General features: G+C 46.5%; 56 protein-coding genes (2 of these 56 cut by a window edge). 31 read left to right on the top strand and 25 right to left on the bottom strand.

Annotated elements, in window-relative coordinates; translation table 11 throughout:
* From AC58U0_RS01240 to AC58U0_RS01200, 9 genes are all read left to right on the top strand, one after another.
* Window positions 1–262: the 3' end of an extracellular solute-binding protein gene (locus AC58U0_RS01240; RefSeq protein ID WP_497377187.1), read on the top strand. The gene continues 1,469 nt to the left of window position 1, outside the view; 262 of the gene's 1,731 nt are visible here — the last part of the coding sequence; its start codon lies beyond the left edge, outside the window; its stop codon occupies window positions 260–262.
* A 77-nt stretch (window positions 263–339) separates the two neighbouring features.
* Entirely contained in the window at window positions 340–1,251 is a 912-nt protein-coding gene (locus AC58U0_RS01235) for a carbohydrate ABC transporter permease (protein ID WP_497377185.1), read from the top strand.
* A 23-nt stretch (window positions 1,252–1,274) separates the two neighbouring features.
* Entirely contained in the window at window positions 1,275–2,162 is an 888-nt protein-coding gene (locus tag AC58U0_RS01230) for a CehA/McbA family metallohydrolase domain-containing protein (RefSeq protein ID WP_497377183.1), read from the top strand.
* A 43-nt stretch (window positions 2,163–2,205) separates the two neighbouring features.
* Window positions 2,206–3,225 carry a LacI family DNA-binding transcriptional regulator gene (locus tag AC58U0_RS01225; RefSeq protein ID WP_497377182.1) on the top strand — a complete coding sequence of 340 codons (1,020 nt, stop codon included), beginning with the start codon at window positions 2,206–2,208 and terminating at the stop codon, window positions 3,223–3,225.
* 32 nt (window positions 3,226–3,257) lie between these two features.
* Window positions 3,258–4,214 carry a carbohydrate kinase family protein gene (locus tag AC58U0_RS01220; RefSeq protein ID WP_497377181.1) on the top strand — a complete coding sequence of 319 codons (957 nt, stop codon included), beginning with the start codon at window positions 3,258–3,260 and terminating at the stop codon, window positions 4,212–4,214.
* A gap of 50 nt (window positions 4,215–4,264) precedes the next feature.
* Entirely contained in the window at window positions 4,265–5,164 is a 900-nt protein-coding gene (locus tag AC58U0_RS01215) for a metallophosphoesterase family protein (RefSeq protein ID WP_497377180.1), read from the top strand.
* A complete protein-coding gene (locus tag AC58U0_RS01210) occupies window positions 5,161–6,678 on the top strand; it encodes a leucyl aminopeptidase family protein (protein ID WP_497377179.1) in 1,518 nt (505 codons plus the stop codon). The genes AC58U0_RS01215 and AC58U0_RS01210 overlap by 4 nt, the downstream gene beginning before the upstream one ends.
* A 271-nt stretch (window positions 6,679–6,949) precedes the next feature.
* Window positions 6,950–7,618 (top strand): DUF559 domain-containing protein, encoded by a 669-nt coding sequence (locus tag AC58U0_RS01205; protein ID WP_497377178.1) that lies wholly within the window; start codon window positions 6,950–6,952, stop codon window positions 7,616–7,618.
* 253 nt (window positions 7,619–7,871) lie between these two features.
* Complete coding sequence (locus AC58U0_RS01200) at window positions 7,872–8,084, top strand: hypothetical protein (protein WP_497377176.1); 213 nt, start codon at window positions 7,872–7,874, stop codon at window positions 8,082–8,084.
* A gap of 399 nt (window positions 8,085–8,483) precedes the next feature.
* Here AC58U0_RS01200 and AC58U0_RS01195 read toward each other — a convergent pair whose 3' ends face one another.
* Together AC58U0_RS01195 and AC58U0_RS01190 are read right to left on the bottom strand one after the other, a co-directional pair.
* Window positions 8,484–8,936, bottom strand: a complete 453-nt coding sequence (locus tag AC58U0_RS01195) for a bactofilin family protein (protein ID WP_497377175.1) — start codon at window positions 8,934–8,936, stop codon at window positions 8,484–8,486.
* Window positions 8,936–9,946: a M23 family metallopeptidase gene (locus AC58U0_RS01190; protein WP_497377174.1), complete on the bottom strand. Its 1,011-nt coding sequence runs from the start codon at window positions 9,944–9,946 to the stop codon at window positions 8,936–8,938. Before AC58U0_RS01190 ends, AC58U0_RS01195 begins: the two co-directional genes overlap by 1 nt.
* A 254-nt stretch (window positions 9,947–10,200) precedes the next feature.
* Here AC58U0_RS01190 and AC58U0_RS01185 point away from each other — a divergent pair, with 254 nt between their 5' ends.
* Together AC58U0_RS01185 and AC58U0_RS01180 are read left to right on the top strand one after the other, a co-directional pair.
* The gene (locus AC58U0_RS01185) at window positions 10,201–11,397 is read left to right on the top strand and encodes a WD40/YVTN/BNR-like repeat-containing protein (protein ID WP_497377173.1); all 1,197 of its coding nucleotides are present in this window, start codon (window positions 10,201–10,203) and stop codon (window positions 11,395–11,397) included.
* A gap of 148 nt (window positions 11,398–11,545) precedes the next feature.
* Entirely contained in the window at window positions 11,546–12,313 is a 768-nt protein-coding gene (locus AC58U0_RS01180) for a C40 family peptidase (protein ID WP_497377171.1), read from the top strand.
* A gap of 18 nt (window positions 12,314–12,331) precedes the next feature.
* Here AC58U0_RS01180 and AC58U0_RS01175 read toward each other — a convergent pair whose 3' ends face one another.
* The 6 genes from AC58U0_RS01175 to AC58U0_RS01150 all read right to left on the bottom strand — a co-directional run bounded on the left by AC58U0_RS01175 (window position 12,332) and on the right by AC58U0_RS01150 (window position 17,529).
* Window positions 12,332–13,258 carry a polysaccharide deacetylase family protein gene (locus tag AC58U0_RS01175; protein ID WP_497377169.1) on the bottom strand — a complete coding sequence of 309 codons (927 nt, stop codon included), beginning with the start codon at window positions 13,256–13,258 and terminating at the stop codon, window positions 12,332–12,334.
* A gap of 50 nt (window positions 13,259–13,308) precedes the next feature.
* Window positions 13,309–14,034, bottom strand: coding sequence for a polysaccharide deacetylase family protein (locus tag AC58U0_RS01170; RefSeq protein WP_497377168.1), 726 nt, complete (start codon window positions 14,032–14,034; stop codon window positions 13,309–13,311).
* A 151-nt stretch (window positions 14,035–14,185) separates the two neighbouring features.
* Window positions 14,186–14,677, bottom strand: a complete 492-nt coding sequence (locus AC58U0_RS01165; RefSeq protein WP_497377167.1) for a hypothetical protein — start codon at window positions 14,675–14,677, stop codon at window positions 14,186–14,188.
* Between the two features lie 25 nt (window positions 14,678–14,702).
* Entirely contained in the window at window positions 14,703–15,884 is a 1,182-nt protein-coding gene (locus AC58U0_RS01160; protein ID WP_497377166.1) for an MGDG synthase family glycosyltransferase, read from the bottom strand.
* 57 nt (window positions 15,885–15,941) lie between these two features.
* Entirely contained in the window at window positions 15,942–16,517 is a 576-nt protein-coding gene (locus tag AC58U0_RS01155) for a thymidine kinase (RefSeq protein ID WP_497377164.1), read from the bottom strand.
* Between the two features lie 34 nt (window positions 16,518–16,551).
* Window positions 16,552–17,529 (bottom strand): HD domain-containing protein, encoded by a 978-nt coding sequence (locus AC58U0_RS01150; protein ID WP_497377162.1) that lies wholly within the window; start codon window positions 17,527–17,529, stop codon window positions 16,552–16,554.
* 231 nt (window positions 17,530–17,760) lie between these two features.
* On the opposite strand from AC58U0_RS01150, the gene AC58U0_RS01145 reads away from it, so the two are divergent.
* From AC58U0_RS01145 to AC58U0_RS01130, 4 genes are all read left to right on the top strand, one after another.
* Window positions 17,761–18,246, top strand: coding sequence for a YdcF family protein (locus AC58U0_RS01145; protein WP_497377672.1), 486 nt, complete (start codon window positions 17,761–17,763; stop codon window positions 18,244–18,246).
* Window positions 18,247–18,448: 202 nt separating this feature from the next.
* A complete protein-coding gene (gene gltB, locus AC58U0_RS01140) occupies window positions 18,449–23,041 on the top strand; it encodes a glutamate synthase large subunit (protein WP_497377161.1) in 4,593 nt (1,530 codons plus the stop codon).
* A 110-nt stretch (window positions 23,042–23,151) separates the two neighbouring features.
* Complete coding sequence (locus AC58U0_RS01135) at window positions 23,152–24,636, top strand: glutamate synthase subunit beta (RefSeq protein WP_497377160.1); 1,485 nt, start codon at window positions 23,152–23,154, stop codon at window positions 24,634–24,636.
* A gap of 402 nt (window positions 24,637–25,038) precedes the next feature.
* The gene (locus AC58U0_RS01130) at window positions 25,039–25,497 is read left to right on the top strand and encodes a hypothetical protein (protein ID WP_497377159.1); all 459 of its coding nucleotides are present in this window, start codon (window positions 25,039–25,041) and stop codon (window positions 25,495–25,497) included.
* Between the two features lie 71 nt (window positions 25,498–25,568).
* Here the strand turns inward: AC58U0_RS01130 and AC58U0_RS01125 are convergent, their stop codons facing one another.
* Together AC58U0_RS01125 and AC58U0_RS01120 are read right to left on the bottom strand one after the other, a co-directional pair.
* A complete protein-coding gene (locus tag AC58U0_RS01125; protein ID WP_497377158.1) occupies window positions 25,569–26,255 on the bottom strand; it encodes a response regulator transcription factor in 687 nt (228 codons plus the stop codon).
* Between the two features lie 143 nt (window positions 26,256–26,398).
* Window positions 26,399–27,598: a sensor histidine kinase gene (locus AC58U0_RS01120; protein ID WP_497377157.1), complete on the bottom strand. Its 1,200-nt coding sequence runs from the start codon at window positions 27,596–27,598 to the stop codon at window positions 26,399–26,401.
* Between the two features lie 196 nt (window positions 27,599–27,794).
* Between AC58U0_RS01120 and AC58U0_RS01115 the strand changes: the two genes are divergently transcribed.
* Both AC58U0_RS01115 and AC58U0_RS01110 read left to right on the top strand, forming a co-directional pair.
* A complete protein-coding gene (locus AC58U0_RS01115) occupies window positions 27,795–28,730 on the top strand; it encodes an ABC transporter ATP-binding protein (RefSeq protein ID WP_497377156.1) in 936 nt (311 codons plus the stop codon).
* Window positions 28,714–29,658, top strand: coding sequence for an ABC transporter permease (locus AC58U0_RS01110; RefSeq protein WP_497377155.1), 945 nt, complete (start codon window positions 28,714–28,716; stop codon window positions 29,656–29,658). Before AC58U0_RS01115 ends, AC58U0_RS01110 begins: the two co-directional genes overlap by 17 nt.
* Window positions 29,659–29,850: 192 nt before the next feature.
* Here AC58U0_RS01110 and AC58U0_RS01105 read toward each other — a convergent pair whose 3' ends face one another.
* The 3 genes from AC58U0_RS01105 to AC58U0_RS01095 all read right to left on the bottom strand — a co-directional run bounded on the left by AC58U0_RS01105 (window position 29,851) and on the right by AC58U0_RS01095 (window position 32,155).
* Entirely contained in the window at window positions 29,851–30,585 is a 735-nt protein-coding gene (locus AC58U0_RS01105; protein ID WP_497377154.1) for an HAD family hydrolase, read from the bottom strand.
* Window positions 30,586–30,665: 80 nt separating this feature from the next.
* Window positions 30,666–31,118 carry a bactofilin family protein gene (locus AC58U0_RS01100; RefSeq protein ID WP_052229292.1) on the bottom strand — a complete coding sequence of 151 codons (453 nt, stop codon included), beginning with the start codon at window positions 31,116–31,118 and terminating at the stop codon, window positions 30,666–30,668.
* Between the two features lie 5 nt (window positions 31,119–31,123).
* Entirely contained in the window at window positions 31,124–32,155 is a 1,032-nt protein-coding gene (locus tag AC58U0_RS01095) for a M23 family metallopeptidase (RefSeq protein WP_497377153.1), read from the bottom strand.
* Between the two features lie 200 nt (window positions 32,156–32,355).
* On the opposite strand from AC58U0_RS01095, the gene AC58U0_RS01090 reads away from it, so the two are divergent.
* Window positions 32,356–33,447, top strand: a complete 1,092-nt coding sequence (locus tag AC58U0_RS01090) for a ParM/StbA family protein (protein WP_497377152.1) — start codon at window positions 32,356–32,358, stop codon at window positions 33,445–33,447.
* 59 nt (window positions 33,448–33,506) lie between these two features.
* On the opposite strand, the gene AC58U0_RS01085 is transcribed toward AC58U0_RS01090, so the two are convergent.
* The 4 genes from AC58U0_RS01085 to AC58U0_RS01070 form a co-directional block, all read right to left on the bottom strand.
* A complete protein-coding gene (locus AC58U0_RS01085) occupies window positions 33,507–34,877 on the bottom strand; it encodes a GerAB/ArcD/ProY family transporter (RefSeq protein ID WP_497377151.1) in 1,371 nt (456 codons plus the stop codon).
* A 72-nt stretch (window positions 34,878–34,949) separates the two neighbouring features.
* Window positions 34,950–35,180 carry a hypothetical protein gene (locus AC58U0_RS01080; RefSeq protein WP_497315815.1) on the bottom strand — a complete coding sequence of 77 codons (231 nt, stop codon included), beginning with the start codon at window positions 35,178–35,180 and terminating at the stop codon, window positions 34,950–34,952.
* A 2-nt stretch (window positions 35,181–35,182) separates the two neighbouring features.
* Window positions 35,183–36,355, bottom strand: a complete 1,173-nt coding sequence (locus tag AC58U0_RS01075; protein WP_497377150.1) for a Ger(x)C family spore germination protein — start codon at window positions 36,353–36,355, stop codon at window positions 35,183–35,185.
* Window positions 36,342–38,018, bottom strand: coding sequence for a spore germination protein (locus AC58U0_RS01070; RefSeq protein WP_497377149.1), 1,677 nt, complete (start codon window positions 38,016–38,018; stop codon window positions 36,342–36,344). The genes AC58U0_RS01075 and AC58U0_RS01070 overlap by 14 nt, the downstream gene beginning before the upstream one ends.
* Before the next feature lie 202 nt (window positions 38,019–38,220).
* Here AC58U0_RS01070 and cls point away from each other — a divergent pair, with 202 nt between their 5' ends.
* Complete coding sequence (gene cls / locus AC58U0_RS01065; protein WP_497377671.1) at window positions 38,221–39,648, top strand: cardiolipin synthase; 1,428 nt, start codon at window positions 38,221–38,223, stop codon at window positions 39,646–39,648.
* 28 nt (window positions 39,649–39,676) lie between these two features.
* Here the strand turns inward: cls and ligD are convergent, their stop codons facing one another.
* A complete protein-coding gene (gene ligD, locus AC58U0_RS01060) occupies window positions 39,677–40,561 on the bottom strand; it encodes a non-homologous end-joining DNA ligase (RefSeq protein WP_497377148.1) in 885 nt (294 codons plus the stop codon).
* 414 nt (window positions 40,562–40,975) lie between these two features.
* On the opposite strand from ligD, the gene AC58U0_RS01055 reads away from it, so the two are divergent.
* From AC58U0_RS01055 to mnmH, 6 genes are all read left to right on the top strand, one after another.
* On the top strand, window positions 40,976–42,658 hold the full coding sequence (locus tag AC58U0_RS01055; protein ID WP_497377147.1) for a hypothetical protein: 1,683 nt from the start codon (window positions 40,976–40,978) through the stop codon (window positions 42,656–42,658).
* Window positions 42,659–42,814: 156 nt separating this feature from the next.
* Entirely contained in the window at window positions 42,815–43,381 is a 567-nt protein-coding gene (locus AC58U0_RS01050; RefSeq protein ID WP_057304934.1) for a sigma-70 family RNA polymerase sigma factor, read from the top strand.
* Between the two features lie 4 nt (window positions 43,382–43,385).
* Window positions 43,386–44,105, top strand: coding sequence for an anti-sigma factor domain-containing protein (locus AC58U0_RS01045; RefSeq protein WP_497377146.1), 720 nt, complete (start codon window positions 43,386–43,388; stop codon window positions 44,103–44,105).
* 82 nt (window positions 44,106–44,187) lie between these two features.
* Window positions 44,188–45,156 carry a ring-cleaving dioxygenase gene (locus AC58U0_RS01040; RefSeq protein ID WP_497377145.1) on the top strand — a complete coding sequence of 323 codons (969 nt, stop codon included), beginning with the start codon at window positions 44,188–44,190 and terminating at the stop codon, window positions 45,154–45,156.
* Window positions 45,157–45,281: 125 nt separating this feature from the next.
* Window positions 45,282–46,331, top strand: a complete 1,050-nt coding sequence (gene selD / locus AC58U0_RS01035; protein ID WP_497377144.1) for a selenide, water dikinase SelD — start codon at window positions 45,282–45,284, stop codon at window positions 46,329–46,331.
* A gap of 15 nt (window positions 46,332–46,346) precedes the next feature.
* Window positions 46,347–47,378: a tRNA 2-selenouridine(34) synthase MnmH gene (gene mnmH / locus AC58U0_RS01030; RefSeq protein ID WP_497377143.1), complete on the top strand. Its 1,032-nt coding sequence runs from the start codon at window positions 46,347–46,349 to the stop codon at window positions 47,376–47,378.
* Window positions 47,379–48,030: 652 nt separating this feature from the next.
* Here the strand turns inward: mnmH and AC58U0_RS01025 are convergent.
* Entirely contained in the window at window positions 48,031–48,915 is an 885-nt protein-coding gene (locus AC58U0_RS01025) for a LysR family transcriptional regulator (protein WP_497377142.1), read from the bottom strand.
* Window positions 48,916–49,041: 126 nt separating this feature from the next.
* Between AC58U0_RS01025 and AC58U0_RS01020 the strand changes: the two genes are divergently transcribed.
* Window positions 49,042–50,319, top strand: a complete 1,278-nt coding sequence (locus AC58U0_RS01020; protein WP_497377141.1) for an adenylosuccinate synthase — start codon at window positions 49,042–49,044, stop codon at window positions 50,317–50,319.
* A 253-nt stretch (window positions 50,320–50,572) separates the two neighbouring features.
* Here the strand turns inward: AC58U0_RS01020 and AC58U0_RS01015 are convergent, their stop codons facing one another.
* The 5 genes from AC58U0_RS01015 to AC58U0_RS00995 are packed head-to-tail and all read right to left on the bottom strand — an operon-like array spanning window position 50,573 to window position 53,545.
* On the bottom strand, window positions 50,573–51,007 hold the full coding sequence (locus AC58U0_RS01015) for a protein-tyrosine phosphatase family protein (RefSeq protein WP_497377140.1): 435 nt from the start codon (window positions 51,005–51,007) through the stop codon (window positions 50,573–50,575).
* Between the two features lie 12 nt (window positions 51,008–51,019).
* Window positions 51,020–51,493 carry an ArsI/CadI family heavy metal resistance metalloenzyme gene (locus AC58U0_RS01010; RefSeq protein ID WP_497377139.1) on the bottom strand — a complete coding sequence of 158 codons (474 nt, stop codon included), beginning with the start codon at window positions 51,491–51,493 and terminating at the stop codon, window positions 51,020–51,022.
* 1 nt (window position 51,494) lies between these two features.
* Window positions 51,495–51,917 (bottom strand): arsenate reductase (thioredoxin), encoded by a 423-nt coding sequence (gene arsC / locus AC58U0_RS01005; RefSeq protein ID WP_497377138.1) that lies wholly within the window; start codon window positions 51,915–51,917, stop codon window positions 51,495–51,497.
* 24 nt (window positions 51,918–51,941) lie between these two features.
* Window positions 51,942–53,234, bottom strand: coding sequence for an arsenic transporter (locus tag AC58U0_RS01000; protein ID WP_497377137.1), 1,293 nt, complete (start codon window positions 53,232–53,234; stop codon window positions 51,942–51,944).
* A 38-nt stretch (window positions 53,235–53,272) separates the two neighbouring features.
* Complete coding sequence (locus tag AC58U0_RS00995) at window positions 53,273–53,545, bottom strand: ArsR/SmtB family transcription factor (RefSeq protein ID WP_497377670.1); 273 nt, start codon at window positions 53,543–53,545, stop codon at window positions 53,273–53,275.
* A gap of 543 nt (window positions 53,546–54,088) precedes the next feature.
* On the opposite strand from AC58U0_RS00995, the gene AC58U0_RS00990 reads away from it, so the two are divergent.
* Window positions 54,089–55,036 carry an ATP-dependent DNA ligase gene (locus AC58U0_RS00990; RefSeq protein ID WP_497377136.1) on the top strand — a complete coding sequence of 316 codons (948 nt, stop codon included), beginning with the start codon at window positions 54,089–54,091 and terminating at the stop codon, window positions 55,034–55,036.
* 77 nt (window positions 55,037–55,113) lie between these two features.
* On the opposite strand, the gene ku is transcribed toward AC58U0_RS00990, so the two are convergent.
* The gene (gene ku, locus AC58U0_RS00985) at window positions 55,114–55,983 is read right to left on the bottom strand and encodes a non-homologous end joining protein Ku (RefSeq protein ID WP_497377135.1); all 870 of its coding nucleotides are present in this window, start codon (window positions 55,981–55,983) and stop codon (window positions 55,114–55,116) included.
* 160 nt (window positions 55,984–56,143) lie between these two features.
* Between ku and AC58U0_RS00980 the strand changes: the two genes are divergently transcribed.
* From AC58U0_RS00980 to tsaB, 4 genes are all read left to right on the top strand, one after another.
* Window positions 56,144–56,329: a hypothetical protein gene (locus AC58U0_RS00980; RefSeq protein ID WP_497377134.1), complete on the top strand. Its 186-nt coding sequence runs from the start codon at window positions 56,144–56,146 to the stop codon at window positions 56,327–56,329.
* On the top strand, window positions 56,326–56,508 hold the full coding sequence (locus AC58U0_RS00975; protein WP_497377133.1) for an H-type small acid-soluble spore protein: 183 nt from the start codon (window positions 56,326–56,328) through the stop codon (window positions 56,506–56,508). The genes AC58U0_RS00980 and AC58U0_RS00975 overlap by 4 nt, the downstream gene beginning before the upstream one ends.
* A 137-nt stretch (window positions 56,509–56,645) precedes the next feature.
* On the top strand, window positions 56,646–57,128 hold the full coding sequence (tsaE, locus tag AC58U0_RS00970) for a tRNA (adenosine(37)-N6)-threonylcarbamoyltransferase complex ATPase subunit type 1 TsaE (protein ID WP_497377669.1): 483 nt from the start codon (window positions 56,646–56,648) through the stop codon (window positions 57,126–57,128).
* Window positions 57,125–57,671 carry the 5' portion of a tRNA (adenosine(37)-N6)-threonylcarbamoyltransferase complex dimerization subunit type 1 TsaB gene (gene tsaB, locus AC58U0_RS00965; protein WP_497377132.1) on the top strand. Its footprint extends 278 nt past the window's final position, so the window shows 547 of its 825 coding nt (coding positions 1–547); it begins with the start codon at window positions 57,125–57,127; the stop codon falls past the right edge of the window. Before tsaE ends, tsaB begins: the two co-directional genes overlap by 4 nt.

Raw genomic sequence — 57,671 nt, 5'->3', positions numbered from 1 at the left:
GAAAAAGAAAAACGCAATCATCAACGACGGCTATCGTCCGCTTTCATTTATTGATGAGTTTGCGACAGGCAATGAATTAAAAACAGCCTTAACGAACTACAATGAAAGTATCATTCGCGCTTTCTATGCCAAGAGCTTGGATGAAGCGCAAAAAATTCTAGATGCATCGAAAAAGCAATTGCAGGCGGCTGGCTTGGACAAATTCGAAGAACTGCTTCAGAAGAAGGACAGCGATCCTAAAACGAAGGTTATTCTCAAATAATGAATGGATAAGTAGGGAAGCGGGCGCTCCCCCAGATCATGGCGGGAGCGCACTTCTTAGTACGGGGAGAGATTAACGTGGGAAATGAATTTTATAAGCTCTCAGCAGGTGAAAAAATATTCAAGTTCGTTAATTATGCACTTATTATTCTCCTGTGCCTGTCCATCATATTGCCTTTTCTGAATATACTGGCACTTTCCTTTAATGCAGGTAAGGATGCAGAAAGAGGAGGCATCTATTTCTGGCCTCGCGTATGGACGTTAGAAAATTATCGTGAAGTGTTTACATCGGCTAATATCGGCAAAGCATTTGCCATTTCCATATTTCGTACGGCTCTAGGCACCATTGCAGGCGTTTTTTTATCAGCTATGGCTGCCTATACGCTAAAAAGCAAGACGATGCCGGGCGTGCGATTTTTTACACTTATGGTCTTTTTTACGATGTTGTTCTCTGGCGGCATTATTCCTTATTATATGCTGCTCAAAAGTCTGCATTTGACCAATACGATCTGGGTCTATGTCCTTCCAGGACTATACAGTGCGTGGAATTTGATCATCATGCGGACGTTTTTTCAGCAAATTAGCATCAGTCTAGAGGAATCAGCAAAGCTGGATGGCTGCAGCGACTTTGGTATTTTTATGCGGATTATCATGCCGCTCAGCAAGCCTGTGCTGGCAACGATCTCATTGTTTACAGCCGTAACTCATTGGAATGATTGGTTCACAGGTGCATTTTTTGTCCGAACCGCTTCGCTTAGACCTTTATCTACCCTGCTGCAAGAGATGTTGACCAAACAGGATGCGATTCGGGAATCCCTGATGCAGGCTGCCGGTACGACGCAATTTCAAATGCTTGAACGTATGCAGCTTACGGGAGATTCCCTGAAGATGGCGACAATCATCGTGGTTGTGGCACCGATTATCGCTGCCTACCCCTTTATTCAGAAGTATTTTGCTAAGGGTGCGATGATTGGATCGGTCAAAGAATAGACGCCCAAGAGGAGAGGTTGTAAGTGACTACAATAACAAATCCGTATGACAGACAAGGCATCTGGCTGCGAGGCAGCTTTCATAACCACACGACTAACAGTGATGGGCATCATCCGCTTTCAACGGTATACCGCATGTATCACGATTATGACTTTCTTGGCATATCCGATCATGATCTGATTACTGAGCATGAAGGTGAGCACACGATTGGGACTGTATTTGAAGCCATTGAGGTGAGCAGTTCGCAAACGCATATGCTGCTTGTCCACCCTCCGAGATCTCTCATGGACGGCTATTCCAATGAATTTTCGATTGACAATTATCAAAGGCTTTCCGATATATGTGTAGAGAACGGCGGCCTATCTATATTGGCCCATCCGAACCGTTTTTTCTCCCATTATTGGCGGCATGAGGATATGCTCAGCATGCAGCGGTACAACGGCATCGAGGTTGTGAATGGGGATGGAAATCCGGAATACGACATCGCTTTCGATAAATGGGATTACCTTTTGTCCGCAGGACGCAGGGTATGGGGCTTCGGAAATGATGACTCACACGTCTATGGGCAGGAGAAACGAGCCTGGAATATGGTGCTCACAGAAGAAAATACGAATGGAGCAATACTTACCGCGATTCGTGAGGGCAGCTTTTATGTTTCTACAGGCTATGGCTTTGATGGAATTCGGGTAGAAGACGGTCAAATTATTTATGATCTCAGGTCAAGCCCATTATATGATAAAATGTATAAATATGTGACATTGATCGGTAAAGAAGGCCGTATACTTCAGGAGGAAACAGGAAGAATCAAACAGGTGAAGTATACGGTCAAAGGCGATGAAGGTTATATCCGCATCGCTGTCTACTTGGAAGGCGGATTCGGGGCTTTCGCTCAGCCGATATTTGTCGAATAACAGAGAAAATTGTTCATGCTGCTAGTAAGGAAGGATGATAATCATGGCGCCCAAAATTAAAGATGTAGCCAAGAAAGCGGGAGTATCCGTAACCACAGTTTCCAGAGTGTTAAACGGAGAAAAATACGTGAAGGACGATCTGAAGGCCAAAGTGAAACGCGTAATTGACGAGCTTGGTTATGCACCGAGCCACATCGCGAGGAGTTTGGTGCGGAAGAAAACGAACCTGATTGGCGTCATTGTTCCCGATCTGACATCCAGCTTTTATTCCACTATTTTGAGCAGTATCGAGGAAACGGCGAGCATGAATGATTACAACCTACTGGTCTGCAACATTATCGAGGATACGGATAAAGAGCTGAAATATTTGAATGTATTTAAAGAGATGCGTGTAGACGGCATTATTATTATGCATGAGAAATTAAGCGATGATATTCGCAGTTTTATTAATAAATTGGATATCCCAGTCATCTTTTCAAGTGTAAGACCTTTAGATCATAAGTTCGTTTCTGTCATTATCGATGATTACGAGGCGGCTTATGATGCGACCCGTTACTTAATTGAGCTTGGACATGAGCGAATTGCCTTTATTGGCGGGGATATGAGAGATATTACCTCAGGGCAGAACCGTTATGTAGGCTACCGGAATGCCCTCAAAGATAACCGAGTCAAGATTGTGAATGACTATATCCGGTTCGGCGACTATAAGACGCAGAGCGGATACAATCTGATGAAGGAACTGCTTGTCTGTGAGCCTCGTCCTACCGCTTTATTTGCAGTAAGTGATGATATGGCGGTTGGAGCTATGAACTGCATTCATGACCATCAGCTAAAAGTTCCGGACGATATATCCATCATCGGCTTTGATGGAAGCCAACTGACAGAGCTCGTTCGTCCACGCTTGTCCTCCATGGAGCAGCCTATTCAGGACATGGGGAAAATTACGGTGGATACGCTGATTGAATTAATTTCAGATCCTACATTCAGTCCGAGGGAAGATTTGATCTTGGGACATAAACTTGTCGTGCGCGACAGCTGCGGGGCCTATCAAGCTGAGAGATAGGACAGAGAACGGAGCGGGAGAGGAAGTGCGGAATGAACAAATTTGATGCGGTTGTCATCGGCGATGCCAATATTGATTTAGTAGTGGTGGGCTGTAACCAGATTCCTCTGCCTGGACAAGAAATTTTTGTTGAAGATATGTTGATGCATGTAGGCGGAGGTGCGGCTCTATTTACGATCTCATTAGCCAAGCTAGGGCTGCATGTAGCCTTTAACGGCGTTCTTGGAGATGATGGCTACGGTCATTATATCCGGGAACAGTTTGGTCGGTATGGTATTGATACCAGCCTGATCTTGACTAGCCAAACGAGTCGTACAGGGATAACGATAGCGATTAATCCGGAACAGGATCGTTCATTCATTACCTATGCAGGATCAAACGCGGAGATGCAAGTAAGTGAGCTTGATTTAGCTCAAGTAGCATCAGGCAGACATGTCCACGTAACCGGTTATAGAGGACGACGCAACCATGACGAATTCGTTGCTATGGCGAAGAAGTTGAAAGAGATGGGAGTCACACTTTCCTGCGATGTAGGGTGGGATGATACCGGAGAATGGTATTCCGGGGTGTTTGAATTGATGCGTTATGTAGATGTCTTTCTGATGAACGAAACCGAGGCGCACCACTATACGGGCTTCGAACACATAGATGACAGCTTAAGCTATATGTCGGGCTTCTGCAAGCATGTTGTAGTCAAGCTCGGACCCAATGGAGCCGTAGCGATGAAAGACGGTTTGCAAACGTCTTGCCCCGGATTCTCGGTCAAAGCCTTAGATACGACAGGAGCAGGAGATTCGTTTAATGCCGGTTACATCTATGGGTTCTTAACAGGGCTGAACGTCGAGACTTGCCTGTTATATGGCAACGTTTGCGGAGCTATGTCAGTCGAAGCTTATGGCGGCAGCACCGGTACCCCGGATCGGGAAGGGCTGGAAGCTTTTATTAGGCAAAATAAAGAACAGGGATCTGACCATTCTGAGGTGGTATAACGACGACTTGCCGATGAATTGAAACTGCGATTAGAAAGGGGCATGGATGAATGGCGGACGATCTGAGGTTCCGGGAGGACGGGACATTTACTATTGTACAGCTCACGGACTTGCATATAGGAGGCGACAAGGACAATGAAGAGGATTTGAGGACGCTCGCTTTAGTCAGTGCGGTGCTAGCGGCGGAGAAGCCGGATCTCATCGTGTATACGGGCGATCTGATTTCAAGTTATGGCGTATCTGACTCTTCAGCATCCTTTCGCAGAGCTATTGCTCCCGCAGTTGAGTCAGGCGTACCCTGGACGCACGTATTCGGCAATCACGATACGGAGGAGGAAGTGACACGTGAGGAACTGATGGCGATTGCACTGGAGCATAAGACCTGCTACTCGCAAGCAGGACCATTAGAGCTCAGCGGCGTTGGCAATTACATGCATACGATTCAAAGCGTGCAATCCGGGAATCCGGCTGCTGTTCTTTATTTTCTTGATTCCGGCGTGATGGCACCAGAATCAGTGGGTGGTTACGCTTGGATTGCCTCGGATCAAGTGCATTGGTATAAGCAGCAGTCGCTTGCTCTCCGCAAACGGAGCGGGGCTATATTGCCTGGGCTCGCGTTTTTCCATATCCCGCTTCCTGAATACGACGATGTATGGAAACTGGGGAAAGTGAGCGGTACCAAGCATGAAGAGGTATGTTGTCCCAAACTCAACAGCGGGTTATTTGCTGCCATGGTGGAAATGGGCGATGTGATGGGAACCTTTGTCGGACATGATCATGACAATGATTACTGTGGTACGCTGCATGATATTCGGTTATGTTTCGGCAGAGTGACAGGCTGCAGCACCTACGGAGACTTACCTCGGGGTGCTCGCGTTATTCGTCTGCAAGAAGGAAGGCATTCCTTTGAAACATGGCAGCGGCTAGAAGATGGAGGTATCTTAAGATGACGTTTACGGTTGGTGGAGAAAATGATGCCCAGACTCTCATTGTTCCCATCTGCTCGGACGACATCGAAGAGATGGGAGCGACACGCCTTCCTTCATGGCTGCAAGACTATTCACTTCTGCCGCATATGGGAGAACGAGGGGCGCTGACTTGGCTGCATGGCCGTATTGGAGAGCGTGACGCGCTGCTGGTTGGTTGTGGAGAGACCTCGCGTCTGGATACGGAACGAATCCGCGAGGCAGCGGGGAATGCAGGACGTGCGATTCATAAGCACAAGAAAGAGCGAGTAGGCATAAATTTGGGCGAGCTGCTGAAGCGATGTGAACATTCGGTTCCCATTAGAGAAGCGGAAGCAGTAACCGCTTGGGTGGAGGGCTGGAAGCTCGGCACTTATGCGTTTGAGGTGTATCGAACGAAACAGACCGTACATACGGAAGTAAGCTTGCAGTTTCTCACTGAAACAAAAGCAGATGTAGTAAAGGAAGAGGAAGCAAGATTTGAAGTGTTGAACGAAGCGGTACGATGGGGACGCATTTATGCAGAGGGGGCGATTCTAGCCCGCAATCTCGCGAATGAGCCCCCCAACATGCTGCGTCCGAAGACTCTTATCGAGAAGACGATGGAGCATTTTACAAGTACGAAGGTTGAGGCAGTCGTTTATGAAGGGGAGCGTCTGGAGCAGCAAGGTATGGTCGGCTTGATCGCCGTGGGCAAAGGCAGCAAGTATCCTCCAGCGCTTCTGGAGCTGCGCTATTGTACGGATGAGACATTGCCGCTTACGGCCTTAATTGGCAAAGGCATCACTTTTGATACAGGCGGGATTAGTCTGAAGAAGGACTTCGATATCAGCGATATGCGAATGGATATGGCTGGGGCGGCAGCCGTGATAGGCGCTCTTGATATTCTTGCTGCTGGGGACGTACAGGCGAACGTCGTTGTGCTTATTGCTGCTGCAGAAAATATGCCAGACGGTGAGGCATTGCTGCCTGGCGAGCTGCTGCAATACCCGAATGGCGTATCGGTTCAGGTGGGAAATACGGATTCGGAAGGCCGCTTGGTGCTAGCCGACGCCTTGATTCATGCCCAGCGCTTAGGGGCAGTGGAAGCCGTTGATATTGCAACCTTGACCTATTCTTGTGGAGCCGCTCTAGGTTCCAAGTATGCTGGGATATGGGGGGAGGACGCTTTTGTGGCTGAGATCACACAAGCCGGGAAGCAAGTAAGCGAAAAAGTGTGGCAGCTCCCGCTTGTCGATGAATATGAGGCTTACCTGCACAGTGATTATGCGGATATCTGCAACATCAGCAGGGTCGGAGAAGCAGGGGCTACGACGGCAGCTTTATTTTTGCGTAAGTTCGTCCAGCCATCGCTGCGTTGGGCCCATATCGATATGGCGTCCTTAAAGGATGTATCATCTGCTCAAGGCTGGCATTCGGCAGGCGCGACCGGTTACGGGGCCCGTTTACTCGCGCAGTTTGTGCGCAATCGGGTGTCCAATGAAAACGTGATTTCCTAAGGGGATAGCCGTTTGCTTTAGTGCCGTTATATCCTCACGTTTTTGATTAATATTCGCAGGTAAGCAACAAGGAAATTCCCAGCATCAGAAAGCTCTCCTTCCTTGGCAGCCTGCTCCGCTCATAAATTAGGAATAATTAACCAATATTCGGACTGGTTAACCGAACGAATTCGCATTATAATAATCTCAACGAGACGAAGAACGTCCCGCTCCATTCCTCAACAGATGGAGCTGGGGCGTTCTTTTTTTCATTTGTGAGGGGAGGTTGAAGATGACGTTTGAGAAGTCACATGCTTATTTTATTCAGAACCATTTACAGAGGCGAACGGGAGAAAGAAGAGGCCGCTTGGAGCGGGGACACCGGGAAGCCGAGAGATTATTTTGCAGGAACATATGGTGGCCTCTCCTAGGAAATTTCGACGATTTACATCCGGAATTCGAAGTACTCGATTGGCGCGGTCTATCTTATTTCTGCGATTTCGCCTGGCTGGCGCAAGCTGTAAAACTGATCATCGAAATCAAAGGTTTCGGTTCGCATGTTCGGGATATGGACAGACAAAAATACTGCAACGAACTGAACCGGGAAACATTTCTATCTGCTATGGGATTCCAGATCATATCTTTTGCCTATGATGACGTCGCTCATCGTCCAGAGCTATGCATCACGTTATTGCGGATGCTGCTTAGTCGCTATCAGTCGCAATCATCTCCCGCAAGCTCGAGCAGCGTGTCGGAGAGGGAAATCGTTCGTCTCGCCTGCAGACTCGCTCGTCCGCTGCGGCCTATTGATGTAGTGACTCATTTAGGCATCAATCACCGAACTGCCGTTCGAACGCTGCAGTCGCTCTGTACGAAAGGATGGTTTTCCGCTGTTACAGGGGCAGCAGGCAAAAACATCGTGCGATACGAACTTCAACGAAGCGCAGTTCAGCTTTTGTAGAATAAATGCAAGTATACATCCTTTTTACTCATATTTAGCTTGGTAAATATAATCCCTGCAAAAATACACTTTTCCGCGGCTGCTTCTCAAGTTCAGGCAGAAATTCTGCAATAATACAGTATATTTGCAGGAATTCCTTCGCAATACTCGAACTCGATTGAAAAGACTGCACTTATGCAGGCTTTGTTAGCTGCGTCAATTTCCCTGACGAAGATAATTACTTAGAGGACAAAAAAAGACTGCCTCGAGTAGCGTGTCGGAGAGGGAAATCGTTCGTCTCGCCTGCAGACTCGCTCGTCCGCTGCGGCCTATTGATGTAGTGACTCATTTAGGCATCAATCATCGAACTGCCGTTCGAGCGCTGCAGTCGCTCTGTACGAAAGGATGGTTTTCCGCGGTTACAGGGGCAGCAGGCAAAAACATCGTGCGATACGAACTTCAACGAAGCGCAGTTCAGCTTTTGTAGAATAAATGCAAGTATACATCCTTTTTACTCATATTTAGCTTGGTAAATATAATCCCTGCAAAAATACACTTTTCCGCGGCTGCTTCTCAAGTTCAGGCAGAAATTCTACAATAATACTGTATATTTGCAGGAATTTCTTCCAAACAGTCTGACTCGGTTGAAAAGACTGCACTTATGCAGGCTTTGTTAGCTGCCTTGAATTCGCTCTAATTAGGAATTCAATTAGGAGGTTCGAGGCTTCGCGGAGTCAAAGAGCTCCACAGACTCCACTTTTACCGTTTTCACGAGCGAGAGAAGGTCTGGTGCCATTGCATTGCACAGAACAAAATAGAGACTGCCCACAACCTGGCCAAAAAGGCCAGCTGATAGGCAATCTCTATTTTTGCTTACTTCCAATGCTTAGTTCCCGCCAGAAGCAGCCTGCTGCTCGCTCTTCTGCTGTTTATGTGCTTTGGCATCAATGACTTTGCCGCTTCCGCTGCCTTTATCATTCACAGCTGCGAGGTTCATCGCACTGCTTCCTTGAAAAATGCCGCCCTCCTGAATAATGAAGGAACGGACATCGATATTGCCAACCAGCACGCCGGAGCTGGTCACAATGAGCTTGCCTTTGGTGTGAATATTACCTTTCACTTTGCCGGCAACGATGACATCGCGTGCCTGGATGTTGGACTGCACAACAGCGTTCTCACCAATGGTGATGTCGCCTGCGCACTCAATGTCGCCGTTCATCTGTCCTTCGATGCGAAGGCTGGCTTCGGACATGATTTTACCCTCACAAATGGTACTGCCCCCGATCAATGTATCGGTTGTTTTAGCATCAATTCGCTTCGACTTAGAGCTTCCAAGCATTAGGGTTCATCCTTTCTATTGGTAATGAGATAAGGGGAGGGGTCAATCTGGACGCCGTTCTTATGAACTTCATAATGCAGATGGGAGCCCGTGCTTCGTCCTGTGGAGCCGAGTAGGCCGATCTTTTGACCTTTCGTTACTGATTCTCCGCGTTTGACGAGCATTTTATTCAGATGCATGTACTCCGTTTGTATCCCTCGGGAATGATCGAGAATAATATGATTACCATGTTCGTTATCAAAGCTGGCTTCTACGACTTTACCTGCAGCAGTGGCATATACGGGGTCATTCATCTCACCATCGAGGTCGAGCCCGGCATGCATGGTCGGTTTAAGCGTAAAAGGATCTCTTCTTATGCCGAAACCTGATGTAATGAGGTGGGTCGTTGTTGGCCAAAGTGTCGGTGTGATGTTGCGCAGACGCTCGGCTTCTTCCAGCCTGGCTTCGGATTCGTTCAAATTCAAAAGCAGCGCGTTAATATCCCCAACTAACGAAGTAAGTCCTTGTTTGGTGCTGCTGACCAAAGAAGATACTTCTTGCGAAGTAACAGGAATCTCGCTGCCACCGACGTCAGAGCGTACGCCGCTCTGAGTCTCTGTACTCTCCATAGAAATCTTTTTGCTTGTCCGGTTTGTTCCTTCTGTCTGGCTCATTAACTGAAGGACATGATCAAGTTTCTTAATTTCTTCTAACTTCACCTTAAATTCATTCGCTTGCTGGGATAAGTCAATCAAATTGGTTTGAAGCTGTTCCAGTTCGCTATTTTTAAGTGTAATTTGATTAACCAGTTGGCGTTCTTGTCCATCGAACGTTTGCTGCATGCTGGTTCTCGTTTGATGGGAGTAAATATTCATTAAGTAAATCGTGACAAAAAATCCAATCAACACGAGCAGGATCAAGCTAGGCACAATATACAAACTGCTGTGCGGAAGCTTGAATCTTACGGTTCGGCGGTTGGCGCCCGGAATAATCATTAAGGTGAGTTCTTTTTTACCCCAGATGAATTTCAACCGATCCTCTTCCTTTCCGTAACAATGTCCCCCTCCTTGATTCGATTGTATTCGTCAATGGGATGAGTCATGCCTAATTTATTATTTTGCTAAAAAGGGGATGTCGGTCATTGGTGCTGCCAACATAAGTACGATCCGCTATGGGACATACTAAATTTGCCAATCAAAATATGTCTGGAGGCTCAACTTTTTCAATGAAAGTTACGTCTATAAGGTAGACCGGTGAACGATTAGAAGTGAAGGGAGTTATCATCATGTTGAGAAAAACAATTACGCTTTTGGCAATAACGCTATTTGCACTTACAGGGTGTGAATCATCTGGAACAACAAGCGGGACAGTGAATGCTTCAAATTCACCGACACCTAGCGCAACGATCACGCCACAACCGACAGCTGCCGCTGAAACACCGGCTCCTAGTTCCACAGCTGTTCCCAATAAAGGTAATGTAACACCATCGAAGGTATCGATGAACGGGGTAACAGCGGTAAGGCTGGCTGATGCTAAATCTGGTTGGATCGGCGGCAAAGGCTGGATCGCACGAACAGATGATGGCGGTGTGAAATGGAAGGTTCAATACGAGGGGACAGGCGACATTAAGCAGTTGTTTGCACTGAATGGTCAGGATGCTTGGGCAACTGTCGGTGAAGAAGGTAAACTGCTAAGTACGAAGGATGGAGGTCTGCACTGGACATCCGTTGGTAAAGTTCCGAATCAGGCGTTTCTTCATTTTGTGACGAAGACGGAAGCATTTAGCGGAAATGCACACACTGCGGATGGAGGAGTGAAATGGACTTCCTTGCCTGTACCCGAGGGCACGAAAGGGGATGCCTATTTCCATGATAAAAATAATGGATGGGCGGTTAGACAAGTCAAGGATGCTATTGAAGTCCAGCGAACCCAGGATGGCGGCAAGACATGGACTAAGGTGATGTCGCGTAAAACAGAAGCCTCACTAACCGGTGTCGTTATTCGTTCTGCGGGTGTAAACGATGCGTGGGTCGAGTTAATTGGGGAATCGGGGATGACCCAAACCTCGTATTCGTTGTTTCACACGAAAGACGGCGGGAAGAACTGGCTGACGGTTCTGGCAAACAGCACCGCCGGAGGGGGACCAGCTCCAGGTTTCCCTGCGGGTGAGAACACAGGGCCGAAGAATACGGGCTCCAAGCCCGGACCTCTTTACGTCGTGAGTCCAGACGTAGCTTATATGGGCGGGCAGTGCCCGAGCTGCGACAAGCCGAACTCCGTCGGATGGACCAAGGACGGCGGCAAGACATGGGTGAACGGCAAGGAGTCGTTCACAGGCTTTGGTGAGCTGCTGCTGGCTATGGCAGACATAAATCAAGGTTGGCTTATCACGAATGGTAATGAGCAGCCAAGCGTGATGTACACCACCGCTAACGGTGGTGTTAATTGGAACAAGGTGCATACGTTTGATGCAGCGAAATAACGAAGAAGCCTTTCTGGAAGCAGAGCACTGCTGAAGGAAAGGCTTCTTTGCTGTCACATCACCCATGAAATTCCATCCTCTATACCCCCTAACCTAGCCAATGGCTGTAGAATGGTATAGGTAAACTTGCTTACTAGAGGAGTCACACATGCTTGCCAAAAAATATGCGATACCCGCTCTAGTCATTGCTTTTCTGGTACTAATCGGTTTTACCTTGAAAAATCCTGAAAACATGAAATTATCAGCTGCATTCTCGAATGCTCACTCTAATCGATGGGTAGCAACCGCTCCTATTCAGTTTTCAGGACAGGATGCTGCTGCCGATAAGCAGTTGACAACTCCCGATAGCAGCGCGCCTTCCGTGAAGGAGAATGAGAACGCTCTCACACAAGAGATGACTCAAGATGGAGATGATCCAGTCCCAAATGCGAAGAATGTAAAGATATCCGCTGCCGAAATAGCTAAAGTTGTCGCGCATTTTGAACAGCTTGCCCATTCGGATCAAAAGGAGCCAAGTTGGAAACGCAAAGCCGACCATCTCATTGTGAAAGGATTTGGTTTCCTTGGAACCCCTTACGTATTCGGGGCGAAGTCGGACCAAACCGACTCTTTCGACTGTTCTTCCTTCTTGAAATACATCTTTATCAGTCAAGGGGTGTCGCTGCCGCGAAATTCAAGGCAGCAGAGTCAGCTTGGTACAGAGGTGTCTATGGATCAACTGCGTGAAGGTGATCTCGTGTTTTTCACAACGCCCAAAAGAAAAAATAAAAGCGGTATCGACCGTATCGGTCATGTTGCAGTGTACTTAGGTAACGGCCTTATGCTGCATACCTTCCGCCCGGGCATTGGCGTAACGATATCTGAATTGAATAGTTCTTGGAAGGACCGCTTTGTCCAGGCTAAGCGCGTTCTGTAACTCCCACAAAGTTCCACATCATTCTGTCCCAAAGTACTGTTCACCAACTGGAACCCGATTTGTAGACAATACATCGCTTACAGTCCCTACGTGCAATCCTTTATTCTTGACAGCGGTAAGCATGCCATCCAAGGCTTTACTTGCTGATCGTGTAGGATGCATGAGGATTAAGAAACCATTGCCTGCTTTTGTACTAATTTTATGAATGATGGATTGCGGGCTTGGATTTCTCCAATCAACCGTATCTAACGTCCACAACACCGTATTCAGCTTCATACTTTGAGCAACTTCTACAGTCTCTTTATCGAAATCGCCCGACGGGGGAGCAAACCAGCGGTTTTTTACTTGCAGCTCTTGAGAGAGCAGCTTCTCTGTTTTTGAGATCTCTTGATAAGCTTGGCTGTTGCTTAATTGGCTCATGTTTTTATGAGAATAAGCATGATTGGATAATTCATGACCGCGGTCCAGAATTTGTTTGGCCGTGGTCACATTCTTTTTAAGCCAAGATCCGTCCAGAAAGAACGTTGTTTTCACATGATGCTTGTCCAGTGTATCGAGAATAACAGGGATATATTCATTTCCCCATGCAACATTGATCATGAAAGAAACCATAGGTTTTAGTGGGTTGCCGCGATAAATAGGGGCTGCTCCCAACTGATTAAGATGAATCTCAGGTGGTATTTCCTTATAAACATAATGAATAGATCTGCCGCCAAGGTTGTTCTTGTTCATTTCGTATGTCTTTTGAATATCGACTTCCAGACCATTGTAACCAGGGATAGCACCCTCAACACGATCTATTTTTGCAGAAATAGGTAAGATTCGCTTTTTTGGAGCTTCATTCATAATTTCGGTCATGACGGAATCGCCAGCAGATACTGTGAATCCGGACAAAACAGGCAGCGCACAAAGTATCAAACAATAACGCAGCTTAAAATGTACCATCGCAAAGCACTCCATTTCAAATCTCTTTTTAGGTTTAGGCATCTCTATGTCTAATCAATTTTTGCAGGGAGAGCCTTGTTATAGTTTAGAAGTTGTGAAACGGTAACTAGCTGATATCCCCTACTTTTTAATTCCGGCAAAATGATCTTTAAGGCTGCAATGGTCTGTGTAGGACCTTCAATATAGTCATGAAATAACACAATATTTCCGTTTTTCGCATTGTTTAATACGCGGTTTACAATTTTGTTGACCCCTGGTGTACTCCAATCCTTTGTATCCAATTGCCAACTCCACATAATCATCTTATACCCTTCCGCCCGTACAGTAGCTACAAGCCGTTCATTATAAAACCCTCCAGGCGGGCGAAACAATAGGCACCGTTTTCCTGTTGTGTCATAGATAAGTTCCTCTGTTTGATTAATTTCTTTTTTAATGTTGTTTTTTTTGCTTAGATAGGCGTGGCTATATGTATGATTAGCAATCTCATGGCCCTCGCGTATAGTTTGATTTAGAACGTCAGGGTAAAGCTTTACTTTATTACCCACAACGAAAAAAGTGGCCTTAGCTTCGTACTGTTTGAGCAGTTCTAGGATCTGAGCTGTGTATTCAGGGTGAGGACCATCGTCGAACGTTAGTGCTATGACTTTCTCATCGGTGGTTATTTCCCAAACGATTTCTCCGCGTGTCTCATAATAAGCTCGATCTTTCTTAGGGGCGGCATTAGCAGCAGGCTGCATCAAAAATAGACAAATACACAAAATAATAAATATTCTCATATTGTTCTCCTTCGTACAAATGGGTGACAAAATTATAATCTCCAATTAAGCCAATCCAATTCAATATAAATTTGGATCGATTCAGCTCTTATGGTGATTTAAGCAAAAAAAAGACATGTCGCGGCAGCAACATGCCTTTTGCACCATCTTATTAGTTCTTCGGCTGATCGCCGCCATTACGACCGTTTCCGGTACTATTCCCATTCCCGTTAAAAAACGTAGTCGTGAGTGCACGAATCTTCTCCATGAATTTCCCGTACCCATATCCGGTAAGAAACGCCACACTGATACGAGCGGCCATCGAGTCCCCGACTTGCAGCAGCAGAATGCCGCTCTCGAATAAGACGATGGTAATGATCGCTGATCCAAAGCATAGTATCGGGCGCATCAGGTACCAGTACACCCACTGTGTGGTGAGGTCGTGGTAATGCTCATGAAACATGCGCAGTCCATACAACGCCCCGCCTAAAGCTCCTGCAAATCCAAAGCACGCATACTCGTGATACAGATTTACGTCAATACCGAGCAGTTTCCCCTGAACAGAACCGCTGCCAAGCACAGCCATCATCCAGAGGCTTCCGACGAACCAGATAAGCAAATAAGTGAAGATGAACTGCTTGCCGAATCGGTGAAGGGGATCCATAAATAAAACACCGCCCTATACATGGTTAATACCATTGTATGAGCGGTGTTGTTGTTGATGCCTGCATATAGGGGCGCTTCTCCGATAACTTTAAATATTGCATGATGGCTGCGGAGCAGTCTTGCGCCGTATATTTTTGATGGTTGCGGATGTCCGTTCTACGTTTCACTAGTTCGGGATACTGTTCAAGCAGTAATTTGAACCAGTGATCTATCATCTCTAGCGATATAATTTTCTGACCATAACCCTGTTCCTGGAAATAGTCGCAGTTCTTCTCTTCTTGACCTGGAATTGGGCTGTAGAACAGCATCGGAATGCCTTTGGCCATCGCTTCTGTACAGGTCATCCCGCCAGGCTTCGTAATGAGCAGATCGGAGATGTCCATCAGCTTGTTAATCTCGCTAGTGTAACCGATTAGATGTACGTTAGGCTGCCGGAACACGTCTTCCTCGAGCAGCTGTTGACGCGCTTTTTCATTCGTCCCCAAGCAGATTAGAAGCTGGATATCCTTGCTCCAACTAGCCAAGTACGTCAGCAGTTCTTCCTTTTCTTCCTTTTTAAATACACCCCAACCGCCGCCCATGACCATAACAGTGGGCATTGCTTTTAGACCAAATTCTTGGCGAATCTGCTCCTTGCTATGTTCCAAACGGAAATTAGGATGAACAGGAATTCCCGTGACTTCAACATGCGTTTCCGGCACGCCGCGGCCTATCAAACGTTCTCTTACCATGGGTGTTGAAACCAAGTATTTGTCTACCGCTGGATCAATCCATGTGCCATGAACGTCGTAATCGGTAATGACGGTGAAGAGTGGAACATGAAGTCCAGCTCTTTTGAGACGAGAGACGATAATGCTCGGAAAAGGATGCGTGCAAACGATAATATCTGGTCTTAGCTGCTTGATGATTGCTTTTGTCTGGGAGTAGAAAATACGATGCAGAACAAGCCCAGCAACGCGACTCGGCGACTTTTCGTACTGATTACGGTAAAGCATACCATAGAGTTTGGGTTGTGATGTAACCGTGCGGCGGTATGCCGAAAAGATCCAAGGTGCCAAGGTAGGATGCAAAAAAGCGCCAAGCTCGATCACGCGTGTAATAATCTCAGATGAGCTCTGCCTAAGCTCCACTGAAAGCGCGTGAGCCGCTTGCGTATGACCTTTCCCGAAGCCCTCGGATAAGAGCAAAATCCGTTTTTTTCGCAAGGAACTCACCTTTCTTAGTAAAACCATTTCTTTGTGACCTATTTATAAGTATAGCCATTAAATTTGTGAAGACTTCCGCTTAGCTGCATAACATTTACGACACACAGGTACATAGCTTTCATTACCGCCAATTTGTATCTGTTCACCGTGAAAGATCGGCTCCCCGTCTTTGCAGCGCATGTTCATAATCGCTTTTTTGTCGCAATACCAACAGACGGTTTTGATCTCCTCGATCGTGTCAGCTACGGCTAATAAGGCATCGCTTCCTTCAAATAATTGCCCCATGAAATCAGCTCTGAGTCCATAAGCAATAACGGGAATATCCAATTCGTCCACAATTTCAATTAATTGAGCAACCTGCTCTTTATTCAAAAACTGCGCTTCGTCAACCAAAATGCAGTTTGGGCGTTCTGTGCTCGCGAGTGCAATCATATCCAAGTCCTTGTCCACCACGATAGCGACCTTTTGCATGCCGATTCTGGAGACAACTTTGCCAACCCCGAAACGGTCATCTACGACGGACGTGAGGAGCAGTACTTTCTTTCCTTGTTCTTCATAATTGTGTGCAACTCGTAAAACTTCAATTGATTTACCACTGTTCATAGTGCCATAACGGAAATACAATTTTGCCAAGCTGGGCCATTCCCCTCTGCGGATGTAATAAATGTTATATGGTGAAAAAGTAAGTGGCTGTCATACTATCGAGTTCTGCCAATTTGACGGCGGATTGAAAGCTTGCTTCTGAAGCGAGCTTATCGCCGATCAGCGGCTGTTTCTTGTAAGGCTTTCGAATTTTGACTTCTATACTGCCTGGAACAGGCTCCCCAGTGATTTGAATCCGTTGGGGCTCGTACATCAGCACATGGATGATTTCTCTAGAAATCGCATTATTGCTTTGCAAAAGCTCCTGGATCAATTCGTGATCCATAAGAGATGGAATACGTTCCTTCATGCCGGGATTCGACTCGCAATGATGAGCAGCGGCCTTGGCCAGCAGAGCATCCATCGCAAGGAACTGCGGGTTCAGAAAGAGCCGGTGGTCCTCCACAACCGCATGAACCAGTGCAGCAGCCGTATCTTCGTCAGCTTCCACATAATGACCGCGTAAGCGAAGCCCTTTGACAATCTCAGAGGGTGGCCGTATTTGTTGTCCGGCATAATAAGTATCCCTTAGAAAGCTATCAAGATGATCGAGCCCGAGAAGCATTGTTTTATTCGTTAGAGGGCTGTCCTGATTTAAAATATCCACAATCGACGGTGGAGAAATGCCGTGCTTGATAAGAATATCAGCAACGACGCCGCGCCTAATTAGTTGCTCAGTCTGCCGGTGATGATCGTACCCAAGTGTTCTCTCAACCGCATGGGAGAATGGCAAGTGTCCAATATCATGTAGAAGTGCAGCAATTCGCAAATGAGGTTCATCTGGGCAAAAATGAGCCATTAATGACCAGACGCCTACGGTATGTTCATAACGGGAATGTGTCATCGGTGAAAAAAGCGCAGATGCCCCGAAGTGATGCAGAAACTTCAGACGGCGAACCGGCTGCGACCGGAAAAGCTCAACTTCAATCGGATGGGCCTTCATTTGCCATTGATAAAGAGGCTCCCAGATCGTTCCGGTTGAAAAAGTATGCTGTATACTCAAAACAGAGTTCCTCCTAGGCTGTGGAATCTGGATGTATGTTCTTTGCAGCGGTATAAGCTATCATAGCATGAAACATAGAAAGTTTGCTATCATGGGCCTATGAAAAAGAAACTCAAAACTTGGCTTTGGATACTCGTCGCTTTGTTCCTAATCATCCTGTTTTACTTTTCTTTCATGAGTTAGAAAGTTAACTATACTTGGAAACATTCCCATGGAACTCCTAGTGATTGTATCATTATTCTAGGCGCTGCGGTATGGGATGGCAAGCCGAGTCCGGCTTTACGTGAACGATTGGATATTGCGGTGCAGGCTTACGGGAGCGGATTAGCTCCGAATGTGATTGCGAGTGGGGGGATAGGCGGCAGTGAACCCTCTGAAGCTGAAACGATGAAACGTTATTTAATGGAGAAAGGAGTACCGGAGCGGGCCATCCTTTTAGAGGAGAAGTCTCGAAGCACCATGGAGAATTTGCAGAACAGTCAGGCGATTATGATGGAAAAAGGTTATCGGACAGCGGTTATTGTAACGCATGGCTTCCATGCTTATCGGGCATCTCTGATGGCGAGAAGCCTGGGAATTACATCGACGGTCGAACCGGTTCAGATTCGTCCGCTTTCATTGACGTACTATACGTTAAGGGAGTGTGCAGGCATTGCTATTTTCACGCTGGAATCTATTATAATGAAACCCTTTTCATATTATTTATTTTTGAATTGAACTATAAGATATCAAGTGTTAATATAATATAAAAAATATTGAGAATATTTCATCTAATTAATTAGCTTGGTTTAGATGGAATAGGCATTCGCGTGTCATCACTTTTTAGCGCTTTAACGCGTGCGTCCAAGGGTAAACGACTCCATTGTCCGGGCAAGGACGAAGAGTACAACCAAAAACGAGAGAAGAAAGGTTGCACAACATGACTAAAATTGGATTACCTCCCAAACAGGGATTGTACGATCCGGGGTTTGAGCATGATGCGTGCGGTATTGGTTTTGTTGCCAATATCAAAGGTGTCAAATCACATGAAATCGTCAAGCAGGCGCTTCGTGTCCTTTGTAATTTAGATCATCGCGGTGGTCAAGGCAGTGACCCGAAAACGGGAGACGGGGCAGGCTTATTAATGCAAATCCCGGATACATATCTTCAGTCCGCTTGTGAGAAGGAGAATATAAAGCTCCCCGCTGCAGGCAGCTATGGTGTAGGTATGGTTTATTTACCTCAGGATTTGGAGGCACGTCAAGCATGTGAGAGTATAATTGAGCGAATTGTCAAACAAGAAGGGCAGCAATTCCTTGGATGGAGAACCGTTCCAACGGATAACAGTTCTTTGGGAGATACCGCGAAGTTAGCGGAGCCGTTTGTTCGTCAAGTCTTTATCGGTCAAAGTGAAGATGTTACGAGCAACTTGGATTTTGAGCGTAAGCTATATATCATTCGTAAGCTGTCTGAAAACGCTATCAAATTATCTCATCGTGAATCGCAATTTTACTATTCTAGCTTGTCTAGCAGAACGATTGTATATAAAGGAATGTTAACGCCTGCGCAAGTAGACGCTTATTACATTGAATTACAAGATGAGAAATTAGACTCCGCACTCGCACTCGTTCACTCCCGCTTTAGTACGAACACATTCCCGAGCTGGGAACGTGCACATCCGTACCGTTATTTGATTCATAATGGTGAAATTAATACCCTGCGCGGCAATGTGAACTGGATGCATGCCCGTCAAGCTATGTGTGAAACCGAATTATTCGGCGAAGATTTCAAACGCATTCTTCCTGTTATTGATACGGATGGCTCCGATTCACAAATGTTTGATAATACATTAGAATTCCTCATGCTTTCCGGACGTTCGCTGCCGCATGCAGCGATGATGATGGTGCCAGAACCTTGGTCCAAACACGAAACAATGGATGATGAGAAGAAGGCTTTCTACGAGTACCACAGTACGCTGATGGAGCCGTGGGACGGTCCAGCAGCCATTGCTTTCACCGATGGCAGTCAAATTGGAGCAATCCTTGACCGTAATGGCTTGCGGCCATCGCGTTACTATGTAACTACCGACGATTTAATCGTACTGGCTTCAGAAGTGGGTGTCTTGGATATTGAGCCTGAGCGTATTCTGTACAAAGATCGTCTCAGACCAGGACGCATGCTGCTTGTTGATACGGTAGAAGGACGCATCGTGACGGATGAGGAAATCAAAAGCCGCATCGCTGGCGAACAGCCTTACCGCGATTGGCTGAACGAGCACCTTATCTCACTTGAAGAATTGGAAGATGCGCCAATCGTTCTCGGTTCCGACCATGACACGGTACTGCAGCGTCAGCATGCATTTGGTTATACCTTTGAACAACTGCGTAAGACATTGGAGCCAATGGCCAAAACGGGTGTAGACCCCATTGGTTCAATGGGTACAGATGCACCGCTTGCCGTGCTTTCTGATCGACCGCAGCTGTTATATAACTATTTTAAGCAATTGTTTGCGCAGGTTACCAACCCGCCGATCGATGCGAATTTCGAAGAAATCATTACAGCTCAAGGTACGACAATCGGTCCTGAGCGCAACCTGATTAACCCTGAACCAGAGAGCTGTCGACAAATACGTTTGCAATCGCCTTTCCTCTCCAATAAAGAGCTGGCGAAGCTGCGTCATATTAAGCGCGATGGTTTCAAAACAGTTACTTTGCCTACGCTATTCGAGGCTGCCGAAGGCACAGCAGGTATGGAAAGTGCTATGCAAGCCCTTTATGCAGCGGCTGATCAAGCCATTGTGGATGGCGCATCGCTATTAATCCTTTCAGACCGTGGTGTGGATAGCCGTAAGGCACCGATTCCGGCGCTGCTGGCTACTTCGGGACTCCATCACCATTTGATTCGCCAAGGCACACGGACCAAGGTGAGCTTGCTAGTAGAGTCAGGCGAGCCGCGTGAAGTGCACCATTTTGCTTTGCTGCTCGGTTATGGCGCAGGGGCTATTAACCCGTATCTCGCGTTGGAAACGTTAGACGACATGATAGGTCGTAAGCAGCTAGTTGGCGTTGATATTGAGAAAGCGACATATAACTACATTAAAGCGGTAACGAAGGGCGTAGTTAAAGTCCTGGCGAAAATGGGTATTTCCACGATCCAGAGTTATCGCGGGGCGCAAATTTTCGAAGCGATTGGACTTAGCCAAGAGCTCATTGATTCGTATTTCACATGGACACACACACCTGTTGGCGGGATTGGTATCGATATTGTGGCTAAGGAAGCTTTGATCCGCCACAACCGTGCTTTCTCCGAGCAAGAGGGACGCGATAAGGTGCTGGACACCGGCGGTGACTTGCAGTGGCGCAGAGATGGAGAAGACCATCTGTATACACCGGAAACGGTGCATGCCCTACAATCAGCCGTTCGTACGAACAACTACGCGATGTATAAGAATTTCTCGAAGCTCATCAAACGTGAGGATGAGAAATATATGGCTTTGCGCGGGCTTCTGAGCTTCAAGGAAGGCCGACAGCCGATCCCGATCGAAGAGGTGGAGCCGATCGAGTCGATCTTCAAGCGCTTCAAGACGGGAGCCATGTCCTATGGCTCCATCAGTAAAGAAGCGCACGAGACGATTGCGATTGCGATGAACCGCATCGGCGGCAAGAGCAATACCGGAGAGGGCGGCGAGCATCCAGAGCGTTTCACGCCGGATGCGAACGGCGACCTTCGCCGCAGCGCAATCAAGCAGGTGGCGTCCGGCCGCTTCGGCGTCACAAGCCATTATCTCGTCAATGCTGACGAGATTCAGATCAAGATGGCGCAGGGCGCGAAGCCCGGCGAGGGCGGTCAGCTCCCGGGAACCAAGGTGTACCCTTGGGTGGCCGAGGTTCGCGGTGTTACGCCAGGCGTAGGCTTAATCTCGCCGCCGCCGCATCACGATATTTATTCGATCGAGGATCTAGCTGAGCTGATCCACGATCTCAAGAATGCCAACCCGCGGGCACGGATCAGCGTCAAGCTGGTATCCGAAGTCGGTGTTGGCACCATCGCTGCCGGCGTAGCCAAAGGGAAAGCGGACGTTGTCCTGATTTCCGGCTACGACGGAGGAACAGGCGCGTCGCCGCAGACGAGTATTCGTCACGCGGGACTGCCATGGGAGCTCGGTCTGGCGGAGACGCATCAGACGCTCGTGCTCAACAACCTGCGCAGCCGTATCGTCGTCGAGACAGACGGCAAGCTGATGACGGGGCGCGACGTTGTCGTAGCTGCCCTGCTCGGAGCTGAGGAGTTCGGCTTCGCTACAACTCCGCTCATTACAATTGGCTGCGTGATGATGCGCGTGTGCCATCTGGATACCTGTCCGGTTGGGGTTGCTACGCAAAATCCGGAGCTGCGTAAGAAATTTGCCGGGGACCCGCAGCATGTGGTTAATTTCATGACCTTCATCGCGCAGGATGTGCGTGAGATGATGGCTGAGCTTGGCTTCCGCACCATTGAAGAGATGGTCGGCCGCACAGATGTGCTTGAGTCTAAGCAAGCAGTCGAGCATTGGAAAGCTAAGGGCGTCGACTTATCGCCGCTTCTGCACCAACCAGAGATGGGCGATCATGTAGGCCGTTTCTGCCAAATGTCGCAGGATCATGGTTTGGACCGCTCTTTGGACGTAACGAAGCTGCTCGCTATTTGTGAGCCTGCTATTGAGCGCAAGGAGCATGTGCATGCCATCCTGCCAATTAAAAACGTCAACCGTGTTGTCGGAACCATTGTAGGTAGTGAAGTTACACGTCGTCACGGCGTGGACGGCTTACCTCACGATACGATCCGCCTCCACTTTAATGGTTCTGCTGGCCAAAGCTTCGGTGCTTTCGTACCGAAAGGGATCACGCTTTCGTTGGAAGGTGATGCGAATGACTACGTTGGTAAAGGTTTATCCGGCGGTAAGCTGGCTATCTTCCCTTCCAGTAAGTCGAACTTTGTTCCTGAAGACAACGTGATTATTGGAAATACAGCGTTCTATGGCGCAACCGACGGGGATGCTTACATCCGTGGTATTGCAGGCGAGCGTTTCTGCGTAAGAAACAGCGGTGTGCGAGCGGTTGTCGAAGGTGTAGGCGATCATGGTTGTGAATACATGACAGGCGGCCGTGTTGTTGTTCTCGGTTCTACAGGACGCAACTTCGCAGCAGGTATGTCAGGCGGTATCGCCTATGTACTGGATGAGAAGGGCGACTTCTCAAGTAAGGTAAACAAAGAAATGGTTTACCTAGAGCAGTTGGAAGAAACGTATGAAATGAACGAACTGAAAACGATGATTCAGCATCATGCCACATTTACGGATAGCAGCGTTGCCCACCAAGTTATTCAGCACTGGGATGAGTACGTTTGGAAGTTCGTGAAAGTTATACCGAAGGACTACAAACGGATGTTTGATGCTATCGAAAAGGTGAAACGCTCCGGACTAAGCCAACAAGAAGCCGTCATGGTTGCTTTCGAGGCGAATATGAGGGATGTTTCACGTGTCGGTGGAAACTAACGAATCAGATCAGATGCTGACGAAGTAAGTTTTGCATAAGCAAAACATGTGACGCTTGCTTCCGATGCCAGTTTTTCTGGCGAAAAACTATTGGGAGGGATTAAACGTAAATGGGTAAACCAACTGGTTTTATAGAGCATCGTCGTGAAGTGGCAACTGAAGCTGCTCCCCTAGTCCGGATTGGACATTGGAAGGAGTTTGCGACGCCGCTGACTGAAGATAAATTGCAGACGCAAGGCTCTAGATGTATGGACTGTGGGATTCCATTTTGTCACACAGGGGCATTGATCAGCGGCATGGCCGCTGGTTGCCCAGTTAATAACCTCATTCCGGAATGGAATGATCTAGTGTATCGCGGTCAATGGAGGGAGGCTCTGGATCGTCTGCATAAGACGAACAACTTCCCTGAGTTCACGGGGCGTGTATGTCCGGCGCCATGTGAAGGATCTTGTACAGTAGGCCTGAAGGATACACCGGTTACGATCAAAAGCATCGAGAAAGCCATTATTGATAAAGGCTTCGATGAAGGCTGGATTACACCTGAGCCTCCGGAAGTGCGTACAGGTAAGAAGGTAGCTGTCGTAGGCTCGGGTCCGTCCGGACTCGCTGCAGCAGCGCAGCTGAACAAAGCCGGACACTGGGTAACCGTGTTCGAGCGTGCAGACCGTGTGGGCGGACTGCTCATGTACGGGATTCCGAACATGAAGCTGGATAAGAAGTACGTCCAGCGTCGTGTGGATCTGCTGGAAGCCGAAGGTATCACGTTCGTTACCGGCGCTCACGTTGGTGTGAACTACCCGATCGAGAAGCTGCAGGAGGAGTTCGATGCCATCGTTCTTTGCGGCGGTGCAACGAAAGGCCGCGATCTTCCGATCGAGGGTCGTGAGCTAGGCGGCGTCCACTTAGCGATGGAGTTCCTGAGCAAGAACACGAAGAGCTTGCTGGATTCCGAGCACGCTGACGGCGAGTTCATTTCCGCCGAAGGTAAGGATGTTATCGTCATCGGCGGCGGTGACACGGGTACGGACTGCGTGGGCACATCTTTGCGTCACAAAGCGAAGAGTGTTACGCAATTTGAGATTATGCCGAAGTCGCCGGACACACGTCCTGCGAACAATCCTTGGCCGGAATGGCCAAAAGTCCACAAAGTGGACTACGGTCAACAAGAAGCGGCTGCGGTGCAAGGTGAAGATCCGCGCCAATACTTAATCAACACGAAGAAATTCGTTGGGGATGAGAATGGCAACTTGAAGGAACTGCACACGGTGCTCATCGAATGGCAGAAGAATGAGAAGGGTGCGTTCGTTCCTGTGGAAGTTCCAGGCAGCGAGAAAGTATACCCAGCTCAGCTGGTACTGATCGCGATGGGCTTCACAGGACCGGAGAACACGGTGCTGGATCAACTTGGCGTCGTCAAAGACGAGCGCTCCAACGCAAAAGCGGACTACGGTAAGTTTGCGACAAGCGTGGACGGTGTCTTCGCTGCCGGTGACATGCGTCGTGGGCAAAGCCTTGTGGTTTGGGCGATCAACGAAGGTCGCGCAGCGGCTCGTGAAGTTGATCGTTACTTAATGGGATCGTCGAATTTACCATAAGATGTGAAAAAGGAAGAAACCCTTGGTTTGGGTTTCTTCCTTTTTGTAAGAATTAAGAAAGGTATAAGTTTTCTGAGGTATGAGAGATTGAGATGATTTCATTGCACATAATCCAATCTGCAGCTCATAATGTTATACCCATCCCTTAGAATACTGCACATTTTCAAATGAGAGTGGACGTTGCCAATTTAAATTCTTATTGTTGGAAAGCGTGCAATGGAATCGTGTCTCTAACGATGTTTTGCATTCTTACAAACGAGAAAAAAGCAGTTTTGTGCGCTGAGCGAATCCCAACCCACAGAATCAAAAGGTGAACAATTCATACACATCATGTACAATAGAGGGAGCAGGTAAGCGCGCGATGCTGCGGGAGCCTAGTATGATCGGATTGGAGGGGAGCACATGAAGAAAGATGATCTTATTACGGCTGCGGAACTGCATGCACTGCTAGCTGAGAATGGAGAGGACTTTCAGGAGTTTGAAATGGACGAACCCATCGGTACACAGCATCTTCATTCTCTGCAAAAAGCCGTTGTGCTCCTCTCCCAGCAGGTAGCGGATCTTCAAACGCAGCTTCATGCGCATTTTGAACTCCAAAACAAACAGCAAGAACATTTGCTGCGGCAATTTAAATATCAAATTGAACATAAGCTCCACGAGCAGTTGGCAAATGGGATCGTAGTTCTGCAGCAGCCGACAGACATGGATGCCGAAGCTTTGCATAAAGAATCCCAACAGTTGACGCTCTATTCAGATGAACGGCCTGAACCAGTTGATGAGGAGCCGACATATTCCAGGGTGAAAAGCTACAGAAAGATTCGGAAACGAAAGAAGTCGTTACTGGAGAAGCTTTTCGGATAGTTGAAAAAGACAAAAGACCGCATCTTCCTAGTCGAAGAGCGGTCTTTCCTTGTCTTAGTGCAATTGAAAATCTATAGCATCCCTTCTTCATGTGCCTTCTTGGATGCTTGCACGCGGTCTCGGACGTCCATTTTCGAGTATATGCTGGAAATATAGTTTTTCACGGTGCCTTCGGACAAGAATAACTTTTCGGCAATTTCTCTGTTATTGAGGCCATCGGCAATACAGTGCAGTACTTGCACCTCGCGCTCGCTGAGTCCGTAAGCATCGGCCCGAACCTGCTCTTCCGCTGCTTTGACTCCGGCACCCTGCGATGTATGATCTGCAGCGCCTCTCGCCTCCTGGACGAGCATTCTGGCGATATCTTGCGGGATGAGTGTGCCGCCTTGATGCACCCATTTGATGCCGGCCGCCAGATCCTTCGGATGAATGGCTTTGAGCAAATAGCCTTCGGCACCCGCTCCTAGGGCATCAACGACATAGCTGATTTCCTGGAAGGTAGTCAGGATGATGACACGAATCTGAGGCCATGCGGCCTTGATTTGGCGGGTCGCTTCGACGCCATCCATGACAGGCATATGAATGTCCATGAGAACCACGTCAGGCTGCTGTTCTTCGCACTGCTGTAATGCAATGTGACCGTTCTCAGCCAAACCGACAACATGAATATCCGGATCCATATCAAGTACGATGTGTAGGCTTTCTCGTATTAAATCCTGATCATCGACCAGGAGAAGTTTAAGCGGGGTCATGTTCATGCTTGGTCCTCCTCAGAGTTTTTCGCCAGAAAAACTGGCATCGAAAGCGTTACTTGAGTTTTTCGCCAGAAAAACTGGCGTCGAAAGCGCTGCTTAAGTTTGTATCCACATTGTACCACCCGGTGCTTCCAACGGGAAAGGATTTAGAATGACGGCGAGCGTTTGGCAGGAATGGAACAATGGACGATAGTACCTTGACCTAATGTGGAGCTTACCTGCAGTGTACCCTGCAGAGCAAATATGCGTTCCTGCATGGCGTTGATACCAAAGCCAACTTTCAGCTGCTCCGTACCGATGCCATCGTCCTCAATGCGAATGTCGACTAAACTGTCGGAGTAAGTTAGGGTAACTTCTACGGTGGAAGCCCGGCCATGCCGTTTGGCATTGGTCAGTGATTCTTGCAGACAGCGAATGAGCGAAAGTTTGGTTTGTTTCGGAATTTCGAATTCCTCACCGACAGTTGTGAACCGTATTTGGGTCCCGGTATGAAGGGCAAATTCGTTGGCCAATCTCGTCAATTGTTGGGAGAGCAGCATATCGCCCTCGGGAACCATCTGATGAATGCTGCGGCGTACTTCTTCGAGTCCATTGCGGGTTACACTACGCAGGACGTCAAGCTTTTCTTTGGCTTTGTCTGGCGCTGTTTCGATCAGGTAGGACACAGCGTCCATCCCCATGATGACGGAAGTAAACGTATGACCTACTGTATCGTGTAATTCACGAGCCATCCGGTTGCGTTCCTCGAGCAGCGTAAGCTGTTCGATTTGGTTGGCGTACTGCTCTAATGCGTTATTTTGCTCATGGATTAAATGGTACTGACGTTGGTTCTCGGCTAAAAGCTTTTCGGTCTTCTCATTCGAAGTCACAACCCGTTGTAAGCTAAGGCCAATGGCAAAGAATAGCACAGCATTTAAGATAATGCTAAATAATTGACCAACCCCCATCCCGCTATGTAGGATGAAAAAATACTCAACAGGCACAGCGACCATAAATATGGGAGCGGTCCACCAAGCATTTTTTCGGTCGGTGAGGAATCCAATGACCATTAATGGGCAATTAATAGAAAGGTAAGCATCCTGCTGCATCCATGAAAGATAGATTTGTAGAGGAATACCTGTCAGCAGCACGGCAATCGGATAGAAAGTTGAGTTGATGTAGTTCGGTCTCCAGAATAGAAATGGAACACCATAGGACAGGAGGATGGCGAATATCGTTTGGATGGTAGTCGTTAGTTCATGCTCATGCATATGCAGGAGCGCATAAAGTAGGCCAAGCAGCGAAGAACCGGTCAAGACGATAAATAGAGACCACTCCACACCGTGCCAAGGTCTTCTTTGAATCATAAAAGGACTCCTTTACACAAGATCTTATATGATCATTGTACATAAAATTAGGAAAAAGCCATAGTGAGCGCAGTCATATGGTAGGGTGATAATTTGTGACCTTTCTCTATGACTATTCTTAGGAAGTTTACTAGGCAAAGCGGTTCAAGTAGGGTAGCATTGGGTTATATTGGTTAAAGTTAGGGGAGTGCTAAGGATGACGGCAACAACAGAGGCCATAACGCCGATTGTAAAAATCGATCAAATTACGAAACGCATCGGTTCTAAGACGATTATTGATAAATTAAGCTTTGAGGTGCCGCGGGGCGAGGTGTTTGGGTTTCTTGGTCCGAACGGAGCGGGAAAAACGACAACCATTCGGATGATGGTCGGACTCATGTCGATCACGGAAGGGGATATACGGATTGGCGGGTATTCGATTCGTACCCATTTTGAGCAAGCGATTCGTCATGTTGGCGCTATTGTAGAAAATCCGGAAATGTACAAGTTTCTAAGCGGTTATGAGAATTTGGTCCATTATGCGAGAATGTTCCCGGGCATTGAGGAAGACCGAATTCAAGAGGTCATTGATCTTGTTGGTATGGAAAATAGAATCCATGATAAGGTCAAAACGTACTCCCTCGGCATGCGCCAAAGGCTTGGAATTGCTCAAGCCTTGCTGCATAAGCCGTCTGTACTCATCCTAGACGAGCCTACCAATGGGCTGGATCCAGCAGGTATTCGCGAGCTGCGTGATCATTTACGAAAGCTTACCCGCGAGGATGGAATCTCTGTTATCGTGTCCAGTCACTTACTATCGGAGATGGAGTTGATGTGCGACCGAGTCGCCATTATTCAGAACGGGAAGCTGGTGGACGTCAGACTGATTAAAGAATTTGTTCAGGCGGATGGCAAGCAGCAGGTGGCTTTTGAGGTGGCGTCGATGGATCAAGCTTTGACATTAGCAGCTGAACACGGAGCAGCAGTGGAAGTAGCTGGGAATGACCTTATCATGAATCTCGATAAGCAAGAAACCGCTGTGTGGAACAAAAGATTCGTAGAGGCAGGGATTGCGGTCTACGGCATCCGAGCGGCAACCAAATCCCTGGAAGATCAATTTTTAGAGATGACGGGAAGTGATCCGATTGCTTAATCTCATTCGAAATGAACAAATGAAAATTTATCGTAGGCTGCGAACTTGGATTCTAGGTGGATTATTGATTGCCATTGTCGTATTAGCAGCACTATTCTCACATTCGGGTTATAAAGCAAATGAAGACTGGAAAATAAGAGCGGCGGAATCGATTGAGCAGAATCAGAAAGAGCTGGAAAATCCGGATGTGCCGACCAAATTTCAACAGCAGATGAGGGAGGACATAGCGCTTCAGCAGTACATGTTGGATCATAATTACCCTCCGACAGATAACACGCTGTGGGGTGGCACTCTTAGCGCAGCAGGATTAATCATCATGGTTACGTTATTTACCGTGATTATTGCCGGAGATATGGTCGCTGGTGAATTTACATGGGGGACGATTAAGCTGCTGCTCATTCGTCCTGCCAGTCGAGCGAAGATTCTGTTGTCTAAGTATCTAACAACGCTTCTGTTTGCAGCTACGCTACTGATTGTGATGTTTATTACTTCTCTGATTGTGAACGGCTTCCTATACGGATTCCAGAGTCTAAACCTTCCACACTTGACTGTAAATGCAGCAGGACAAGTTCATGAAGGGAGTATGCTGGTATATGTGTTTGCAACCTATGGACTAAAGCTGATCGAACTCGTCATGATCGTGACAATGGCCTTCATGATCTCGACCGTATTTCGCAGCTCATCATTAGCCATTGGTCTCAGCATTTTCATCATGTTCGCAGGGCAAGTTATTACGCTATTACTGATGAGATACAGCTGGGGAAAGTATTTCTTGTTCGCCAATACGGATCTCACTCCCTACCTTGAGGGGCAGCCGCTGGCAGAAGGGATGACGCTTGGTTTCTCTATCACCGTGCTGCTCTTCTACTTCTTATTGTTTAATGTACTTTCATGGGAAATATTCCGCAGACGCGATGTAGCTGCTTGATTATCGGGTGGACCAGAGACTAACGGATACAAAAAAGGACGACTCCTAGGTTAGGTAACCTTTGGAATTCGTCCTTTTCTCACCACATAAGAAAGATAAGTTTTCGGTTCACGAAAACCGCTTTCTTATTGGCGATAAAACCTACCTCTAAACGCGGTCGCTCATCTTTGAATGGCTTCGATAGAGGTTTTCTCATTTTTGAATATACGCGTGGATGGTATCGGGAACTTCCTGCAAGGAGTTCAACTGATAGAACGCCCCTTTGGGAGTGATGTCGATGGTTCCTTTGTTGTACTCCCAGTCCTGCTGTACAGGAATGTGAATCGAGTGAATACCGGCATGCAGCGCAGGCAGTACATCCGTCTTGATCGAGTTGCCGATCATCCATGTGTGGTTGCGATCAAAACGCTGTTCATTCATGATCGTTTCCATATATTCTCTCGTCTTATGCACTGTAACAAAGATGCGATCATCAAAGTAGGTGTCTAAGCTCAAATCCTTCACTTTTTTCATTTGGATAGTTGCATCGCCACCTGTATATAGGAACAATCGGTGTCCAGCTTGCTGGAGATGATCGAGTGTTTCGTTCATTTGCGGATAAGGCTCTGCCGTGTATTCATAGACAGTATGGCCTAATTGCATTAACCATGATTCTTCTTTTACATTCGTTGGACGGTTATACTGTGAGGCGAACCATTGGTATGTCTCAACAAATGATTTGGGAAAACGATCCGGCATAAAGCCATGAATGTGGATGCCAGCGAGATCAATTTGGAGCTGCTTCTGCTTGATGTCCTGCGCGCTAAGTCCGTGTCCGGAGTACCAAGTGAGCATAAGATCGATAAACTGGTCAATCACGAAGTCAAAATATTTATTACAATGCACCAACGTATCGTCAAGATCAAAAAGTATCGTTTGTTCTCTCATAGGCCCTGTCTCCTGCATCAGTTAGAAATGAGTTTCCAACTATTATAACATGCGCCTAGCCCCAAGCCTAGGCGAGACCCTTACATAGCCACCGTATTCCCCTTAAATGCCCCATTGGCGGATGAGGCAGGTTTATTCCCGTTGTCTTGCTCACCGTTTTGGATAGGAGCCGTTGTGGATGTTTTCGAGTCCATTTTACTGTTTCCTTGGAATAGTCCGCCTTCTTCAATGATAAAGGAAGCCGCGCTGATATTGCCTTGAAGGGAACCAGTAGAAGTTATTGTCAGTTTGCCCTTGGTGATAATGTTACCCTGCACACTTCCTGCCAATACAACGTCTCTTGCAGAGATATTGGATTTTACAACGCCATTTTCCCCAATAATAACATCCCCTGCGCATTCGATATCACCTGTAATGCCGCCTTCAATGCGAATGCTCGCTTCTGATTTAATACGACCTTCAAAGGTTGTACCTTCTCCAATCAAAGTATCTGTTGTATTCGGATTCATGAAGTCTTTCTTTTTCTTAAACATGGTGGTTATTCATCCTTTCGAATCGCTTTGAGGTATGGTTTGGGATCGATGCTTTCCCCGTTTTTGAGTACTTCATAGTGCAGATGAGGTCCAGTACTGCGTCCCGTGGATCCAACTAGGCCTATAGAACTACCTTTTACCACGAGATCTCCCTTATTCACTAAAATTTTATTTAAATGCATGTACCAAGTACGTAATCCCTTAGAATGCTCGATGACGATATTGTTGCCGTGGAACATATCACTCCCCGTACTGACGACTTTACCGTCTGCGGTTGCATAGACAGGATCATTCTCACGGGCACCGAAATCAATGCCCGAATGAAAGCTTGGACGATGCGTAAAAGGGTCTGTGCGGTAACCAAACGTCGATGTGACAACCTTGGTGGTAGTCGGCCACAGGGTCGGGGTAATGCGAAGCAATTGCTGCTTATCGGCAACCTTTTGCTTCGTTGCGGTTAAGTTGGTTTGCAGCTCTTTCACTTCGCTGTTAAGAGCCGTGAAGGAAGCTAACGTCTGCTCACCAAGCTTTATAATGTCTTCCTGAGAAGCTGGATTAGGGCTTCCGCCAATACCGCTGTCAAGGGTAGGGAGCTTTCCATCTGCATCCGCAGGTTTATCCTGTGTGCTGGGTGACGTGCTGGCAACCGCTGTGCCGGCTGTGTTTGCGTCGATTCCGGCAATCGATTTGAGATCACTTTCGAATTTCTTCATCTCTTCGACTTGCGTCTTCATTTGTTCGGCTTGTTGAGACAGTTGAATAACTTCATTCTGTAACTGTTCGATGGCCTTGTCTTTGGAATTTAATGCAGCGCTCCATTGCTGGTTAGCTCCAGTTAGCTTAGATTGCAGAGCGCTAGCTTTTTTCAAGGTGCTTGCATGCATCACATATGTGATTATAGAAATTAGCAGTAGCACGGAGAAGCATGCTGCAGCGATATAGGCGAATAAATGGGGAATACGAAACCTGACGACCGATTGATTGGCATCTGGAATGATGACTAGCGTCAGTTTTTTGGGTTTCCAGTTGAGCTTCATAAAGGCTTAGTTGTCTCCTGTCGTGGTTGAATTTGGTAAAGTTCATATTCCTGTACTTCATTCGTCATATTCTGATAAAAACCTTCCTAATACCTACTAGTCCTAGATAAAATGAGTCGAAAGTAGGAAGGAATCTTGTCGGATATAATCGAATGTACTTAACAAATACAGGAAGTTGTAGATATGGAGTGTAGCCACTAATGATAAAGCTTGCAGGTATCGATATAGGGAACGATAGTATTAAACTGGTGCTGGATGGTTCTAGAGAACCGTTAGTGATCCCGAATATCATTGCGCCGGGATACGAAAGACATATTTTGCAGGAAGAGGACTCACCATTGAAAGCGCTGGATGTGATGATTTACAGCCCATCCCTTTCACAAAGAAATCAACGCTATTTCGTCGGACAACTTGCTTTGGAACATGAAGATAACCTGGAGCTTGAAGACACGGATAATAAAGCGATATCGGATCAATCCCTTATTGTTGCGCTTACTGCCCTAGCTTATCAAGGTCTCAGCAACCAAGCCTTTAATGCTGGGTACGGAAATGTAGACGAAGTCGAGTATACGCTAGGAACCGGCTTGCCTGTCCGTGCGTTTGCGAAGTTCAATCAGCAATTCGAGCAAAGACTTCTTGGTGAGCATGAAGTGACGTTTCTATCCACTCCACAATTCCAAAACCGTAAGATTAAAGTATCGGTTCGCAAGGTTGCAGTTTCCATTGAAGGGGCGGCAGCTATGTTCCATTTGGCTACGCACGATAGCTTGCAAGTCAAGGATGAAGAGATTTACAACGGCTGCATCGGCGTTTGCGAGATCGGCGCGCTGACAACGGATTTCCCTGTTATCAAACGGATGGCCATTGATAATCACTTCAGCCATGGCGAGCAAATTGGCATCGCTACCTACCTGGATGCCGTCATTCGCGATGTCGAAGATGCTTACGGCTACGTGTTCCCAAGCCGCGCGAAGCTGGTTCAGCGAGTGAAGAATCGTGAGTTTACGATTCAACTTCTTGGCGAAGGACAGGTCGATATTCGGCCGATCGTGGACCAGCATTTCCGACGCGCGGCTTTGCGCATGATCGAGATGATCAAAAAGCGCTGGCGCAAATATCCCGATATTCAATGCTTCTATGTGATTGGCGGAGGCGCATCAGCCCTGAAACCTTATATCCAAGAAGCCGCAGGGTCTTTAAAATTGCGATTCGCGAATGAAAGCGAATATCTAAATATGTATGGCTACTTGAAAGTGGCCAAAAGTCGGTTAAGCCAATCAGTTCCTGTCTAGCCATGTAACGCACCTCTTTATGAGGGTGCGTTTTTTTTACGCATTTTTTTGCCACAATATCATTTACCGGCTTCTGATTGCTTCGAAAGGTTCACCTCCATATAAGTTGTTAGGACCGTAAGGAATAAACAACAAGCAAAACACATTGCGCAGGCCGTGCTCATGATAGGCTTATACTTGCCGAAGGCAAGTCCGATGACAATGCAGACTGTAGAAAAGACCATTAGGATATTGCCCAGCCATACCCATTGCTTGTAAGAAAATCGCGCAGTGATCTTGGTCATCTGTTCGGGAGGGGCAATATTAGAATTCCCATTGTCTCTGGGATGCACCGCTGGTTGTGGCTGCTTCCGGAGCTTGATCCTCGCGGCAGCGAAGAGGATGCCGATCACGAAAGGCTGATATCCCAGTACGATGAGCGGCATGCTGAAATTCGCGAAGGCGAGCACCTCAGTGATACTTTTGAACGATAGAATCGTCGTAAGCGCCACCAAGAGGGCAACCTGCTTGTTAATGATGGGATAGTTGCGCTCCTTGATGATTGAGCTAATGCCTAAGAGAATCGCCAAATAAATCGCGATCATTTTGCAACCTAGTACGGGTAACCAGATGGTCATGAGAACGATGTCTAGCCGATCGAGGAAATCCGTCACATGGATCACTTGCACCAAATTGTAAGCGGGATATATGAAGTTCGCTGACATTTTGGGTCCCAAAACGGTAAGTACCAAAAAAATAAGAAGCGTGAACAGGCAAATACCGAGCAGGGACCCGTGTCGGATTGCGGAACGGATTTGATTGGCGTTGTACATCATGTGCAGAAAGGCGCCGAGAATGAAAATATCACCCGCGCTTCCGATGGTAAGCAGGTTGCTGAAGGCCAATTGTTTGGACGGCATTGTGAGAACGGGCATAGCGAGCTGAAGATTGAATTCGTTCGATAGCAACAGCGGCATCGACAAAGTCGCGATGACGAAGAGTGGATAGAACATGTCATTGACGCGAGCGACGATTTCAACGCTGCTTCTCCCAAAATAAATCAGATACAAACAGGGTATCAGAACTAAGATTTCCAAGGGTGTGTTATGCAGCAACAACGTGGAATTGTATTTCGACGCGGCAGCCATATCCTGCACGAGAATTTGCCAGAAGTGGAACAAAATCAAGAGATTGACGGCAGTTCCGCCCCAGCGCCCCAGCAAATGTATGGATATTTCGAAAATGTTCAGCTTGGGAAACATCTTCACTAAATATCCGAAAAAGGCTGCAATCACAAATATATAGAAAACAGATAGGATATAGCTGAACCACGCATCCATCTCACTTACTCGAATCAGTACATTTTGCAACGTAAAGATGCCTCCGCTTGTGATGACGGATGAGGCCAGCCATGCCAGCTGTCTCTGGTTGATCACTTGTTTTTTATCCATGAAAGACACCGCCTTTTCAATTGCTGCAAGGGCTGATCACTGAATCATTGAGTTATTGATGCTAATTTGCAATCAAATGCCCATTAAATGACTAAACCAAGGGGAGACCGTGTGGATAAAGAAGCGCGATGGCATCGGAATCGGTATGTGTAAATATTTGGTGATAAAGAGTACGAATGTGACAAAGGTAATTAGCCCATACGTTACCTTTACATTGCCTTTCTGATGCTTAAGTAGCTTGCGGTCTATCAGAAGGCTGGTAATCATAATGAAAAGAAAACTAAGTATAAATATGCTGTTCATCGCTATCTCCCATCTTTGGTCACATTCTGATTGATAAGACCGGTTTCGGTGATGGAGGCTTCCACCTTGATGCGGAATTCAGCTTCTTTAAACACGTCTCGCCACTGTTTTTTTAAACCACTGTTCCACGTATTAGGATGACTCCTCCAAACCATTAAACCCAATTGCGCTGAATCGGTCCCTTCCTTTTGCATTTGCTTAATGGCGGCTTGGACGCATTTCTTCACTTGCTCTGCGAATTTACGCTCCACCTTGTGGATGGCCTCCGGCTTGTTGAGATCTTGTTCGGATAAATCTTCACCAATGACCCCTTTAGCCTCTAGAGTAAGTTGAAAGATGACCTTGTCCCCTTGCAGTATAGGTTTGATTTCGGTATGTCCTTCCTTAACGAGAATGGAGATATCTTTGCCTGATTCGAGCGGAAAGGTGAGAAGATGTTCTCTAACACGGTTTCTCATCCACATGAGTCCACTCGCCTCCTGGTTCTTGTAAATGCCAACCATTCGGTCTCCTTTGAACTGACCATAGCCAACTAGCTGAATTTCTTGAGAGGGCTTCTTAGCTCCTTGGGTTTCCTTGGCTTCGAGGTAACTCAAAATAGGATCACTGTTAAAGCTAAGCGAAATGCCAATATCCTTCGTGGATGTCGCCATCGCGCGGCGCGATTTCGTTATTTCGCGAATGACTTCGGAGGGAAAACGTTCAAACTTGGGCTCCGCATTCAGCAGGTCGTAGCCTTTGCCCTTCGTCACGACGAGAAAGCAGGTCAGCCGGCTCTCCGGCGTGCGCGCCGCATCGTCAAACATGATGCCGATTCCTGCCTTGGCAAGCTTTTCGCCTAGGACGATCGTTCGCCGATGTGATAGAAACAGTCTGCGCGACATTCGCATTTGCAGCTTGCTTGTTGCTTCCCGTATCGTTGTTCCGACTTCTGAATCTATATAGTAACTTTTGCCTCCGCTCGTACCGCCTCCACCCCCGCTGGCGCCGCCCATGGAACCGGGGAGGGGTAACATATAGGTAACGCGATACTTGCCGTCGTCCTCCAGATCAATAGAGGAGGTGAGCACAAAGGCGATATCGTTGGTTTCGGTACGATCCCAACAGCCTGTCAGGAATGTCAGCACGAGGGTGATCATCATCCCAAACACAAAAAGACGCCTACGATGAGTCATTTGATTTGCCCTCCTCACTCGCTTTATGCTCATGCTGAATTCTGCTTCCGTCTACGCCTCCGTCCTCCTTGATTTGCTGAGGCAGCTTGTGATCCATGCGCTGTGTGTCTTGAATCGCCATAAATGCAGGACGTTTCTCCATCGCCCACAAAGGAGAGCGAATCAGCGAATCCTGTAAGTCTCCAGCGGATAACGGTCCTAATGGGGATAAATAAGGCACTCCGAAGGAACGTAAATTCGCCATATGTCCAAATAAAATCATCAAGCAAAAGATAATTCCGTAGAAACCGAATACGGAGGCAACGATTAGAAAAGGAAAACGCAGCATCCGAATGGCGATAGCGCCGTTATAACGCGGGATGGTGAATGAAGCAATCCCAGTAATGGATACGACGATGACAATCGGTGCGGATACGATGCCGGCTTGGACAGCGGCTTGTCCAACAACGAGCGCACCCAAGATGGAGACAGCGGAGCCGACCGCCTTGGGCAATCGAATACCTGCTTCTCGTAAGGCTTCGAATGTAATTTCCATGATTAACGCCTCAACAACGGCAGGGAACGGAATCGCTTCGCGGGCGGCAGCGACACTTAACATCAGTGTTGTCGGTAGTAGTTCATGGTGGTACGTCGTTATAGCTACATACAGAGCAGGTGCCGTGAGCGACAGAAACAAGAAGATGTAACGCAGCAAGCGTAATAGTGTACCGATTTGGTATCGTTCATAATAATCCTCGCTCGCTTGCATAACCTGTATGAATACGAACGGAACGACTAGCGCAAAGGGTGTGCCATCAACGAGGATGGCCACTCGTCCTTGCAGGAGAGCACTGGCAACAACGTCTGGCCGTTCTGTGTATTGGATCTGTGGAAAGGGCGAATACCATTCATCTTGGATGAGTTCTTCGAGCATGCCTGATTCCAAAATGGCATCGATCTTGATTTGCTCAATCCGCTTGACCACTTCCTCAACAAGAGAGGGCATGGCCAAGTCGTCGAGATAGCAGACGACGAGAGCGGTATTGCTCTCTTTACCGACGCTCATGGATTTCATCTTCAATCTAGGCGTCTTTAATTTGCGGCGGATCATAGAGGTGTTCGTGCGAATGCTCTCGACGAACCCTTCTTTCGGTCCGCGCACGACCGTTTCCGTCTCCGGCTCGCCGACGGAGCGCTTATCTGTTCCGCGGATGCCGAGCAGGATGGCTTTCGCGTTGCCTTCCACGAGCAGGGCGGTGTCTCCGCCCAAAACAGAAACGAGCAGGTCTCCGTAATTATCGGAGATTTGTGTCTGAGACACCGGCAGTATCGTACCTGCGATGCGGTCGATTGCTGTTTGGCCACCACCCAGAAGCATTAACGATTTCATCGTTTCGTTGAGCAGTTGGGTGTTTGTTAGTCCATCAACGAAGAGAAGTAGTGCCGGAATGTGCGGTTCGATCTCGAATTCACGTACGACAACATCAGAGCAGTCCTGAAACATGGCTTTAATAAATTCATGATTTTCATGTAGAAGGAGTGATAGTTTAGTTTGCTTAAGCTCTTCGATGAAGTGATAGTCTAACGAATCACTAAGCCCGGATTGCTCATCACTCTCACCCAGCCTGTCCGATGGGCGTTTACGCAGGATACTTTTCATCAATTGTTTGGATGCTTTAACCATGCGAGGGCCCTCCTGCCGCAATCTGGATGAACATTATAGGAATGCGTTTCCTATTTTTCTCGAAATGAAAGGATTTTATTACGAAAGTTGGAAAATTTTATTCAGTCAAGTCCGGACGATAGGATAGGTATAGATGAGAAGCCCTTGGCAAAAGCTATCAGGACAAGAAATTGCGGGGAAATTGGCAGAGGAGTTGGAGCATTTGTTGTGGGTTATCATACTACTACTGCTATTCATCTTTCAGACAGCAACGATTCTGATCGGCGAATATAAACGACCTGCTAAAACGGTAGCCTGGCTGCTCGTTTTGTTTATTTTTCCAATCATTGGATTTATCATGTATTATTTCTTAGCTAAGGAATATACCCAAAGAAAAATGGTTCGGCGCAAAGGTCGTCGTAAAATGGATGAAATTAAACATCAATGGATGTATAAAGAATCGGCTGCGATTGCGAACAATGCGGGGAGTTATCAGTTGTTTGATGAGCCTCGACTTGGTGGACTGCTCCATAACATTCCAGGCTCGCCCATTACTCCAAAGAATCGAGTTGAAGTGTTGACCAACGGGGAAGTCACTTACGAGGCTATGTTAAAGGCAATTGAGCAAGCGAAAAGTCATATCCATTTTGAATTTTATACCATAAGACATGATGAAACTGGTGTGAGATTTCAAGAAGTTCTGATCCGTAAGGCAAGGGAGGGTGTCAAGGTCAGAGTTATTTATGACGGGGTAGGCAGCTATACGCTTTCTACGGCCTACATAAATAAATTTAAGCAAGCTGGGGTTGAGGTGTATCCTTTTTTGCGGCCGCTTATTGCCTTCTTCGATAAACGGATGAACTATCGCAATCATCGGAAAATTATTGTCGTTGATGGTTTGATGGGGTTCGTTGGGGGTATCAATATTGCCGATGAATACTTAGGGAAAGATCCGAAGCTTGGTTTCTGGCGGGATACCCATCTCATGCTGCACGGCGATTCGGTGTATTATTTGCAGCAGACCTTTATGACAGACTGGATGTTCGTTAGCGGGGAGCGATTGTCTGATGAATCGTTATTTCCTGAGCATAATGAACCGCAAGCTTCGTTGGTCCAGGTTATTTCAAGCGGTCCAGATGCCTACTGGGATGCTATTCAGGAGATGTTCTTCGCAGGTATTATGGCAGCTAAGAAGCGAATATATATGACAACGCCATACTTTATTCCGGATCCCAGTATCACTATGGCACTCAAAACAGCGGTAATCAGCGGTGTCGATGTTCGTATTATTCTTCCTTACAAATCCGATTCCAAAATCGTTCAGTACGCATCGCGATCCTATCTGCTTGAGCTGATGCAGGCGGGAGTACAGTTCTATTTATATCGCAAAGGCTTCATGCACGCAAAGGTCATGATCGTTGACCACTTGATGGCTACAGTAGGTACGGCGAACGTGGATATGCGCAGCTTTTTTAGCAACTTTGAATTGAATGCCGTGATGTTTAATAAGGATGAAATTGTGCGCTTAGAGGCTGATTTTTTAATGGATTTGAAGGATAGTGTTGAGCTGAAATTAGCCCAATTTGAGATGAGGTCCCGGATGGAAAAGGGGAAGGAAGTCATTGCCCGATTATTATCCCCTTTATTCTAATGAGGGAGTTCTGTGAAAGGCTGCTACATTATTTTAGACGCTCTAAAATGGCGTTCAAATTTTGTGGAGGGACCTTCTCAATGAGGTCGCCATACGTTCTCAAACGGTTCATCACCGTATGTAAGTTGAAATCTCGGATACTAGGACGCAGCTCTACCTCTTTCCATAACAGGGGGGTGGAGACAGAGGCGTCCTTTTTGGCGCGTGGTGTATAAGGAGCGGATAATGTTTTTCCATACCAGTGCTGCAGGTAGTCTACGTAGATTTTATCACCGCGATTTTTCTTGAACCTTTCGATGGTAAAAAGATTAGGATACTTCTTCACGACAAAGGCGCCAATAAAATGACCGATACGGCGAAGCTCTTCAAATGTGTAACCATGCTGAATAGGGATGTAGATCTGAACACCAGTAGCGCCTGAGGTTTTGGGAATCGACTGAATATGCAGGGAATCCAACACTTCTCCAATGATGTGGGCAGCCTCCATAATACGCGGCTCTTCCTCTAGCGAAGGATCGATATCGATCACCCATTCTGCTGGCAGCGTCTCGCCAATTCGGTGGAAGGAAGGATGAAACTCCAAACAAGCCAAGTTTCCCAACCATATCAGGGTCGGTAACGAGTCTAGATTGATGTAATTAATGCCATCCAGCGGCGCCAGCTTTACGAAGCTAGGTACCGGATCGGGGGCATTTTTTTGATAAAAGGATTTTTCATTATAACCGTTAGGGAAACGAATCGTTGTTAAGTGGCGATTACGGCAATAGCGCAGAAGGAAAGGAGACAACTCGGTTAATTTAGCAAGATAATCGGCCTTGGTAATGCCCATTTCAGGCCATAGAAGCTTGTTCGGGTTCGTAATGGTCAACTCGTGCCCTTCCACGAGCAGTGTTCCTTTGGTTGAGACCGCCATGTGAATCATCCCTCCTGATCTCTTGATTTACATCCGATTATTCCCCGTGGGGAGGGATCTCAAACTTCGAAACTTAATTCTATCAGAAGATAGAACCAGAGGAGAGATAAATACGAGTAACTCATTTTTAGCTGCTGTCAAAGAAAGACGTACTTACTATGGACTGAGGCGGCGCAGGTTGAAAGCGCGGAAAACGCGCTTTCGCTGAGGAGTGAATGAAATAGGCTCCAAAACCGCGCTTAAATGCAGCAAGAACGCGGCGACTTGGGCGTTTGAGGGCTGAGAAGTCGATTTTCGAACTTTCGCATTGCGTATCGTTGCTTAAAAAATCTTTACTTTCCTCACAATTGATAAAACCGCTTGCAGCTCCACATCGTTACCTTAGGTAGAAAATTTAAGGAGGAGTAATCGAGCATGGGTAATTTTAAAAAAGTATTCATATCTTCGCTAGTGTTATTAGGTCTTATGGCGGGAGTGACGGCTCTAGCGGCAGTCGCGGCTGAGCCTCTGAAGGTCAAGTCTGAAACGGATATAGCAGGGGATATTGGTATCCTCCAAGGAGAGGGCAATGGGCTGACGGCTGAATACTTAAACAAGCCAACTACAAGGCTGCAAGCCGCGGTGATGTCCCTAAAGTTAAAAGGATTGGAAGCTGAAGCGTTAGCTTTCACCGGAACTACTAGCTTCAAGGATGCTAGCGGCGTTTCCAAAGAGAATCAAGCGATTCTAAGTTATTTGAAAGCGAACCCAAGTCTAGGCTGGCAGGGAACCGGCGATGATAAATTCGAACCGCTCGCAGGAATTACAGCGCAGCAGTATTATAAGGTTCTGTTGGAATCGCTAGGCTACACACAAGGCACGGATTTCGAGTATGCGAACGTATTTACCTTTGCCGGGAAAAATGGCTTATCGAAGATTGCTAACGTGAAGCAATTCAAAAACTTACATATCGCTACAGCAACCATCGAAGCTCTGAAGGTGCCAATCAAAGGAACTACGAAAACGCTAGGCGCCGATTTGACGGATAAAGGTAAAATCAGTGCAACAAAGTTAGAAGTGTTGGGGAACGCAGAACTCAGCTTGAAGCAAAGCGATACGTTAGGTAGTTATCTAACGGACTCCAAAGGCATGACGCTTTACTATTTTACCAAGGATGCAGCAGATGTTAATTCTTGTGTGGGTCAATGTTTGGCCAACTGGCCGATCTTTAACGGCAATAATTTCACGGTTCCTGCTGAGTTTAGCGCAGCGGATTTCAAAGTGTTCGTACGTGCTGACGGCAAAGAACAACTGACCTATAAGGGCTGGCCTTTATATTACTTCGTCAAGGATCAAAAAGCCGGAGATACCACAGGAGACAACGTTGGTAAGGTCTGGTTCGTTATTAAACCCTCGAACGGCGGCGTGGCGCTAGGCACCAAAACTGATCTAGGCAATTATTTGACAGATGCAAACGGCATGGCGCTTTACTACTATGATAAAGATACGAAGGGCGTCAGCAATTGCTCCGGCAAATGCTTGGAGAAATGGCCGTTATTCTACGCACCTAATATCTCGCCTCCAACAGGAGTTAATTCAGCAGATTTCGGCACTCTCATTCGTGCAGATGGCAAAATGCAAACAACGTACAAAGGTTTCCCTCTGTACTATTGGGTAGATGATAAGAAAATGGGCGATACGTTAGGCCAGGATGTTGGTAAAGTCTGGTACGTGATTGATCCTGCGAAATTCAGTGGCACCAAGGCGACGAATACATCTGTAAAAACAAGTAAATCCGACGCTCTTGGCACGTATTTGGTGGATGCAAACGGCATGGCTTTGTACTTGTTCACAAAAGATAAAGCGGACCCTAACTCCTGCGTAGGCCAATGTTTGGTTAACTGGCCGATCTTCTATGATGCGAACCTTACGGTTTCCTCGGATCTAACTAGCAGCGATTTTGGTACCCTTACTCGGAACGATGGCACGAAACAAAGCACGTACAAAGGCTGGCCGCTTTACTACTGGATCAAGGATCACAATCCCGGTGATACAACCGGACAAAATGTAGGAAAAGTCTGGTTCGTCCTCGACCCGGCTCAAACCACAGCTAGATAACTACTAGTCGACCCTGTAGGTTTATTGCGCTCCAACATGCTGGCAGATTCAGCGGCGTTGGGGCGCTATTTTTCTATAAAGCTATTGCCAAGAAGTCTAGCTGGCGATAATGTAGAAAGATAATAAACTTCATTTCGACTCGGGGTGTACCGAATTATGCGAAATCGAACAGATGGTGAGCTCATGAAGCTGGTGATGGCTAAGCACCATCCTGCCTTAGAAGAGCTTTACGATCGCTATGCGAAGCTGGTGTATTCATTTGCGCTGAAATCCATGAAGGAAGAGCAAGCGGCCAGAGAGATTGTCCAGCTTGTTTTCACACGTCTTTGGACCACAGAAAAGGGCTTTGACGCAAGCAAAGGTGCATTCGTCAACTGGGTGATCACGGTTACCCGCAATATCACGATAGATTGCTTGCGCAAGAAGCGGAGACTCGATCAAGTGATCCAATTTGAGCCCAGAGAGTGGGAACATACGCTTATTTCGAGCGATCCTGATCCAGAATCGGTCATGTCACGTAAGTGGATAGGAGAGCAAATTCAAGAGGCTTATGTGCATTTGTCGGATAGCCAAATACAATTGATCGACATGATGTACTGGCAAGGCTATTCTCTAAGCGAAATTGCGACTCAAACGAATGAGCCGCTTGGTACGATAAAAAGCCGATTGCACCAAGGGTTGAAGATACTTCGGAAGCATCTGACATCACTGAGGGAGGGATGACGTAATGAAAGAACAGGAGACTGTGGAATGCAGTTATCTTGTCAATTATTTGACAGGCGACTGCACAGAGTGGGAACGCGCTGCTTTCGAACGGCATCTGCGAACTTGTGTCACATGTCGGGAAGAATTAAGCGAGCTGCAGGAGGTCTGGCAGGCACTTCCTTTTGAGATGGAGGAAGTAGAAGTCCCCTCGGATTTGAAGCAACAGGTTATGCAGTCTATTATCCCGACTGAACTGAAGGATAAAAAGAAGAAAAAACATTCGTTCAAATGGGTTTATGGTGGGGCTGCAGCCATTATTTTAGGCCTCGTTGTAGGCGTATGGTGGAACAATCAACAACCCAAAAACTTTTCAGCCAACCCCTCATTAAATCAACCTGCGGAAATCGTTCATACGTTCCAATTGAAATCCGTTGAAAGTACAATGCCAACAGCCTCTGGCACAGCTTATGTACTGCAAAATGGCGATATCCACAATGTGGTCATTAATTTGCAAGGCCTTAAGGAGACGCAAGGGGATTGGGCCTATCAGGTTTGGTATAACCGAAGCGGGAAGCGATACAATTGCGGGACGCTCCGTGTAGACGAGAAGGGTACTGGTGTGCTGACCTACAGTATCCCTGTGAAGGTGAAGGATTTCCAAATCGATTCCTTTGGCGTTACGTTAGAGCCAGATCCGAATGGTTTGCAGCCGCGCGGGAAGAAGATACTGGGTACATCATAGCTCATACTACGAGTAGGTTAAGGTTAAACTACCAGTTGTGTTGGATCAGAGGTCTGAGCATGTTTAGAGAGGACGGATAGATTTGAACGTAAAAGGTATTCATCATGTAACCGCGATGACAGGGGACGCAGCAGCGAACTTCCAGTTCTACACCGAGGTGCTTGGCATGCGGCTTGTCAAAAAAACAGTCAATCAAGACGATACAACGGCTTATCATTTGTTTTATGGAGATGAAAAGGGGAATCCGGGAACAGAGCTTACTTTCTTTGATTTTCCCGGGGTTGGACCTAATGCTGCAGGGGTAAGCAGTATCTCAGGTACATCTCTTCGTGTTGCGAATGACGACGCGCTTTCGTATTGGATAGAGCGATTCAAGGAACATGGTGTGAAGTACTCCCCAGTGGAGGATTTTGCGGGACGCAAAGTCATTTTTTTCGAGGATCCGGAAGGTCAGCAGCTAGCCATCGTTTCCGATGAAAATAATACAGGTGTTAAGGGCGGGAAGCCGTGGGAAAAAAGTGCGGTTCCCGTTTCGTATGGCATCACCGGACTAGGCCCAGTGAAGCTTACCGTCCGAAAGCCGGAATCCACACTGGCAGCGCTTCGCTTACTAGGCTTCACGGAGAAAGAACGCATTCCCGCGCTGGCTAAAGGAGAAGAAGATATCATTGTCATGCAAGTAGGCGAAGGTGGGTCAGGGGCCGAAGTCCAGATCGAGCCGCGCAGCGATCTGCCGGTTTCACGTCAAGGCGGCGGCGGCGTTCATCACGTTGCTTTCCGTATTGAAGACAAGGAAGAACTGCTGGCTTGGGCTGAAATTCTTAACAAAGCAGGATTGCCTAACTCAGGTTTCGTAGATCGATTTTATTTCCGATCCTTATACTTCCGCGAGCCGAATGGCATTCTCTTTGAACTAGCGACCGATGGTCCGGGCTTTGCTACGGATGAACCCCTTGAGACGCTAGGCGAATCACTTTCCCTCCCGCCATTCTTAGAAAACCAACGTGTTTCCATTGAAGCAAACTTGAAGTCGCTGCATACGAAACGTTGATGACCAAAAACGAACATTCTGCTCTGTGATTCAGCTCACGGATTTGAGATGTTCGTTTTTATTTTTGTGATCAATCAGTTATCATTGATACATACATAGTGTGGAAATGAAGGGATTGAAGCCAAATGACGACTGGGGATAAAATCAAACTAACCTCCTACTCCACAAAAGGTGGATGCGGATGCAAAATCGGTCCGGGAGATCTTTCTCAAGTGATAAAATCTTTGCCGCCTACAGTTGCTAACCCAAATCTTCTGGTCGGGATAGATACTAGCGATGATGCAGGTGTTTATAAACTAAGTGAAGAGCTAGCGCTCGTTCAAACCGTAGATTTCTTCACTCCGATCGTTGACGATCCCTATTCATTCGGACAAGTAGCTGCGGCGAATGCCATCAGTGATATTTATGCGATGGGCGGTAAGCCATTAACGGCATTAAACATTGTGGCTTTTCCGATTAAAACGCTTCCCAAGCAAGTGCTTGCCGATATTTTGCGCGGTGCTGGGGATAAAATGCTAGAGGCAGGAATTACACTAGTAGGTGGTCATTCCATCGATGACAACGAGCCGAAGTTTGGACTCGCCGTCACGGGATTGGTGCACCCAGGGAAAATTCGCACCAATGCAGGAGCTAAGCCCGGAGATAAATTAATCTTAACGAAGCCGATTGGCGTGGGTATTTTGACGACCTCGATCAAAAAGGATCGACTAAGTGAAGAAGAAATTCAGCGAGTCACACAGGTGATGGCAACGCTGAATAAGACGGCTGCGGAAACGATGGAGCCTTATAACGTTCATGCCTGCACAGATGTGACGGGCTTTGGTTTAATGGGACATTCACTGGAAATGGCCAAAGGCAGCGGCGTGGGTATTCGCATAACTGCGCAAGATGTACCTGTATTGCCGCGGGTCCGAGAGCTTGCCGAAGAGGGCTTTGTTCCTGGAGGCACTAAGAACAACTTTGCTCATGTTCAGGAATCGATCACATTTGCTGAATCGTTGGATCAAATTGGCCAATGGATTTTGTGCGACGCGGTCACCTCAGGTGGTCTCCTCATCTCTGTTGATGGAGAAGAGGCTGCTGAATTACTTAGCAAACTGAAGGATGCTGGCGTAGAAGCGAGCTTGATTGGCGAAGTCACGGCAGAACATCCCGGACGCATTGTTGTACTTTAAAGGAGCGAAAATCCATTGTTTCAAGACATCACCATCGAAGAATTACTAACCCTGCAAAATAAAAAAGAGATCGTTTCGATCGATGTCCGTTCCGCTTCGGAATTTGAGGATGGCACATTCCCCGGCAGCTTGAATATACCCATATTTGAGGATGCAGAGCGTGCCGAGATCGGTACCCTTTATAAGCAAGTGAGCGTGCAAGCAGCTAAGGATAGAGGGCTTGAGATCGTTTCTGCGAAGCTTCCCGCTTTTGTGAAGTCTTTCGAGCAAATCAAGGAACCAAAGGTCGTTTTCTGCTGGCGCGGCGGAATGAGAAGTAAAACAACAGCAACAGTTTTGTCGCTGATGGGCATTCGGGTTTACCGTTTGACAGGAGGTATTCGGGCCTATCGGAAGTGGGTTGTGAGTACACTAGAGCAGCTGGGAGATTTCAAGCCCCCTGCCCACGTTATTCTGGGAAACACGGGAACCGGGAAAACAGCTATTTTGCGCAGCCTTCAGGAAGAGGGCTTTCCTGTCTTGGATTTTGAAGGGATGGCCGGACATAGAGGCTCCATTTTTGGCGAAATTGGTTTGAAATCGCATAACCAAAAGACATTTGAATCCTTACTCGTCGGGCAACTACTGAAGCTTGAATCAGCGCCTTACGTTTTAATAGAGGGAGAAAGCAAGCGAATAGGCAAAGTCGTTCTTCCCGAGTTTATCGTTCAAAAAAAAGAAGCTGCCACGCAGATTTTTATCGAAATGCCCATCGAAGAACGTGTTCAGCATATTATCGAGGATTACAGACCTTTCGAAAATCAGCCGGATATTTTGCTTGCGTTTAAGCATATCAAAAACCGCATCCATACACCGATTGCCAAAGAAATTGAGACAAATCTTCAAGAACAGCACTATGAGAACGCCGTCAGGCTGCTTCTGATGCAATATTATGACCCGCGCTATGAGCATGCGATGAAGCAATATGAACAAGACAGAGTCGTTATCAAAGCTGAAAATAGGAGAGAAGCTGTAGATGCAGTGAAGAACTATTTGTCGGAGCTGTAGAAGACGGCTATGGTTGAAAAAGAGGGGCTGTCTCAAAAGCCAATTTATGATTTTCGAGCACCCACTAAGAGTCAAATTTCATAAATAAAAGAAGCTCCATCTCGCACTGTACTAGTGGAATTGTAGGTTCTTTCGTGCAATATTTGAGACGTTCTCTATCATGCGAATACTTTTGAGACAGCCACATTTTCCATACTCGGGAGTGAATCCATACCCCCAAGTCTGCGCTTGGGGACCCGTTTAACGCGGTTTGATACGGACAATAGGGCAACTGAAGCTGCTTATTTGTTCGAATAGCTCTTGTTATGGATACTTAAGCAAGCTATGTTTGCTTATTGATCGGTAATGCGCCCAGAATGTCATGTTTTTGCAGAACATTAGCACGATCTGTGGTCTTATCTCATGAGATACCTCGATAGTTAGAAGGAATTAGCACACCTAACTTGCCTATTCATTTCTATCGCAATGTAGATATTTTAAATGACCTAGCCGCAGTCTAGGTTTGTAATCGAGATAGATATGGATATGTTTTCACATGCCAAATCGGCTATAAAGAACCTCCATCTCCCACTGTGCTAGTGGAATTGGAGGTTCCTTTGCGTAAAATTCGGGACGTTCTCAATCATGCGAACACTTTTGAGACAGCCCCTTTTTACATTTGTCTTAAAGTATCATACACATGGGTGGCAGCAGTAGATAGGGGTGTACTCTTTAATTTAATAATACCTACTTTTCTGGCAGGGATAGGAGTTGTTAATTGAATTTCATACAACGATTCGTCCAATAACTCTTGATTGACAAATTCTTTGATTCCGCAAGCTATACCGAAGCCATTTCTAGCAAATTCAATAAGTAAATCAACACTGCCAAGCTCAATCTCTGGCTTCATGGACAAACCGTGTCCTTCAGCAAAATGATCTAAGTAGGCGCGGGTGCTGCTCCCTTTCTCAAGCAGGATAATCGGATGCTCGAGCAACTTCATGAGAGAAATGGGGGTCTCTGTAAGATGCTTGTACGCTTCTCCTGTTAAGAAACAGTCATGTATGACAATGCTTTCTTGAATGGAGATATGAGGGTCAGAAATAGGGAGATTGACGATGCCTAGATCAATTTTCCCCTCTTTTAGCAGTGTAATCGTCTCCGTTGTGGTTCTGTTCGTTACTTGTATCTTCACTTTGGGGAATGCTTCGTGAAATTGCTTAAGATGCGGCAAAAGAAAATGTTTACAGAGCGTATCACCAGCTCCAATTTTCACCTCTCCGTGCGTAAGTTGATGCATCTCGGTAATCTTTCTTTCACCATTAAGAATAAAGTGATAAGCCTGCTCTATATAGGTGAAAAGCTCGCGACCCTCCGTTGTTAATGTCACTCCTCGAGATGTGCGGAAAAATAATTGCCCGCCCAGTTTTGCCTCTAACTGTTTAATCGAATGCGTAACAGCTGGTTGTGTAACAAATAGTTCATCAGCTGCCTTGGATAGACTACCCGCTTTTGCCGTGATATAGAAGACTTGATATAGCTCCATATTGTGAATCATCGTTCGTTCATCTCCCTAATATCAATACGGTTAATATTAAGTATTAGTAATATTAATTTTTTTAATGAGAATATTGTCATTATACTTAGTTGTATGGAGTTATTTCAATGGGAGGGTGATCTTAAGATGACTGTTACAGCTATTGTGGGAGCGAATTGGGGCGACGAGGGCAAGGGGAAATTAACAGATGTGCTTGCCGTCCATTCCCAATTTGTAGTTAGGTACCAAGGTGGGAGCAATGCAGGGCATACGATTATTAACGACTATGGCAAATTCGCGCTGCATATGCTGCCTTCGGGAGTGTTCTATCCTGGAACCACGAATGTTATAGGGCCTGGTGTCGCCTTAAATATGAGTAAGCTCCAAAGTGAATATCAGGAATTAGTGAAGCGAGGCGTACCTGAGCCTAAGTTATGTATTTCTGAACGCGCGCAAGTCGTGCTTCCTTATCACATTCATTTCGATGAGTTGGAGGAGGAACGTTTAGGGGACAGGAAGTTTGGGTCCACCAAGCAAGGAATTTCGCCATTCTATGCGGATAAATATGCGAAGCTTGGCATACAAGTATCCGAATTATTTGATGAAAGTCATTTAAGATCAAAGTTAACTAGGGCATTGGAGTCCAAAAATATACTTCTCACTCATTTATATAAAAAGACTCCTCTGGATGTAGATCAGCTTGTTGATGAAGTGCAGCAGCAAGCGGCATTCATTCAGCCATTTGTGTGCAATACGACAACATTGCTGCAAGAAGCATTAGCAAAAGGACAATCGGTATTGGTTGAGGGACAATTAGGAGCGTTACGAGATCCTGACCATGGTATTTATCCGTATACGACATCTTCATCCACATTGGCTGGATACGCTGCTGTTGGGGCAGGAGTTCCTCCCTATGCCATCAAGAAAGTTGTCGCTGTAACGAAGGCTTATTCAAGCTGTGTCGGCCAAGGGCCATTTGTGTCAGAGATTCATGCCGAGGGTGCCCATGAGTTACGTACGCGTGGCGGGGATGCGGGAGAATTTGGTGCAACAACCGGCAGGCCAAGGCGCGTAGGATGGTTCGATGCCGTTGCGACCAAGTATGGCTGTGGGCTGCAGGGCGCAACCGAGGTTGCCCTAACCAATCTAGATGTGCTGGGCTATCTGGAGGAGATTCCAATATGTAACGCTTATCGTATTCAAAATGAGATGAGCATGGATTTCCCGCATACTTCACAATTACAGCAAGCAGAGCCAGTCTATGAAAAGCTGCCGGGTTGGAAGTGTGACATTTCACATATTCGTACGTTTAATGATCTCCCATTTGAAGCTCAAAATTATGTGCTTCACATTGAGAAATTGATTGGTGTGCCTATTCGTTGGGTCTCCATTGGACCGAAACGCGAGCAAATTATTGAAAGATAGAAACTGTTGATTCATTCATTATGGCTCCTCACAACTGGTATTATAAAACTCCAAAGTTCGATTATAGAGTCATTCAGCTTTTGGATTCATTCATCAGGCAACCTCAAATGAGTAAATTTGACGTTGGTTTCCGATTTAAGAGATGTAGAACTAGATTGGATGAATGAATCGACGATCTAAGAGAAATAGCGTTAAGAAATAGCAAAAAACTAGGTCTCTAAGCAAAATTGCTCAGGGGTCTAGTTTTTATGGTTTATTTATTAAATAATTTCTCAAGAGCCTCACGTTGAGGTGCTCTAACATTCACGACAGGGCGAATGCTTTGAGCTATTTTCTCCGCTTCTTCGATGGTCTGGCTTTTGCCCAATGAGATCAAAGTGCCGATGGCTACAGCTCCGGTACGACCTTTGCCTCCGCCACAGTGAAAGCCAACCTTTTTACCACTGTTATAAGCCTCTACAACGTGATCGATTGCTTGCTGAAAGAGCTGATCCTGTGGTACTTCGGCGTTGTCTCCAAGGGGGACCTGAATCCATTCGACGTTACCGGCTGGGAAAGCACACTCCGTGGCTTCTCCGCGTAGATCAACAATCACTTCAACGTTCTCGTTCTTGACCATGTCCTCAACGTCAGAGGCACCGCCAAAGAAGATTTTATCTTCGATTAAGGCTTGATAATTTTTCGGCATGATATGCCCTCCTTATTTTTTCTTAAATGGCATGAATTCTATAGTTGCCTTTACAGGTGCGGACGGTGGTGAACAGCATAATGAGGCATCCAAAGGCTCTCCCGCGGATTCAAATTCGGAATCTTCCTTGGTATAAAAGATTTCCCAAGCGTTTCCGTCGGGATCATACACCCAAACCTTATCTTGAACGGCATAACAGCAGGTTGTGTTCATTTCGTCGGTTAGAAGAAGGCCGCTTTGTCTCAAACGCTCACCCATTTGGAGGACTTCTTCCGTGTTATCCACTTGGAATCCCAAATGATTGAGAATGCCGTTTTTCTCGAACGGTCTGACATTCAAAGAGAAGTGAAGAGCAGGACTATCGAGCTCGAATTTCGCGTAGTTGTCTTTGACTTTCGTCGGCTCAGCGCCGAAGAAAGCGCGGTAAAAATCTAACGACTTGTGAAGATCGGAACAATTGACCGCGACGTGCATTCTTTTGATCATCTTAGTTACCTTCTTTTACGAACTGCGTAATCCGAGCTTTAATGGCGTCGCGAACCTCGCGGAATTTGGCTGTAATTTCTTCTTCAGTTCCCGTTGCTTTGGCCGGGTCATCGAAGCCCCAGTGCCATCTTTCTGCTTTATCATTACGCACAACTGGGCAATTGTCATTGGCATGACCGCACAATGTAATGATGTAATCCGCTTGACTCAAAATTTCAGGGTCAATCACATCAGAGGTATGAGTAGAGATATCAATGCCATCCTCTTTCATCGTGGCAACCGCTCTTGGGTTTAGACCGTGGGCCTCCAGACCGGCACTTTTCACTTCATATTTGTCACTGCCCAAAGCTTTCAAATAACCATCTGCGATTTGACTTCGGCAAGAATTTCCCGTGCATAGAAAATATACGATTTTTTTGTCCATAGTGAACATCTCCTTAAAGGTTGATTATGAAACTACGTTTAACCATAGGTACAGACCAATTAATGTGATTAACAAAGTTGGGATCGTAAGGATGATGCCTATTTTAAAATAGTACCCCCAGGTGATTTTCACACCTTTTTTGGATAGGACATGGAGCCATAATAAAGTCGCGAGCGAGCCTATTGGTGTAATTTTAGGCCCTAAATCGGAGCCTATGACATTGGCATAGATGAGAGCTTCACGAATAATTCCCTCTGTTTGAGTGCCCTTGATCGCTAGTGCATCAATCATAACCGTCGGCATGTTATTCATAACCGAGGAAAGGATAGCAGCCAGGAAGCCCATCCCTATGGTGGCAGCGAACAAGCCTTGTCTTGAAATGGTGTCAATTAGTTCTCCAAGAGCATTGGTTAAGCCAGCATTCTTTAATCCATAAACAACTACGTACATGCCGATTGAAAAAATGACGACAGCCCATGGCGCATCTTTGATGATTTTTTTGGTTTCGATCACCTTGCTCGATCGGGCAATCAGAATGAAGTTAAGTGCAGCGACCCCGGCTATAATGGAAACAGGAATTTTAATAAAACCACTGATTAGGTAAGCAGCTAATAGGATCCCAAGAATGACCCAAGATAATCGAAATAGCTGAATATCCTTAATCGCTTCAGAAGGACGCTTAAGCTGAGTGATATCGTAGTTTTGAGGAATGTCTTTTCTAAAATACAGGAATAGCACAAGCAAACTGGCAGCTAATGAGATTAGACTTGTAATAAACATTCGGCTAGCATAAGTGACAAAATCAATACCGAAAAAGTCAGCCGATACGATGTTCACCAAGTTGCTCACAACGAAAGGAAAGGATGTCGTATCTGCAATAAAACCACTGGCCATAATAAACGGCAGAATCATTTTATCTGGAAATTTTAAGGCACGAACCATAGCTAGAACAATTGGCGTTAGAATTAGCGCGGCGCCATCATTGGAGAATAGTGCAGCAACAGCGGCCCCGAGCAGGATGACATAGACGAACATAACTTTCCCGTTCCCTTTGGCAATTCGTGCCATATGAAGGGCAGACCATTCAAAGAATCCAATGTTGTCCAAGATGAGGGAGATCAGAATAATGGCGACAAAAGTCAAAGTCGCATTCCAAACAATGCCAGTCACAGTGACAACATCATTCAGAGAAACAACCTGAAAGAGCAGCGCAAGAATGGCACCTGCGGATGCGGACCACCCTATATTCAGCCCTTTAGGCTGCCAAATGACGAAGGTCAGCGTAAGTAAAAAGATGATGACTGCTAAGTAAACCATACGTTCTTCTTAAACCTCCTAAATAATAAGCTCATCTGCTAGTCGCAGCAATCGAGCTGCTCGCAAGACATGAGATCTACCTTTTCTTTTTGAGAAGGCAAATGTTGAAATAATTCGTGCAAGTAAGGCTTATCGTCAATGTTTAACGAGTAATATACCCATTGTCCTTTCTTGGCTTCCTTAACCAAGCCGCCATCCTTCAATTTCCGCATATGCTGGCTCACATTAGGCTGACTGGTATTCATGATTTCCACGATTTCGCACACGCAAAGCTCACGTTCCTTAAGAAGCGAAAGAATCGTGAGTCGCATTTTATCCCCTAGCAGCTTGCAAACGTCCGCGACTTTTTCTATTTCAACCAAAGCTGCACGCTCCTTCGTAAGGTGTAAAGTACAAGAAATTTCTTTATTATTTTCTCAATTACCTATTCAGTTGTCAATGCTTATATAATTATTTAATTATATGTTGAATGAGTGTTTGCTTTTTATTTTAAGGAAGAAGGATGATTAGGATGCTTGTGAGTCTAGCTTTTAACGGCTTATTATGAGCGAAAGTTGTACAGTGTACAACAATTTCTTTCGTTTCCTTCTCATCAAGCTGTAGGTGTTGTACTTTGTACAACAATTTAGCCATATTTCATGATATGAGGCTATTAATGGCAGTAAATGGTGTATTTTCTGCAACAATTCTGAATATAACGCGGAATTGCTTGCTTATTGTTATACAAAGTACAACATGTTTGGGGCAAACTTGGCTTAAGCAAACATTGATCGCCTTGGCAGCTAGTATTTTTGGTTTGTTCTATTTCAATAATGGCAACAATGAAAAGAACATATCATACATGGGAGAACCACATGGAACTTAAGCCCGTATTTCCTTTCGAGCCGATCAGCACGGAAACGATTCCAACATCCGATAATTGGGTGGCACAAATCAAGTGGGACGGCGTCAGAATGCTAACCTATTTTGATGGAAAAGATGTTCGTTTAGTGAATCGCAGATGTAATGACCGAACCAAACAGTACCCCGAGCTGCTAGAAATAAAAACATATTGTTCGGCTTCTTCCGTTATCTTAGACGGGGAAATCATAGCATTTGATCAAAAGAAGCCTGCCTTTCACGAGATTATGAAGAGGGAATCTTTACGAAAAAGCCAAAGCATAGATAGAGCGGTCACGCAGACGCCCATTACTTATATGATTTTTGATATCCTCATGTACAATGACAAGTGGGTCTTGGATAAGCCATTATCAGTGAGACAGAAGATACTCCATGAAGTGATTACTCCCTTGCCCCAATTTCAACTTACACAAAACATTGCGGACGGAAACAAACTCTTCGATGTTATGAAGGAGCACGGCATGGAGGGGGTTGTATGCAAGGATCTCAACAGTACTTATGCCATTGGGGGAAAAGACAGCCGATGGATGAAGAAGAAGATTTTCCGCGACCTATTTGCTGTGATTGGCGGGGTAACGACTAGGGCGGGTGTTGTCAATGCGATAATGCTTGGGTTATACGACAAAGATGGCCGTTTTATTTATATAGGTCACGCCGGCACTGGGAAATTAAGTAGGGAAGATTGGCGTCAATTGACGAAGATCGTTGAACCGATGACGAGGTCACAAAAGCCATTTATTAACGAGCCTGAACGGAGCAAAGAAGCCATTTGGATTGAACCCAAGTTAACGGCGAAAATCCAATTTCTTGAATGGACTCCCCACGGGACGATGAGGCATCCCAGCATTCAAGCCTTTGTTCAAATGGATATAGCGGATTGCACCTTTGCACAGAATATGTAGATGCTATAACAGAACAAAGCAAAAGCGCTAAACCTTGAATATCAAGAATCAGCGCTTTATTTGCGTCCTACTCACATTCACGTTACCGGTTCTTTGACTTTTTTGGCTCTCGGTTTCGCTTTCGGCTTCTTGACCTCAGTGACACTGGCGTCCTCACCTAATGCTACTTTTCCATCAGTCGGTTTCGTGGCGTCAAGGCTCGCTTGCAGCGCGGCCATGAGATCAATAACGCTCGTTTTCTGCAGTGTAGGGGCAGCTTGTACTTCTTCTCCAGCAACTTTATGCTCGATGGCTTCGAGCAAGCGGCCGCGATATTCATCTTTATACTTTTCAGGTTCAAAAGGTGTCGATAGCTGGCTGATGAGCATCTTCGCCATTTCCATTTCACGCTCGTTCACGGTGACTTTCTCGGGAAGGTTGGGAACTTGAGAAATCGGACGAATCTCATCCGGGTAAAAGATAGTTTCCATAGCGAGGCAGTTCTCAATAACTCGAATGGCGGCTAGTGAGCTCTTGGAGCGGATCGAGACTTTGGCGATGCCGATTTTGCCGGTTTGACGCATGGAATCCAGCAGCAAATGATAGGCACCAGACCCTGTATCTCCAGGTCCAAGATAGTAAGTCTTTTGAAAATAAACCGGATCAATATCTGTCAAGTTGACGAAATCCAGAATTTTAATCTCTTTATTCGCTTCGCCTGAGATATTTTCCAATTCATCCTTCTCAAAAATAACGAAACGTCCAGGTTCATACTCATATCCCTTGGAAATTTCCTCCCACTCTACTTCCTTCTCACAAGTCTGGCATTTACGTACATAGGAGAGTGGTGTAATACAAGTTTTATGTATATAACGCATCGAGATATCTTTATCTTCCGTAGCCGAAAACATTTTCACAGGCACATGAACAAGTCCGAAGCTAATAGCACCTTTCCAAACTGTATGCATCTCGTGATTCCTCCTGGGTAATCGTGATTGTACTAGTATTCTCTTGATTTAATTCCTTTATACGGTAGGGATTTAAGAGAATGGATTACCTCGATAGTGGGTACTTTAAAAGCGAAAGTTGATCAACATGAGCTAATCTAAAGCTAAGGAGGGATTACGGATGGCACAAGATTCAAATGAATTCCAAGATACGATCAATGAAGGCAAAGATGATCATTTCATGGACATTGATCGCATGATTAATGAAGGCTTGGGAGGCGGTAACGTCACCATGCACAATGGATTAATCGAATCCACGACAACGGATACGATGGATCATCCGGAATCCGTATTGGATGAGCCATGAACATTCATCGCGCTCAAGAAATTTTAGCCGCAGATGAGAAGATTCACGTCGAGCTAAACGGCCTTCCTGTCTGGATCGACAGTGTGGATTCTGGCAAAGCAGTTGCCAAAGTTCATGCGGAAGAAAACCCGGCTGATTCTCGGGTCGTGGCGGTTCAAGAGTTAGAAGAGGTCCATTAGTGGACGTGAAAGAACAGCAAAGCCTGCTCCGAGTCATTTCGGGGCGGGCTTTTTCAATTACAGAGTTGATGTTGCCTACTAGCGAGGACTATAATAGGAGCAGCACGCGCAAACGGAAAGAAAGGGATGAGATCTACTTGCCTCAATCCACATTTACGTACAACTCCCGGCATGAGGAAGATACCGATAAACTAGGGAGATTGCTGGCCGCTTATTTGCAGCCTGGCACTGTCTTTACACTAGATGGCGATCTGGGTGCGGGAAAAACGAGGTTTTCGCAAGGCTTTGCCAGAGCGATGGGAATTACCGAAACCGTTAACTCGCCTACATTTACCATTATCAAAGAATATGAGGGAGCCGAGCTTCCTTTCTACCATATGGATATGTACCGCATTTCCCAAGAGGAAGCGGATGAATTAGGGCTCGACGATTATTTTTATGGAGCGGGCGTTACGCTGATCGAATGGTCAAGCTTAATTGAAGACCTTCTGCCGACAGAGCGACTAGCTATCACGATTGTCCAAAAGGATGATCAAACCAGAGTATTTCACCTGACTCCGCACGGAGACCCGTATCAGAGCTGGTGTGTACAAATGAAGGAGAACGGACATTTACAATGACAGAACGGACAATGAATGTAGGACGATGCTTAGCCATCGATACCTCAACATCTGCAATGACAGTTGCTATTTTGGAAAATGGTGCCATGCTGGGTGAGGTCAGCTCCCACGCTGAACGGAATCACTCGATCGGGCTTCTTCCCCATATTCAAGATTTGCTTGCAAGTTTACATCTCAAACCCAAGGACCTTCAATCGGTTGCTGTGGGCCAAGGCCCCGGTTCCTATACAGGGGTTCGTATTGCCGTGTCTGTTGCCAAAACATTCGCGTGGTCGTTAGGTATGGATCTTATTGGTGTGTCCAGCTTAGAAGCAATGGCACTTGGCGGTGCTATGAAGGAGCCGAACGCGACCGGAAATGGGCCAACTTGGGTGGTTCCGCTCATGGATGGCAGGAGAAAGCAGGCTTTTACAGCCGTTTATGCCTATATGGGTGCTTCCCCCATGACAGCTAATGGAGAGGTAGAAGCAAGCTGGCAAGAAGTACTGCCTGATGGCATTCGCGTTATTGGATCTTGGACGGAGCAAATCGTTAAACAAGCAG

The organism is Paenibacillus sp. J31P190, from assembly GCF_059692075.1.
Note: the sequence above shows the minus strand (reverse complement) of the source record. Positions and strands in the feature narration are given on the sequence as shown.

Excerpts from the sequence above, each read along its gene's own strand:
- AC58U0_RS01100 (WP_052229292.1), bottom strand. The coding sequence starts at position 31,118 with ATGTTTAAGAAAAAGAAAGACTTCATGAATCCGAATACAACAGATACT.
- AC58U0_RS01025 (WP_497377142.1), bottom strand. The coding sequence starts at position 48,915 with ATGATTCACAATATGGAGCTATATCAAGTCTTCTATATCACGGCAAAA.
- AC58U0_RS01205 (WP_497377178.1), top strand. The coding sequence starts at position 6,950 with ATGACGTTTGAGAAGTCACATGCTTATTTTATTCAGAACCATTTACAG.
- AC58U0_RS01120 (WP_497377157.1), bottom strand. The coding sequence starts at position 27,598 with ATGATTCAAAGAAGACCTTGGCACGGTGTGGAGTGGTCTCTATTTATC.
- gltB (WP_497377161.1), top strand. The coding sequence starts at position 18,449 with ATGACTAAAATTGGATTACCTCCCAAACAGGGATTGTACGATCCGGGG.
- AC58U0_RS01215 (WP_497377180.1), top strand. The coding sequence starts at position 4,265 with ATGGCGGACGATCTGAGGTTCCGGGAGGACGGGACATTTACTATTGTA.
- AC58U0_RS01225 (WP_497377182.1), top strand. The coding sequence starts at position 2,206 with ATGGCGCCCAAAATTAAAGATGTAGCCAAGAAAGCGGGAGTATCCGTA.
- ku (WP_497377135.1), bottom strand. The coding sequence starts at position 55,983 with ATGCATACAGTTTGGAAAGGTGCTATTAGCTTCGGACTTGTTCATGTG.
- AC58U0_RS01220 (WP_497377181.1), top strand. The coding sequence starts at position 3,258 with ATGAACAAATTTGATGCGGTTGTCATCGGCGATGCCAATATTGATTTA.
- AC58U0_RS01135 (WP_497377160.1), top strand. The coding sequence starts at position 23,152 with ATGGGTAAACCAACTGGTTTTATAGAGCATCGTCGTGAAGTGGCAACT.
- AC58U0_RS01095 (WP_497377153.1), bottom strand. The coding sequence starts at position 32,155 with ATGAAGCTCAACTGGAAACCCAAAAAACTGACGCTAGTCATCATTCCA.
- AC58U0_RS01090 (WP_497377152.1), top strand. The coding sequence starts at position 32,356 with ATGATAAAGCTTGCAGGTATCGATATAGGGAACGATAGTATTAAACTG.
- AC58U0_RS01170 (WP_497377168.1), bottom strand. The coding sequence starts at position 14,034 with ATGAGAATATTTATTATTTTGTGTATTTGTCTATTTTTGATGCAGCCT.
- AC58U0_RS01175 (WP_497377169.1), bottom strand. The coding sequence starts at position 13,258 with ATGGTACATTTTAAGCTGCGTTATTGTTTGATACTTTGTGCGCTGCCT.
- AC58U0_RS01015 (WP_497377140.1), bottom strand. The coding sequence starts at position 51,007 with ATGCCGAAAAATTATCAAGCCTTAATCGAAGATAAAATCTTCTTTGGC.
- AC58U0_RS00990 (WP_497377136.1), top strand. The coding sequence starts at position 54,089 with ATGGAACTTAAGCCCGTATTTCCTTTCGAGCCGATCAGCACGGAAACG.
- AC58U0_RS01195 (WP_497377175.1), bottom strand. The coding sequence starts at position 8,936 with ATGCTTGGAAGCTCTAAGTCGAAGCGAATTGATGCTAAAACAACCGAT.
- AC58U0_RS01055 (WP_497377147.1), top strand. The coding sequence starts at position 40,976 with ATGGGTAATTTTAAAAAAGTATTCATATCTTCGCTAGTGTTATTAGGT.
- AC58U0_RS01210 (WP_497377179.1), top strand. The coding sequence starts at position 5,161 with ATGACGTTTACGGTTGGTGGAGAAAATGATGCCCAGACTCTCATTGTT.
- AC58U0_RS01130 (WP_497377159.1), top strand. The coding sequence starts at position 25,039 with ATGAAGAAAGATGATCTTATTACGGCTGCGGAACTGCATGCACTGCTA.
- AC58U0_RS01115 (WP_497377156.1), top strand. The coding sequence starts at position 27,795 with ATGACGGCAACAACAGAGGCCATAACGCCGATTGTAAAAATCGATCAA.
- AC58U0_RS01045 (WP_497377146.1), top strand. The coding sequence starts at position 43,386 with ATGAAAGAACAGGAGACTGTGGAATGCAGTTATCTTGTCAATTATTTG.
- arsC (WP_497377138.1), bottom strand. The coding sequence starts at position 51,917 with ATGGACAAAAAAATCGTATATTTTCTATGCACGGGAAATTCTTGCCGA.
- AC58U0_RS01020 (WP_497377141.1), top strand. The coding sequence starts at position 49,042 with ATGACTGTTACAGCTATTGTGGGAGCGAATTGGGGCGACGAGGGCAAG.
- AC58U0_RS01000 (WP_497377137.1), bottom strand. The coding sequence starts at position 53,234 with ATGGTTTACTTAGCAGTCATCATCTTTTTACTTACGCTGACCTTCGTC.
- AC58U0_RS01085 (WP_497377151.1), bottom strand. The coding sequence starts at position 34,877 with ATGGATAAAAAACAAGTGATCAACCAGAGACAGCTGGCATGGCTGGCC.
- selD (WP_497377144.1), top strand. The coding sequence starts at position 45,282 with ATGACGACTGGGGATAAAATCAAACTAACCTCCTACTCCACAAAAGGT.
- AC58U0_RS00980 (WP_497377134.1), top strand. The coding sequence starts at position 56,144 with ATGGCACAAGATTCAAATGAATTCCAAGATACGATCAATGAAGGCAAA.
- AC58U0_RS00995 (WP_497377670.1), bottom strand. The coding sequence starts at position 53,545 with ATGCGACTCACGATTCTTTCGCTTCTTAAGGAACGTGAGCTTTGCGTG.
- AC58U0_RS01185 (WP_497377173.1), top strand. The coding sequence starts at position 10,201 with ATGTTGAGAAAAACAATTACGCTTTTGGCAATAACGCTATTTGCACTT.
- AC58U0_RS01125 (WP_497377158.1), bottom strand. The coding sequence starts at position 26,255 with ATGAACATGACCCCGCTTAAACTTCTCCTGGTCGATGATCAGGATTTA.
- AC58U0_RS01180 (WP_497377171.1), top strand. The coding sequence starts at position 11,546 with ATGCTTGCCAAAAAATATGCGATACCCGCTCTAGTCATTGCTTTTCTG.
- AC58U0_RS01010 (WP_497377139.1), bottom strand. The coding sequence starts at position 51,493 with ATGATCAAAAGAATGCACGTCGCGGTCAATTGTTCCGATCTTCACAAG.
- AC58U0_RS01070 (WP_497377149.1), bottom strand. The coding sequence starts at position 38,018 with ATGGTTAAAGCATCCAAACAATTGATGAAAAGTATCCTGCGTAAACGC.
- AC58U0_RS01050 (WP_057304934.1), top strand. The coding sequence starts at position 42,815 with ATGCGAAATCGAACAGATGGTGAGCTCATGAAGCTGGTGATGGCTAAG.
- ligD (WP_497377148.1), bottom strand. The coding sequence starts at position 40,561 with ATGGCGGTCTCAACCAAAGGAACACTGCTCGTGGAAGGGCACGAGTTG.
- AC58U0_RS00975 (WP_497377133.1), top strand. The coding sequence starts at position 56,326 with ATGAACATTCATCGCGCTCAAGAAATTTTAGCCGCAGATGAGAAGATT.
- AC58U0_RS01105 (WP_497377154.1), bottom strand. The coding sequence starts at position 30,585 with ATGAGAGAACAAACGATACTTTTTGATCTTGACGATACGTTGGTGCAT.
- AC58U0_RS01080 (WP_497315815.1), bottom strand. The coding sequence starts at position 35,180 with ATGAACAGCATATTTATACTTAGTTTTCTTTTCATTATGATTACCAGC.
- AC58U0_RS01075 (WP_497377150.1), bottom strand. The coding sequence starts at position 36,355 with ATGACTCATCGTAGGCGTCTTTTTGTGTTTGGGATGATGATCACCCTC.
- AC58U0_RS01165 (WP_497377167.1), bottom strand. The coding sequence starts at position 14,677 with ATGGATCCCCTTCACCGATTCGGCAAGCAGTTCATCTTCACTTATTTG.